Source organism: Streptococcaceae bacterium ESL0687, from assembly GCA_029392475.1.
Taxonomy (GTDB): Bacteria; Bacillota; Bacilli; order Lactobacillales; family Streptococcaceae; genus Floricoccus.
The window spans coordinates 57672-115342 of the sequence record CP113940.1 but is presented as its reverse complement, the minus strand read 5'-3'; the positions used below and the strand labels follow the sequence as shown (position 1 = coordinate 115342).

56 protein-coding genes, 1 tRNA gene and 3 rRNA genes (2 of these 60 cut by a window edge) are annotated in these 57671 nt (G+C 38.6%); 7 read left to right on the top strand and 53 right to left on the bottom strand.

Translation table 11 applies throughout. The features are described 5' to 3' along the window. The 24 genes from comGF to OZX60_00465 form a co-directional block, all read right to left on the bottom strand. Nucleotides 1–257 carry the 5' portion of a competence type IV pilus minor pilin ComGF gene (gene comGF, locus OZX60_00580; protein ID WEV45288.1) on the bottom strand. Its footprint begins 196 nt before the window's first position, so the window shows 257 of its 453 coding nt (coding positions 1–257); it begins with the start codon at nt 255–257; the stop codon falls past the left edge of the window. After that, nucleotides 241–537, bottom strand: a complete 297-nt coding sequence (gene comGE / locus OZX60_00575) for a competence type IV pilus minor pilin ComGE (protein ID WEV45287.1) — start codon at nt 535–537, stop codon at nt 241–243. The genes comGF and comGE overlap by 17 nt, the downstream gene beginning before the upstream one ends. Then, entirely contained in the window at nt 509–889 is a 381-nt protein-coding gene (gene comGD, locus OZX60_00570) for a competence type IV pilus minor pilin ComGD (protein WEV45286.1), read from the bottom strand. The genes comGE and comGD overlap by 29 nt, the downstream gene beginning before the upstream one ends. 13 nt (nt 890–902) lie before the next feature. After that, complete coding sequence (gene comGC / locus OZX60_00565; protein WEV45285.1) at nt 903–1217, bottom strand: competence type IV pilus major pilin ComGC; 315 nt, start codon at nt 1215–1217, stop codon at nt 903–905. Then, complete coding sequence (gene comGB / locus OZX60_00560) at nt 1214–2257, bottom strand: competence type IV pilus assembly protein ComGB (protein WEV45284.1); 1044 nt, start codon at nt 2255–2257, stop codon at nt 1214–1216. The genes comGC and comGB overlap by 4 nt, the downstream gene beginning before the upstream one ends. Further along, nucleotides 2181–3122: a competence type IV pilus ATPase ComGA gene (gene comGA, locus OZX60_00555; GenBank protein WEV45283.1), complete on the bottom strand. Its 942-nt coding sequence runs from the start codon at nt 3120–3122 to the stop codon at nt 2181–2183. The genes comGB and comGA overlap by 77 nt, the downstream gene beginning before the upstream one ends. 76 nt (nt 3123–3198) lie before the next feature. Continuing rightward, entirely contained in the window at nt 3199–3564 is a 366-nt protein-coding gene (locus tag OZX60_00550) for a DUF1033 family protein (protein WEV45282.1), read from the bottom strand. Nucleotides 3565–3659: 95 nt separating this feature from the next. Further along, entirely contained in the window at nt 3660–4109 is a 450-nt protein-coding gene (locus OZX60_00545; GenBank protein WEV45281.1) for a CoA-binding protein, read from the bottom strand. 114 nt (nt 4110–4223) lie between these two features. Then, nucleotides 4224–6860: a DNA polymerase I gene (gene polA, locus OZX60_00540; protein WEV45280.1), complete on the bottom strand. Its 2637-nt coding sequence runs from the start codon at nt 6858–6860 to the stop codon at nt 4224–4226. A 115-nt stretch (nt 6861–6975) separates the two neighbouring features. Next, nucleotides 6976–7091, bottom strand: a 5S ribosomal RNA gene (gene rrf, locus OZX60_00535). A gap of 85 nt (nt 7092–7176) precedes the next feature. Next, nucleotides 7177–10080: ribosomal RNA gene (locus OZX60_00530) — 23S ribosomal RNA — on the bottom strand. A 146-nt stretch (nt 10081–10226) separates the two neighbouring features. Next, nucleotides 10227–10299 (bottom strand) — tRNA-Ala (locus OZX60_00525). Nucleotides 10300–10398: 99 nt separating this feature from the next. Beyond that, nucleotides 10399–11946 (bottom strand): 16S ribosomal RNA (locus OZX60_00520). The 16S, 23S and 5S rRNA genes sit together here with 1 tRNA gene alongside, the layout of an rRNA operon. A 538-nt stretch (nt 11947–12484) precedes the next feature. Beyond that, nucleotides 12485–13477, bottom strand: coding sequence for a UDP-glucose 4-epimerase GalE (gene galE, locus OZX60_00515; GenBank protein ID WEV45279.1), 993 nt, complete (start codon nt 13475–13477; stop codon nt 12485–12487). A gap of 1 nt (nt 13478) precedes the next feature. Beyond that, nucleotides 13479–14609: a UDP-galactopyranose mutase gene (glf, locus tag OZX60_00510; GenBank protein WEV45278.1), complete on the bottom strand. Its 1131-nt coding sequence runs from the start codon at nt 14607–14609 to the stop codon at nt 13479–13481. A gap of 99 nt (nt 14610–14708) precedes the next feature. Beyond that, nucleotides 14709–15293 carry a VanZ family protein gene (locus OZX60_00505; GenBank protein ID WEV45277.1) on the bottom strand — a complete coding sequence of 195 codons (585 nt, stop codon included), beginning with the start codon at nt 15291–15293 and terminating at the stop codon, nt 14709–14711. A 135-nt stretch (nt 15294–15428) separates the two neighbouring features. Beyond that, nucleotides 15429–16847 carry a flippase gene (locus tag OZX60_00500; GenBank protein WEV45276.1) on the bottom strand — a complete coding sequence of 473 codons (1419 nt, stop codon included), beginning with the start codon at nt 16845–16847 and terminating at the stop codon, nt 15429–15431. Then, complete coding sequence (locus OZX60_00495) at nt 16819–18009, bottom strand: hypothetical protein (GenBank protein WEV45275.1); 1191 nt, start codon at nt 18007–18009, stop codon at nt 16819–16821. The genes OZX60_00500 and OZX60_00495 overlap by 29 nt, the downstream gene beginning before the upstream one ends. Before the next feature lie 73 nt (nt 18010–18082). After that, the gene (locus tag OZX60_00490) at nt 18083–19252 is read right to left on the bottom strand and encodes a glycosyltransferase family 1 protein (GenBank protein WEV45274.1); all 1170 of its coding nucleotides are present in this window, start codon (nt 19250–19252) and stop codon (nt 18083–18085) included. 20 nt (nt 19253–19272) lie between these two features. Next, nucleotides 19273–19974: a sugar transferase gene (locus OZX60_00485; protein ID WEV45847.1), complete on the bottom strand. Its 702-nt coding sequence runs from the start codon at nt 19972–19974 to the stop codon at nt 19273–19275. 17 nt (nt 19975–19991) lie between these two features. Next, a complete protein-coding gene (locus tag OZX60_00480) occupies nt 19992–20756 on the bottom strand; it encodes a tyrosine protein phosphatase (GenBank protein WEV45273.1) in 765 nt (254 codons plus the stop codon). Between the two features lie 20 nt (nt 20757–20776). Further along, nucleotides 20777–21475, bottom strand: coding sequence for a CpsD/CapB family tyrosine-protein kinase (locus tag OZX60_00475; protein WEV45272.1), 699 nt, complete (start codon nt 21473–21475; stop codon nt 20777–20779). Nucleotides 21476–21486: 11 nt separating this feature from the next. Continuing rightward, nucleotides 21487–22287 (bottom strand): Wzz/FepE/Etk N-terminal domain-containing protein, encoded by an 801-nt coding sequence (locus OZX60_00470; protein ID WEV45271.1) that lies wholly within the window; start codon nt 22285–22287, stop codon nt 21487–21489. A gap of 115 nt (nt 22288–22402) precedes the next feature. Then, nucleotides 22403–23494 carry a hypothetical protein gene (locus OZX60_00465; GenBank protein ID WEV45270.1) on the bottom strand — a complete coding sequence of 364 codons (1092 nt, stop codon included), beginning with the start codon at nt 23492–23494 and terminating at the stop codon, nt 22403–22405. Nucleotides 23495–23748: 254 nt separating this feature from the next. On the opposite strand from OZX60_00465, the gene mscL reads away from it, so the two are divergent. Next, nucleotides 23749–24177, top strand: a complete 429-nt coding sequence (mscL, locus tag OZX60_00460) for a large-conductance mechanosensitive channel protein MscL (GenBank protein WEV45269.1) — start codon at nt 23749–23751, stop codon at nt 24175–24177. Between the two features lie 44 nt (nt 24178–24221). Here mscL and OZX60_00455 read toward each other — a convergent pair whose 3' ends face one another. The 4 genes from OZX60_00455 to OZX60_00440 are packed head-to-tail and all read right to left on the bottom strand — an operon-like array spanning nt 24222 to nt 26806. Next, the gene (locus tag OZX60_00455) at nt 24222–24632 is read right to left on the bottom strand and encodes a hypothetical protein (GenBank protein WEV45268.1); all 411 of its coding nucleotides are present in this window, start codon (nt 24630–24632) and stop codon (nt 24222–24224) included. A gap of 49 nt (nt 24633–24681) precedes the next feature. Next, entirely contained in the window at nt 24682–25224 is a 543-nt protein-coding gene (locus OZX60_00450; protein WEV45267.1) for a class I SAM-dependent methyltransferase, read from the bottom strand. Then, nucleotides 25218–26153, bottom strand: coding sequence for a TIGR01212 family radical SAM protein (locus OZX60_00445; protein ID WEV45266.1), 936 nt, complete (start codon nt 26151–26153; stop codon nt 25218–25220). Before OZX60_00445 ends, OZX60_00450 begins: the two co-directional genes overlap by 7 nt. Then, nucleotides 26150–26806 (bottom strand): phosphatase PAP2 family protein, encoded by a 657-nt coding sequence (locus OZX60_00440; GenBank protein WEV45265.1) that lies wholly within the window; start codon nt 26804–26806, stop codon nt 26150–26152. The genes OZX60_00445 and OZX60_00440 overlap by 4 nt, the downstream gene beginning before the upstream one ends. Before the next feature lie 107 nt (nt 26807–26913). Between OZX60_00440 and OZX60_00435 the strand changes: the two genes are divergently transcribed. Further along, nucleotides 26914–27660 carry a glucosaminidase domain-containing protein gene (locus tag OZX60_00435; protein WEV45264.1) on the top strand — a complete coding sequence of 249 codons (747 nt, stop codon included), beginning with the start codon at nt 26914–26916 and terminating at the stop codon, nt 27658–27660. Nucleotides 27661–27683: 23 nt separating this feature from the next. Here OZX60_00435 and purR read toward each other — a convergent pair whose 3' ends face one another. From purR to OZX60_00410, 5 genes are all read right to left on the bottom strand, one after another. Then, complete coding sequence (gene purR / locus OZX60_00430; protein WEV45263.1) at nt 27684–28493, bottom strand: pur operon repressor; 810 nt, start codon at nt 28491–28493, stop codon at nt 27684–27686. 98 nt (nt 28494–28591) lie between these two features. Further along, a complete protein-coding gene (fusA, locus tag OZX60_00425; GenBank protein ID WEV45262.1) occupies nt 28592–30718 on the bottom strand; it encodes an elongation factor G in 2127 nt (708 codons plus the stop codon). Nucleotides 30719–30924: 206 nt separating this feature from the next. Further along, entirely contained in the window at nt 30925–31395 is a 471-nt protein-coding gene (rpsG, locus tag OZX60_00420) for a 30S ribosomal protein S7 (GenBank protein ID WEV45261.1), read from the bottom strand. 118 nt (nt 31396–31513) lie between these two features. Continuing rightward, entirely contained in the window at nt 31514–31927 is a 414-nt protein-coding gene (gene rpsL / locus OZX60_00415; protein WEV45260.1) for a 30S ribosomal protein S12, read from the bottom strand. 420 nt (nt 31928–32347) lie between these two features. Beyond that, complete coding sequence (locus OZX60_00410; GenBank protein ID WEV45259.1) at nt 32348–33277, bottom strand: AraC family transcriptional regulator; 930 nt, start codon at nt 33275–33277, stop codon at nt 32348–32350. A 122-nt stretch (nt 33278–33399) separates the two neighbouring features. Here OZX60_00410 and OZX60_00405 point away from each other — a divergent pair, with 122 nt between their 5' ends. Then, nucleotides 33400–35052, top strand: coding sequence for a family 43 glycosylhydrolase (locus tag OZX60_00405; protein WEV45258.1), 1653 nt, complete (start codon nt 33400–33402; stop codon nt 35050–35052). A gap of 9 nt (nt 35053–35061) precedes the next feature. After that, a complete protein-coding gene (locus OZX60_00400; GenBank protein WEV45257.1) occupies nt 35062–36333 on the top strand; it encodes an MFS transporter in 1272 nt (423 codons plus the stop codon). 57 nt (nt 36334–36390) lie between these two features. Here OZX60_00400 and OZX60_00395 read toward each other — a convergent pair whose 3' ends face one another. The 11 genes from OZX60_00395 to OZX60_00345 form a co-directional block, all read right to left on the bottom strand. Next, the gene (locus OZX60_00395; protein ID WEV45256.1) at nt 36391–37050 is read right to left on the bottom strand and encodes a CBS domain-containing protein; all 660 of its coding nucleotides are present in this window, start codon (nt 37048–37050) and stop codon (nt 36391–36393) included. Nucleotides 37051–37092: 42 nt separating this feature from the next. After that, nucleotides 37093–37797, bottom strand: a complete 705-nt coding sequence (locus OZX60_00390; protein WEV45255.1) for an ABC transporter ATP-binding protein — start codon at nt 37795–37797, stop codon at nt 37093–37095. Further along, nucleotides 37797–38561 carry an ABC transporter ATP-binding protein gene (locus OZX60_00385; GenBank protein ID WEV45254.1) on the bottom strand — a complete coding sequence of 255 codons (765 nt, stop codon included), beginning with the start codon at nt 38559–38561 and terminating at the stop codon, nt 37797–37799. The genes OZX60_00390 and OZX60_00385 overlap by 1 nt, the downstream gene beginning before the upstream one ends. After that, nucleotides 38561–39517, bottom strand: a complete 957-nt coding sequence (locus OZX60_00380) for a branched-chain amino acid ABC transporter permease (protein ID WEV45253.1) — start codon at nt 39515–39517, stop codon at nt 38561–38563. The genes OZX60_00385 and OZX60_00380 overlap by 1 nt, the downstream gene beginning before the upstream one ends. 1 nt (nt 39518) lies before the next feature. Then, nucleotides 39519–40400, bottom strand: coding sequence for a branched-chain amino acid ABC transporter permease (locus OZX60_00375; GenBank protein WEV45252.1), 882 nt, complete (start codon nt 40398–40400; stop codon nt 39519–39521). 22 nt (nt 40401–40422) lie between these two features. Further along, nucleotides 40423–41601, bottom strand: coding sequence for an ABC transporter substrate-binding protein (locus tag OZX60_00370; GenBank protein ID WEV45251.1), 1179 nt, complete (start codon nt 41599–41601; stop codon nt 40423–40425). Nucleotides 41602–41764: 163 nt separating this feature from the next. Then, nucleotides 41765–42217: a D-aminoacyl-tRNA deacylase gene (dtd, locus tag OZX60_00365; GenBank protein WEV45250.1), complete on the bottom strand. Its 453-nt coding sequence runs from the start codon at nt 42215–42217 to the stop codon at nt 41765–41767. Further along, nucleotides 42217–44430, bottom strand: coding sequence for a bifunctional (p)ppGpp synthetase/guanosine-3',5'-bis(diphosphate) 3'-pyrophosphohydrolase (locus tag OZX60_00360; protein WEV45249.1), 2214 nt, complete (start codon nt 44428–44430; stop codon nt 42217–42219). Before OZX60_00360 ends, dtd begins: the two co-directional genes overlap by 1 nt. Before the next feature lie 108 nt (nt 44431–44538). Next, on the bottom strand, nt 44539–45291 hold the full coding sequence (locus OZX60_00355; GenBank protein WEV45248.1) for a 16S rRNA (uracil(1498)-N(3))-methyltransferase: 753 nt from the start codon (nt 45289–45291) through the stop codon (nt 44539–44541). Between the two features lie 86 nt (nt 45292–45377). Beyond that, nucleotides 45378–46334, bottom strand: coding sequence for a 50S ribosomal protein L11 methyltransferase (gene prmA / locus OZX60_00350; protein WEV45247.1), 957 nt, complete (start codon nt 46332–46334; stop codon nt 45378–45380). Nucleotides 46335–46343: 9 nt separating this feature from the next. Then, complete coding sequence (locus OZX60_00345; GenBank protein ID WEV45246.1) at nt 46344–46811, bottom strand: DUF3013 family protein; 468 nt, start codon at nt 46809–46811, stop codon at nt 46344–46346. Between the two features lie 135 nt (nt 46812–46946). Between OZX60_00345 and OZX60_00340 the strand changes: the two genes are divergently transcribed. Further along, nucleotides 46947–48206 (top strand): replication-associated recombination protein A, encoded by a 1260-nt coding sequence (locus OZX60_00340; GenBank protein WEV45245.1) that lies wholly within the window; start codon nt 46947–46949, stop codon nt 48204–48206. Nucleotides 48207–48214: 8 nt separating this feature from the next. Here the strand turns inward: OZX60_00340 and celB (OZX60_00335) are convergent, their stop codons facing one another. The 8 genes from celB (OZX60_00335) to OZX60_00300 all read right to left on the bottom strand — a co-directional run bounded on the left by celB (OZX60_00335) (nt 48215) and on the right by OZX60_00300 (nt 56614). Next, nucleotides 48215–49570, bottom strand: a complete 1356-nt coding sequence (gene celB, locus OZX60_00335; GenBank protein ID WEV45846.1) for a PTS cellobiose transporter subunit IIC — start codon at nt 49568–49570, stop codon at nt 48215–48217. Nucleotides 49571–49642: 72 nt separating this feature from the next. Continuing rightward, nucleotides 49643–51070: a 6-phospho-beta-glucosidase gene (locus OZX60_00330; GenBank protein ID WEV45244.1), complete on the bottom strand. Its 1428-nt coding sequence runs from the start codon at nt 51068–51070 to the stop codon at nt 49643–49645. 191 nt (nt 51071–51261) lie between these two features. Next, nucleotides 51262–52593 carry a PTS cellobiose transporter subunit IIC gene (gene celB / locus OZX60_00325; GenBank protein ID WEV45243.1) on the bottom strand — a complete coding sequence of 444 codons (1332 nt, stop codon included), beginning with the start codon at nt 52591–52593 and terminating at the stop codon, nt 51262–51264. Further along, nucleotides 52593–53099, bottom strand: coding sequence for a hypothetical protein (locus OZX60_00320; GenBank protein WEV45242.1), 507 nt, complete (start codon nt 53097–53099; stop codon nt 52593–52595). Before OZX60_00320 ends, celB (OZX60_00325) begins: the two co-directional genes overlap by 1 nt. 26 nt (nt 53100–53125) lie before the next feature. After that, nucleotides 53126–53467 carry a PTS cellobiose transporter subunit IIA gene (locus tag OZX60_00315; GenBank protein ID WEV45845.1) on the bottom strand — a complete coding sequence of 114 codons (342 nt, stop codon included), beginning with the start codon at nt 53465–53467 and terminating at the stop codon, nt 53126–53128. Between the two features lie 51 nt (nt 53468–53518). Further along, nucleotides 53519–54955: a 6-phospho-beta-glucosidase gene (locus OZX60_00310; protein WEV45241.1), complete on the bottom strand. Its 1437-nt coding sequence runs from the start codon at nt 54953–54955 to the stop codon at nt 53519–53521. Nucleotides 54956–55086: 131 nt separating this feature from the next. Next, entirely contained in the window at nt 55087–55464 is a 378-nt protein-coding gene (locus tag OZX60_00305) for a DUF1622 domain-containing protein (protein WEV45240.1), read from the bottom strand. Between the two features lie 130 nt (nt 55465–55594). Beyond that, complete coding sequence (locus OZX60_00300) at nt 55595–56614, bottom strand: alpha/beta hydrolase (protein ID WEV45239.1); 1020 nt, start codon at nt 56612–56614, stop codon at nt 55595–55597. An 87-nt stretch (nt 56615–56701) separates the two neighbouring features. On the opposite strand from OZX60_00300, the gene OZX60_00295 reads away from it, so the two are divergent. Together OZX60_00295 and OZX60_00290 are read left to right on the top strand one after the other, a co-directional pair. Next, the gene (locus OZX60_00295; protein ID WEV45238.1) at nt 56702–57073 is read left to right on the top strand and encodes a hypothetical protein; all 372 of its coding nucleotides are present in this window, start codon (nt 56702–56704) and stop codon (nt 57071–57073) included. A gap of 92 nt (nt 57074–57165) precedes the next feature. Continuing rightward, complete coding sequence (locus tag OZX60_00290) at nt 57166–57513, top strand: helix-turn-helix transcriptional regulator (GenBank protein WEV45237.1); 348 nt, start codon at nt 57166–57168, stop codon at nt 57511–57513. A 39-nt stretch (nt 57514–57552) separates the two neighbouring features. On the opposite strand, the gene OZX60_00285 is transcribed toward OZX60_00290, so the two are convergent. Next, on the bottom strand, nt 57553–57671 hold the 3' end of the coding sequence (locus tag OZX60_00285; GenBank protein WEV45236.1) for a hypothetical protein. The gene runs 172 nt beyond the window's last position; 119 of the gene's 291 nt are visible here — the last part of the coding sequence; the start codon falls outside the window, past its right edge; its stop codon occupies nt 57553–57555.

Here is a 57671-nt window from a genome sequence, read left to right as displayed (position 1 = left end):
AAACGAAGATCATTACTTTTTTTAACATACAGGTAATTATGATCAACCTTTATTAATTTACTTCCCTCAAGCTCTTCTCTCAGTAGATTACAAAAGAGTTGCCACTCCAATTGTTCATCCTTCGCCACATAATTAAGCTCCCTACCGACTAAATTTGTAAGTCCACCAACTACTAAGAGGCTTCCCGAAAGGACAATGAGTGCCAGCAAGCATTCTACAAGGGTAAAAGCTTTGACGCTCCTAGTCTTTAACCTCAATCTTAATAGCCTCCCTTTCTCCATCGAAGATGCTAATCCCCTTAGCATCTTCTTTAATCTTCACAGAAATTCCATTTAAATCTAGCCTATCAACCTTTGAGTCATAGGCCATCTTGGCAAGATTTAAAACTTCAAGTTCTCTGATTGATGCCTGGCGCTCCCTCCTATTTTTTTCTAGCTCACATAAAATTAAGCTGGTAATAATTGATAGAACTACCGTAGCAATCAGGGCCTCCAAAAGAATATATCCCTTAACTAACTGTTTTTTTATATTTACCACTCCCCATATAAAGCTGATAGCTTATGTTCTTACTCTGTAAAAGCAGGGATAATTCAATCTTTTGTAGGCTTGAATTTCCTCCCCTTTCAGAAAAAGTTATCCGATATGCCTTTTTAAAGGAAACCATATCTGGCACTCTAATTTCTTTACCCAGATAATATATTTTATCTTCTCTTATTTCTAAGCTTTCATTTTTCCTTTTAACCATACTTTGAAACTGTGTATCATAATAAATTCTTTCAAATTTTAAAATAAATAACTCACCTTCAATTTTAGCCAAGGTTTGGGTAACAGAAGTAGATGAAAGCAGCAAAATTAAAGATACTGCAGACAAGGTTAAAATACTTTCCACTAAAGTAAAGGCCTTAGTCCGGAACCTTAATAGGTTTTTTAGGATTTTTTTCATAGTATTCCTTGTAATTTTTATATTGCTCCTCAGTGATATTATTAGCATCTAAAAGTTTACCCAGACTGGCTTTTTGCCCACTGTTAAGTTCAAATAAATCAGCCTGACTTTCAACTACCTTTACAATAGCTACCTGACCCGATTCATTAATCCGGTCCTTTTGCTTGGCAAGATTTGGAACAAAAAGTAAGATTAAAACACTAATGATTAATAGAACCATAAGCATTTCAATTAGGGTAAAGGCTGCAACTCGTTTTTTAAAAATCTTTTTCATATAAGTCCTTCCATATTTTGATAGATTGGTAGCAGCATGGCCGCATAAACGACAACAATCATAAGGGCTACCAAAAGAAAAATTAAGGGTTGAATCAGGTTAAGTCCCCTATCAATCTGATAGAAAAATTCCCTCCAAGATTCATGGGAGTAAAGCTCAAGCTCCTTGCCTAATTTATCCTTGATTTCCCCGTATTCAATTATTAAAGAGAGCTCCTTTTTAAAAAAAGGATAGGTAAAAATTTTTTCATGAAAGTCGGTTCCTTCTGCCAAAGCGACTTCTAAATCTAAACCAATTTCCCTAAAAAGTTTATTTTCCTGTTGTTGCATTATCCCTGCAATGGTTCGCATTTCAATACCCTGTCCAAAAAGATTGCCCCATTCCCTGGCATAATAAGCAGTTAAATATAAACTAATAATTTTTCCTACATAGGGAAAAGGCATAAGTAGGCTATAATTTGAAATAGCTGGTCGTCTTTTAAGGTAAATAAGTACTAGAAAAATAAGTAAACCTAAACCTCCTAGAAATGAAAGAAAAATTACTGGAAGTCTTCCAATAAATCCTGCAAGTACTGTTCCTTTTTCTAATTGTGGAAAAAGATAGGTGTTTAGCCCTAGCATGATAACTAGTAAAAAGAAAAGGAGAATCAGTGGATAGGTCGAAACCTGAATTAATTTCTTGCGAATATCACACATTCTTTTCAAATTTTTTTCAATTAAATCTAAGGCCAAAATTAAATTTCCATGGTGGTCTGCTAGAGCTACCTGGGTTACAACATTATTAGAAAAACCTAGATCCTCAAGAATAGCCGATAAATTCTTCCCCACAAGTAAGCCTTTATTCATAAGATTCGTAAATTCCTTAGATACTAGCCTACTGCGGGATAAAAAATCGATGACCTCAGACAAGGTAAAGGAACTTGCTAGAAGATTATTCATCAACTGGATAAGCCTAATCTGCTGTTTAAGGGCTAATTTCTTCTGCTTTTTTCTGAGTAAGGGAGATATGTCCACCTTCAAATAACTGAGTAAGTTGTTCATTCCACTTGCCTCCTCCGTGATTAAAAAAGTCTTCAGTCTCTAAATCAATCAACACTCGTCCTCCAATCAGCCTTTGGTAAGTAATTGCTGAAAGACAGTTATCAAGCTCGTCCCTTTTAATACCAAGCTCTAAGAGTCTATGATAAACACCCCTTATACTTCTGGCATGAATGGTTGAAAATACAGTATATCCTGTAAGACTTGCCCGAATGACAGCTCGCGCAGTTTTTGCATCACGAATTTCTCCTACAATTACTAAATCTGGCATATGCCTAAGAGACAGTTTAATCAAGTTATCATAGTCATTACCGATACTTTCATTTATTTGAAGTTGCAAAAAATCATCCTGAATTATCTCAACCGGATCTTCAATTGATATGACCTGTCTACCGTCAAACTTACTATGGGCAAGAAGGTACATTAAGGTGGTTTTACCACTACCAACAGGACCTGAGAAAAGATATAATCCCCGACGATTAATCATTTTTTCTGCCTGCTTTTTCCCCTCAAACCAAAATTGAGGTGTATCTTCCTCCTGATACAAGAGTCTAATTACTAAACTCTCAAAGCCAAAGGCATCTCCTGTAGTCGAAAGTCTAAGTCTACGGGATTTATTTTCAGTAAATTCATAGAGACAAGAGCCCAGCTGAGTGCGCCTTTTTTCACCGACGTTCATTCCCGAAAGGTATTTGAAATGAGATATTAAGGCAGTGGCTTCTTTTATATCCAAAAGCTCAGATAAAATATTTCCAGCAGATGATCTAAACCTTAAGTCATACTTATCTTTTTTGGGTAGGAAATAAATATCCTGAATACCTCCATTTACTGCCTCCTCTATAATCTTCTTAGCCCTCTTAAGAATCATAAATTGTCCTCCTATCATCTAATACGAAAAAATTATTTCTTATTAACAAAAAAAATACCCCTTGATGGGGTATTTTTTACTTATCTTTTCTTTTACAGGATTTAAAGGGAGTACAGCCTGTTTTCTTTGAATAGGCCCACCTTTTTTCATAACTTGTTACCGGCTGCCAATCTTCTAAAAGTGTCAAAGAATGGTACTGCTGTAAATCATCACCGCATTCCTCACACCAGACCTGCTCTCCCCGGTCCCAGAAGGTTGCTAAAAAATCAGACCTACTTAGAAACTGTTCATAACAACAAACAGCCTGGCCCAGATTTTCCTTGTAGAATTTTAAGGCTGAGTAAAAGTCCTTAAATTCCTTAAATTCGATTATGTCCTTTTTCCAGTCATCAAAGAACCACCAAGGTTCAGTATCACCAAATAATTTAACTACCTGATACATATCAATAGTAAAAGACCTCTCTGTCTTTCCCTCCTTTCCGTATATAAAACTACGTTCATTCTAACAACTTATAAAACATTTACCAAAGAATTTGCCTACATTTCAAGATTAGACTCTTCTTCCATTCTTGCTAGTTCAATCTTAGTACAACGGTTCATTACAATTTTTTCCCTTTTAGAAGACCTAAGAATTTGTTCTGCCTCCTCATTTTGAAGACCAAGTTGTGCCCAGAATACATCTGCATCTGTTTGCAGGAAATCATGTGCAACCTCAGAAAGAAGATCGCTTCTTCGAAAGACATCAACTATATCAACGTGGAAGGGAATATCTTTTAAGCTAGCATAAACCTTCTGGCCTAGGATTTCTTCACCTGCAAACCTTGGATTTACAGGCACAATTTTATAACCATGTTCTTGAAGAAACCTAGCAACCCGGTTACTTGCCTTCCCTTCGTCACTACTAAGCCCAACTACTGCAATAACCTTAGCATCTTTTAAGTATTGATCAATTACCTGATTTTCTGGATTTCTAAATTCAAAACTCATACTATTCCTCCTGATTAGATAAGTTAATTCTATCACATTTTCTTTATATAAAGGCATGCTCTTTCTAAAAAATATAAAAAATAACAGCCTGGATTAAAATCCAAGCTGTCATCATTATTTGGCATCATACCAAGTTATACCACTATCTTCATCAGCAATCAGTGGAACCTTTAATTTTATAGCATCTTCCATGGTTTCTTTGACAATCTTCTTAACTTCCTCTAGTTCCTCATTCGGAACTTCTAAAACAATTTCATCGTGAACCTGTAAAAGCATCCTTGATTTGAAATTACCCGAAGTTAATTTTAAGTCAAGATTTATCATGGCAACCTTTAAAATATCAGCAGCACTTCCTTGAATAGGCGAGTTGATGGCTGTCCTTTCAGCAAACTGACGGACATTGAAATTACGGGCATTAATGTCTGGTAATTTACGACGTCTATTATAAAGTGTCTCCACATAGCCCTTATCTTTGGCAAAGCGGACGATATCTTCCATGTATTTTTTAATACCAGGATAGCGGTCAAAATATGTATCAATGTATTTTTTGGCTTCAGCCCTTGAAATCCCTAAATTTTGAGAAAGTCCAAAATCAGATATCCCGTAGACTACACCAAAGTTTACAGCCTTGGCATTCCTTCGGTCATTTGCTGAAACGTCCTTTGGATCCTTAATATCAAATACCCTTTGGGCTGTTGAGGTATGAATATCATCCCCTCGTTCAAAGGCCGCAATCAGATGCTCATCACCAGAAATATGAGCTAAAACCCTAAGCTCAATTTGAGAGTAGTCGCTTGATAAAAGAACACTGTCAGACCATTCCGGAACAAAGGCCTTCCTAATTTTTCTTCCTTCTTCCAAACGAATTGGAATATTTTGAAGGTTGGGTTCAACACTACTTAAGCGACCAGTTTGGGTCAAATCTTGAAGGTATCTGGTATGAATTTTACCATCAGGAGAGATTTCATTACCCAGACCCTGTACGTAAGTTGACTGAATTTTTGCCAGCTGGCGGTACTGAAGAATATATTTTACAATTGGTGCCTGAGGGGCAAGGGTCTCCAGGACATCAACAGCAGTGGAATAACCGGTCTTAGTCTTCTTAATGACTGGAAGCCCCATTTTTTCAAAAAGAATTACCCCAAGCTGCTTGGAAGAATTAATATTGAATTCTTCTCCGGCTAATTGGTAAATAGTTGTTGTTAACTCATCAATGGTAGTTTGATTTTCCCTACCAATTTCATCCAATGTGGTCTGATTAACTTTAATTCCGCGGATCTCCATCTTTGCTAAAACATTAGAAAGAGGGAGTTCAATCTTGGATAAAAGCTGCTCCTGAGAGTTTTCAACTAAATCCTTTTGCATTAAATCCTTTGATTCAATCAAAACTTTTAACTTACGTGCCAGATGATCAAAGAGAACTGTATCCTCAGGTATGGCAAGTTTTGCACCTTTTCCGTAAACCTCATCATCACTGGCAAGAAAATCCAAGTCATAAAAATTTGCAATGGTTGAAATTTTATTGTCTTCAGTAGTACTAATCAAATATTTAGCAAGCATACTATCAAATGCAACTAAAGGATAATCAACATCTGCTCGGTACAATAAAACCTTATTTTTCTTAAAATCATAGGTATTTTGCGGAATTTTAAATTTATCAGATTCTAATAGAAGCGTATTCTTAGAAACATAAATTTTTTCCTTATCACCCCAAGCAAAACCAATAATATCAGACTTATGATAGGATTCTCCTAAGATTTCAAGATAAAGAAATTGATCCTTATTAAAATCAAGTTCTAAAAGTTCTTCTTCACTATCGATAACATGAAACTTAATTTCTTTTTTCTCTAGGTCTAAATCTAGACCAAGTTCTTGTCCTGAAGTCACATCATCTTTAAACTTTTTGAAGCCCATTCGGTCATAAAAAGCTATTAATTTTTCCAAATCTGGTCCATCATACTTGGTGTCTTTTAAAGAAATTTCGATTGGGGAATCAAGATCAATTGTTGCTAATTCCTTAGACATGAAAGCTTGATCACGATCATTAATCAAATTTTCCTTCATTTTAGACTGCTTCATTCCATCGATATTTTCATAAATACCCTCAAGACTGCCATATTCTAAAAGAAGTTTAATTCCTGTCTTCTCTCCGATTTTTGTTACACCAGGAATATTATCAGATTTATCACCCATAAGAGCTTTTAAATCGATAAACTGAGAAGTTGTAAGGCCTAATTTGTCCATAAGATAGGCAGGAGTATAGGTTTCAAGTTCACCAACTCCCTTAACGGTAATTTCAACTGTTGTTTTATCTGTTGTTAGCTGGGTTAAATCCCTATCACCACTCACAACTGTAATATGTTCAAAGCCTTCAATCTCAGCTCGGTGAGCAAGGGTTCCTATAATATCATCAGCCTCATAGTTATCAAGTTCATAGTGCTTAATCCCTAATGATTCAAGCATTTCCTTAATAAAAGGAAGCTGTTCTCTAAATTCTCCTGGTGTTTTAGCGCGACCGCCTTTATAGTCAGGATACATCTGAGTTCTAAAAGTTGTCTTACCAGCATCAAAGGCTACTAAAATATGATCTGGATTAACATTTGATATTACATTTGACAGCATGGTATGGAAACCATAGATTGCATTGGTATGAAGGCCATTAGGCGATTTAAACCTATCAATTTGATTGTAAAGTGCAAAAAAAGCTCGAAAAGCAATTGAGCTTCCATCTATTAATAATAATTCTTTCATATAATCCCCTGAATTTTAAGATACTCTAATGATAACATATTTAAAATAAAAAAACCTTTATGGTTTCTGGACTTTAACTAAAATAAAAAAAGAAGCCCTCAGGCTTCTTTAGTTCGCTTGGCGCCTACCTTATCTCACAGGGGGCAACCCCCAACTACTTCCGGCGTAACGAGACTTAACTTCTGTGTTCGACATGGGAACAGGTGTATCTCTCGTGCAATAAGCACCAAACTTGTTTGTAATCTTTCGATCACTCAAAATTGAATAATTTCTTCTATAACTCGAAACAACTTCAAATGTTGCTTGACTCTTATTTTAGGATAAGTCCTCGAGCGATTAGTACTAGTCCGCTACATGTGTCACCACACTTCCACTTCTAGCCTATCTACCTGATCATCTTTCAGGGCTCTTAACCAATAATTGGTGGGAAATCTCATCTTGAGGTGGGCTTCGCACTTAGATGCTTTCAGCGCTTATCCCTTCCCTACATAGCTACCCAGCGATGCTCTTGGCAGAACAACTGGTACACCAGCGGTAAGTCCATCCCGGTCCTCTCGTACTAAGGACAGATCCTCTCAAATTTCCTACGCCCGCGACGGATAGGGACCGAACTGTCTCACGACGTTCTGAACCCAGCTCGCGTGCCGCTTTAATGGGCGAACAGCCCAACCCTTGGGACCGACTACAGCCCCAGGATGCGACGAGCCGACATCGAGGTGCCAAACCTCCCCGTCGATGTGAACTCTTGGGGGAGATAAGCCTGTTATCCCCAGGGTAGCTTTTATCCGTTGAGCGATGGCCCTTCCATACGGAACCACCGGATCACTAAGCCCGACTTTCGTCCCTGCTCGATTTGTAGATCTCGCAGTCAAGCTCCCTTATACCTTTACACTCTATGAATGATTTCCAACCATTCTGAGGGAACCTTTGGGCGCCTCCGTTACCTTTTAGGAGGCGACCGCCCCAGTCAAACTGCCCGTCAGACACTGTCTCCCACCATGATTAATGGTGCGGGTTAGAGTAGCCATAACACAAGGGTAGTATCCCAACAACGCCTCATCATACACTGGCGTGCATGAATCATAGGCTCCTACCTATCCTGTACATGTGGTACAGATACTCAATATCAAACTGCAGTAAAGCTCCATGGGGTCTTTCCGTCCTGTCGCGGGTAACCTGCATCTTCACAGGTACTAAAATTTCACCGAGTCTCTCGTTGAGACAGTGCCCAAATCGTTACGCCTTTCGTGCGGGTCGGAACTTACCCGACAAGGAATTTCGCTACCTTAGGACCGTTATAGTTACGGCCGCCGTTTACTGGGGCTTCAATTCATACCTTCGCTTACGCTAAGCACTCCTCTTAACCTTCCAGCACCGGGCAGGCGTCACCCCCTATACATCATCTTACGATTTAGCAGAGAGCTGTGTTTTTGATAAACAGTCGCTTGGGCCTATTCACTGCGGCTGACTTAAAGTCAGCGCCCCTTCTCCCTAAGTTACGGGGCCATTTTGCCGAGTTCCTTAACGAGAGTTCTCTCGCTCACCTGAGGCTACTCGCCTCGACTACCTGTGTCGGTTTGCGGTACGGGTAGATATTATTTAAACGCTAGAAGCTTTTCTCGGCAGTGTGACATCACATACTTCGCGACCTTAGTCGCTTCCCCATCACAGCTCAATGTTAGAAGTACAAGCATTTGACTCATACTACACCTCACTGCTTAGACCAGAATCCATTAACTGGCACATGTTAGCCTACTGCGTCCCTCCATCACTATAATATCTAGTACAGGAATATCAACCTGTTGTCCATCGGATACGCCTTTCGGCCTCTCCTTAGGTCCCGACTAACCCAGGGCGGACGAGCCTTCCCCTGGAAACCTTAGTCTTACGGTGGACAGGATTCTCACCTGTCTTTCGCTACTCATACCGGCATTCTCACTTCTATACGCTCCAGCACTCCTCACGGTATACCTTCGGCGCTGTATAGAACGCTCTCCTACCAATTACTTAAAAAGTAATTCCACAGCTTCGGTAATATGTTTAGCCCCGGTACATTTTCGGCGCAGGGTCACTCGACTAGTGAGCTATTACGCACTCTTTGAATGATAGCTGCTTCTGAGCTAACATCCTAGTTGTCTGTGCAACCCCACATCCTTTTCCACTTAACATATATTTTGGGACCTTAGCTGGTGGTCTGGGCTGTTTCCCTTTCGACTACGGATCTTAGCACTCGCAGTCTGACTGCCGTACATATGTCATTGGCATTCGGAGTTTATCTGAGATTGGTAATCCGGGATGGACCCCTCACCCAAACAGTGCTCTACCTCCAAGACATTTAAATTACGACGCTAGCCCTAAAGCTATTTCGGAGAGAACCAGCTATCTCCAAGTTCGTTTGGAATTTCTCCGCTATCCACAAGTCATCCAAGCACTTTTCAACGTACTCTGGTTCGGTCCTCCAGTGAGTTTTACCTCACCTTCAACCTGCTCATGGATAGGTCACATGGTTTCGGGTCTACATCATGTTACTAAAGCGCCCTATTAAGACTCGCTTTCGCTACGGCTCCGACTCTTCATCTTAACCTCGCAACATAACGTAACTCGCCGGTTCATTCTACAAAAGGCACGCTCTCACCCATTAACGGGCTCGAACTTGTTGTAGGCACACGGTTTCAGGTGCTATTTCACTCCCCTTCCGGGGTTCTTTTCACCTTTCCCTCACGGTACTGGTTCACTATCGGTCACTAGGGAGTATTTAGACTTGGGAGATGGTCCTCCCGGATTCCGACAAGATTCCTCGTGTCTTGCCGTACTCAGGATACTGCTAGGTATACATTCTATTTCGATTACGAGGCTATTACTCTCTCTGGCTTACCTTTCCAGGTAATTCTTCTATAAAATGTAAGTCCACGTTGCAGTCCTACAACCCCAAGGGACAAGTCCCTTGGTTTGGTCTTCTTCCGTTTCGCTCGCCGCTACTCAGGAAATCGCATTTGCTTTCTCTTCCTGCAGCTACTTAGATGTTTCAGTTCACTGCGTCTTCCTTCTCATACACTATGTATTCATGTATGGATAACATCCATTAGATGTTGGGTTCCCCCATTCGGAAACTCACGGATCATCGCTTACTTACAGCTCCCCGTGAAATATCGTAGTTAGTCACGTCCTTCTTCGGCTCCTAGTGCCAAGGCATCCACCGTGCGCCCTTATTAACTTAACCTTTAATTTTGAATTATTAAATTCAGTTATAAGTTTTGATTTCTTCGTTTTTAAACTCTTTAAATCACAGCATTTTCGGTTTATTTCTTTGTTATATTAGAAATTATTCAATTTTCAATGATCGATTGGTAGTCATTCAACTACCTATGGAGCCTAGCGGGATCGAACCGCTGACCTCCTGCGTGCAAAGCAGGCGCTCTCCCAGCTGAGCTAAGGCCCCAATCTTCTTTGAGAAGATATATATCTTGTTTTAGGTATAAACCTCTCAAAACTAAACAATGCAAAACTAAATGTGCAGGTATCCTCGTATTTTCCTTAGAAAGGAGGTGATCCAGCCGCACCTTCCGATACGGCTACCTTGTTACGACTTCACCCCAATCATCTATCCCACCTTAGGCGGTTGGCTCCTTACGGTTACCTCACCGACTTCGGGTGTTACAAACTCTCGTGGTGTGACGGGCGGTGTGTACAAGGCCCGGGAACGTATTCACCGCGGCGTGCTGATCCGCGATTACTAGCGATTCCGACTTCATGTAGGCGAGTTGCAGCCTACAATCCGAACTGAGAGAAGCTTTAAGAGATTAGCTTGCCGTCACCGGCTTGCGACTCGTTGTACTTCCCATTGTAGCACGTGTGTAGCCCAGGTCATAAGGGGCATGCTGATTTGACGTCATCCCCACCTTCCTCCGGTTTATTACCGGCAGTCTCGCTAGAGTGCCCAACTTAATGATGGCAACTAACAATAGGGGTTGCGCTCGTTGCGGGACTTAACCCAACATCTCACGACACGAGCTGACGACAACCATGCACCACCTGTATCGAGTGTCCCGAAGGAACTCCCTATCTCTAGGGATAGCACTCGTATGTCAAGACCTGGTAAGGTTCTTCGCGTTGCTTCGAATTAAACCACATGCTCCACCGCTTGTGCGGGCCCCCGTCAATTCCTTTGAGTTTCAACCTTGCGGTCGTACTCCCCAGGCGGAGTGCTTAATGCGTTAGCTGCGACACTCAGGGGTGGATACCCCCGAACATCTAGCACTCATCGTTTACGGCGTGGACTACCAGGGTATCTAATCCTGTTTGCTCCCCACGCTTTCGAGCCTCAGCGTCAGTTACAGTCCAGAGAGCCGCTTTCGCCTCCGGTGTTCCTCCATATATCTACGCATTTCACCGCTACACATGGAATTCCACTCTCCTCTACTGCACTCAAGTTCACCAGTTTCCAATGCTTACAATGGTTGAGCCACTGCCTTTTACATCAGACTTAATGAACCGCCTGCGCTCGCTTTACGCCCAATAAATCCGGACAACGCTTGCCACCTACGTATTACCGCGGCTGCTGGCACGTAGTTAGCCGTGGCTTTCTGGTAAGATACCGTCAGCCAGTGATCTTTCCACTATCACTGGTGTTCTTCTCTTACAACAGAGTTTTACGATCCGAAAACCTTCTTCACTCACGCGGCGTTGCTCGGTCAGACTTTCGTCCATTGCCGAAGATTCCCTACTGCTGCCTCCCGTAGGAGTCTGGGCCGTGTCTCAGTCCCAGTGTGGCCGATCACCCTCTCAGGTCGGCTATGTATCATCGCCTTGGTGAGCCTTTACCTCACCAACTAGCTAATACAACGCGGGTCCATCTCATAGTGTACCAATTGGCACTTTCAACTCTGTATCATGTGATACTAAGTGTTATGCGGTATTAGCTACCGTTTCCAGTAGTTATCCCCCTCTATAAGGCAGGTTACCCACGCGTTACTCACCCGTTCGCTGCTCATCCATCTAGTACAAGTACCAGATTTCAGCGCTCAACTTGCATGTATTAGGCACGCCGCCAGCGTTCGTCCTGAGCCAGGATCAAACTCTCATATAAATTATGAGCAGACTCTTAAGAGTCACTAGCTCGCTTTTGTTGCTTTATTTATTGTCAAAATTGACAGTTGAATGTTTAAACATTCACCCTGCACATTTGGTTTGTTTTGCTTTGTTCAGTTTTCAAAGGTCTATCGTCATCTCTTGCGAGACAACTTCATTAGTTTATCAAAACTTGTTTTACTTGTCAACTACTTTTTTAAAGTTTTTTTGACTCAAGTTTTAAGCTGTTGCCCTCAGACAACTTTTATAGTTTACTATGACTAGAAGTCTTTGTCAACTACTTTTTTAACTTTTTTCTTAGTTATTTAACTGGATTAATTAACTAAGTGTTGCCCTCAAGCAACTTTGTTAGTTTACCATCTATAGGACACTCTGTCAACATGTTTTTTTAACTTTTTTCAAAGTCTTAAATCACAATAAGTTGACCTGCCCTTGACAGTGTTATTATTCTATCAAATACTGTAAAGGCTGTCAACTGGTTTTCTTGATTTTTTTTACCATTAATAAAAAATAGGTGATAAATTACCACCTATTTTTTAGTCCTCATATCCATTTGGATGTTTTTTATGCCAGGTCCAGGCTGTTTGAACGATATCATCAATCTTCTGATAAGATGGTGACCAACCTAAAATGTCTTTAGCTTTTTGGCTTGATGTATATAAGCTGTCTGGATCTCCTGGTCTGCGGTCAGCTAAAACTGCTGGAATTTCATGACCAGTAACCCTTCTAGCAGCTTCAAGAATCTCAAGATTAGAGAATCCTTTTTGGCTACCAAGATTGAATACCTGAGGTTTACCACCTGCTTTTAGATATTCCAGAGCCTTGATATGAGCATCAATTAAATCTTCAACTTGAACATAATCACGCACATTTGTTCCGTCTGGTGTATTGTAGTCATTACCATATATTTGGATATTTTCTCTTTTTCCTAGGGCTACTTGCATTAAAAGAGGAATTAGGTGAGTTTCACAGGTATGTGCTTCACCTATTGAGCCATCACTTTTAGCTCCAGCTACATTAAAGTATCGTAAAGCTACATAGGTCATGTCAGTAGCCTCACTTTGCCACTTCATGATTTGCTCCATCATGAGCTTACTTTGTCCGTAAGGATTGATTGGAAGAGTCATAGTTTCTTCAGATATAGGCATGGTCTCAACTTTTCCAAAGGTTGCAGCTGTACTTGAAAAGACGATATGCTTAATATCAAATTCCTGCATAACTTCAAGAAGAGCTATTGCCCCGTAAGTGTTGTTATCAAAGTATTTAAGGGGATTTTCCATAGACTCTCCCACAAGAGAAGAAGCACAAAAATGCATGATTCCTTCTATATTAGCAACCTCTTTAAATACCCCGCGCATGAAATCTTTATCCCTGATATCTCCTTTATAGAAGGGAACATCTTTTGGAAGGGATTTAAGGTGTCCTGTTGATAGGTTGTCAACAACAGCTACTTCATATCCTTTTGCTAATAATTGATCGACTGCGTGGCTTCCAATGTAGCCAGCTCCACCTAGAACTAAAACTGTCATGTTATTTACCAAATTCTCTTTCTACTTCTTTAAGAGCAGCATTGAATACTTGATCCATGTCATAGTATTGATAGTTACCTAAACGTCCACCCATGATTACATTATCAAGTTTATCGGCTTCTTTACGGTATTTTTTGAAGATTTCACTATTTTTTAGGTCATTTACTGGATAGTAGGCTTCCTTAGAACGGTCCCAATCTTGCGGATATTCTTTTGTAAGGATGGTTACATCATCATTACCCTTTTGGTCAAAATGACGCCATTCCATCACTCGAGTATAAGGAACCTCACGCTCTGTATAGTTGATTACGGCATTTCCTTGTTGATTATCAGTCGCAAATTTTTCAGATTCAAAACGGACTGATCTGTACTCTAATTCCCCATGTTTATAGTCAAAGAATTGATCAATCATTCCTGTATAAACAATGCGTGGGAATTCTTTTAAATATTCTTCTTTGTTTTCAAAGAAATCAGTGTCAGTTTGAACATCAATCAAATCTGACTCAAGCATCTTATCAAAAATTGCAGTATATCCGTCCACTGGTACCCCTTGGTAACGGTGGTTGAAATAGTTGTTGTCAAAGATGTAGCGTACTGGTAGTCTTCTAATGATAAAGCTTGGTAATTCAGTTGCTAGACGCCCCCATTGTTTTTCAGTGTAGCCTTTAATTAATTTTTCATAAATATCAGTACCAATTAAAGAGATAGCTTGTTCTTCAAGGTTTTTCGGTGTTCCTGTAATACCAGCTTCTTTTTTCTGCTCTTCAATCTTTGCCTTAGCCTCTGCTGGAGTTTTAACGCCCCACATTTGGTAGAAGGTGTTCATATTGAATGGGAGATTATAAAGTTTGTCCTTATAGTTAGCCACAACTTGGTTAATATAGCCATTAAATTCAGTAAATTTATTTACATAGTCCCAAACATCCTTGTTATCTGTATGGAAGATATGCGCTCCGTATTCATGAACATTTATTCCTTCGTCCTTGTAGGTATACATATTACCACCGATATGCGGACGACGTTCTATTATCAGACTGCGTTTCCCCCTTTGGGCTGCTTCATGGGCAAAAATTGATCCATAAGGTCCTGCACCAACGATTAAATAATCGTAATTCTTAGTATTGAACTCCATTAAAAACTCCTCAAAACAATCTATTCTTAATTAATTTCCTCCTCAATTTTACCATATATGTTAATGATAATACAATGTTTGTTAAATGATAATACATAACTAAACAATGGTAAATTTACCCTTGTTCTTAATAAATGAAAAATAACCAATTGAGCAACCAATAAAATTAAGCATAATATCACTAATACCAAAGGTCCCCAGATAAAAAAGATACTGGATGGTCTCTACTCCAAGAAGGGTCAAAAGGGAGATAAAGACAAATTCTTTTTTCCCGGCCTGAAAGCCGTAGATTACCCCCAGAGGAATAAAGTAAATCAGATTTAACAGGGCCTCTCTCAAGTCCTTAACTGACATGTCTCTAAGAAAATCAAAGGGATCAAGGGACAGGGCATGATAGTGTTCAGCCTTTGTAAAAAGGACGACAAAAAGGAGAAAAACGTAGATAGTAGCTGCCATATAGGTATAGATGACAAAGATTTTTTTAAGCTCCCACTGGATGTAAAGGAGCCAGACAAGCAGGGTGGTCATAAGAATCAAGACCTCCTTGGTATAGGTAAAACGGGCCATTATTCTTGCTAGGCGTGGATATTCAGCAAGGGTTGGGTAGGCCAGATGCTGAACTAAAAAATAAGATAGGCCAAAGGATAGGGCTAAAGCCAGGATATATTTCAGATAAACTTTCATAGTTTCCTTTCATTTCACAAAATAATTCATTAATTTTACTCGAGTTTACTTAAATTTTTCCAGTAAGTATAAACTTTTTATGAAAAATTTTCAAATATAAAAACCGTCTACACCTATGGTAAACGGTTTTTTGACTTAAATTTTCTTTATCATTTTTTTAGCTTGTCCGATAATCGGTGCTCTTAAAATTACAATAAGAAGGGCATAAATCACAATCCCTAGGAAAACTTGAATCATAAAGTAAAGGGCCTTACCTGGCATGATATCGTTCATAAAACGAACTACAAACATCATGGCAGTTGATGCCAGAACATATTTCCAAGTACCCTTGAATAGGTAGCCGATGTCAAGAGTATATCTGACATAGTAAAGTTGAACCAAGGTTACTATAATTTCAGATAGAACAGTTGCTATCACGGCTCCGTAAATTCCCCACAGAGTAATCATGATGAAATTTAGTAGTAAATTAACAAGAGCTCCTGAAACGACTGAGATTGTAAAATACTTGGTCTGATTGGTTGGTAACAGGTACTGGGTTCCCAAGACATTACTCCAACCAATGAAGATTACAATCAGGCTAAGAATCGGAAGTAGTTTCCCAACAATGGCAAAATCTTCCGTTAAAAACCAGGTTGAAAACTTGGGTGCAATGGCAGCAAGTCCTAAAGACATAGGGAAGCAGATGGCACTTACAAAGTCAAAGGAGGTGTATAAATATCTTTTGACCTCTTCTTTTTGTCCCTTGGCAAAGGTGTTTGCGACCCGCGGCAGCATAACTGTCCCCGTAGCAGTAACAACAGCTAGAACGATTTTTACAATCTTGTCTGTATTCTCATAGTAACCGGAACTTTCAACCCCTGTAACTAGACCCAGCATGGTTTTGTTTAACACCAAATAAACCTGAGTGGCAATTTGAGGGATAAAAAGACTTATTGAAGGACTTAAATGAACCCTTAAATTCATCTCCTTAAAATTCGGTGGATAAATCATCTTCTCCATATAAGGCCAAAGGGTCAAATTACCAAGAAGAGTAGATAGGCTGATGATTAAGATATAAATTCCTGTATCAGAGCTTGTTCTAACAAAGGCAAAGATAGCAATTAGCGATAAAAGTCTAACCAGGATATTCCTTAAAACGGTCTTTTTAAAATCTTCAATTCCCATAAAGAACCATGAGATGTCAAAGGCTGCGGCAATGATTAAAAGAGACTGGTAGAAATAGTAAATCTTAAAATTTGATACCAGACCTAAAAAGATCAGAAAGCAGACATAACTTACAAAGATACAAATAAAGCGTAGGAAGGTAATCTCCCAGAAACTTTGGCTTAGTTTTTCCTTGTTGTCCCTATTATAGGCAATGGTTCTATTTCCATAAAGATTGACCCCAATACTTCCAAATAAAATAAAGTACTGGATAATCGAGTTAGTAAAGGCATTTATCCCAACCCCTTCAGCTCCCAAAACACGCGCAATGTAGGGAACTGTGACTAGAGGAATTATGAGGATAAATATTTGATAACCTATATTATAAAGGTAGTTTTTTATTAATTTCATATTCCCCTTCTTCACATAAATCAAATAGCAAACTAAATGAGGTAACCATAAATGGATTTAAAGATAGTTTAACGGACTTGTTATCAGCTATATCATACAAAATAATGGCAAACATTATAACAAACAACTTAAAGTTATTTCCAAATAAGGTTTTTCTCACATTAGAAAAAATATATAAAATATAAAGGATATAGATTAATAGACCTTGTAGAAGTAAAAGACTAACTGGTAGTGAATCTAAATAAAAGTACTCAAATCCTACAGGAAGCTCCTGCCTTCCTCCAAATCCATATTGAAGGATGTTCTGTCCAAATAACTTAATTGGATAATCCTGTAGTCCCTTCCACGATAAATAAATCCTGTTAGTCAATAACTTATCTACCGATATATAAAGTTGTGATGACGATACATAGTGTTGACAGAAGTAAATAAAGTATATTGGAAGTCCTGTGCAAAATACTGTCAGAATTACCTTCATCCACGTCGAAGAAAAGAAGCCATCAATTTTAACAAACATTGTTAAAATCAAATATAATATATAAACAACAAGCAGATAGAAAACCAACCTGTTATCTGTTGTCTTATAAAGAAAGAAAGTAACTACTGAAATTCCTAAGATATCCCAAATTCTAATTTTTTCTCTTATGTAGCTATACTGTAAGATTAAAAGAAATACCATCGAACCTAAAATCGTAGGATAACTTGTTCCAAATGAATGTCTTATTACTAGGTCTCTCTCATAGGTTAAGTCAAGAATGATACCCATTCGACTTAAAAGCATCGTGAATAATAAAGATCCAAGTCCAAGAAAAAAAGTTAGTTTAATTATTTTATGTCTATTTATACCTCTTGCAGCAAGCATGGTCAAAAACAATTCCATAAACTCAAGATTTTGAGTTGCTAGAAAACTTCCAAGCAAAAGAAAAAAGATTATAAAGTAGATTATAAATTCATTAACTTTAAAACTGTCAAAAAATATTATTTTGACAGCAAAAATGAAGATAGCAAAATATCCTAGAAGGGTAAATACAATTTGTGGTAGTAGATTCCCCACTAAGGTCAAACTAAAGAAATTAGGAATGAATATGCTTATAAAACCTATTAAGAATAGCAGATATCCCTTTTCCATATTATTAGTTTTACCAGAATATTCTCTATTCATAATTCCTCCCATATCCGGCTTATAAAAATTATTGATTATAAAATCATAATGTTATTTAAATAAATTATTCCTATTAATTTTTTAAAAATAAATCTTCATACTTGCTAACAATTCCGTCCCAAGAGAATCTATCTGCGATTATCTTTTTAGAAATTGCTTCTAAGTCTGAATAGTCTTCTACATTTTTTTCAAGGTCATTAATCAGAAGATTAAGGTTGTCCTTGTCCCAATAAAGGGCTCCATCTTCTCCAACCTCTCTATTAAATCCAACATTTAATAAAAGGTTTAACTTGGTTGACGCAAGGGCCTCTAAAAGAGATGGGTTAGTTCCACCAACCTCATGTCCATGAATATAAGCAAAGGCATTTTCCCTAATATATTTTAGAAGCTCCTGATTATAAACAGTACCAACAAACTTAATTCTTAAATCCTTATCAAAGCCTGTATCCTGCTTTAATTTATCGAAAAACTTGTTCTCTTCAACATTTGTAATCAGTACAAAGTCCTTTTTACTGTCAGACTTCATAAACTCACGTATCATTGTTTCATAGTTGTTTTCTGGAACAAAACGACCAACTACTAAATAATAGTTATTAGGTGTAACTTCCTTTTGGCTAAACCAGTCAATAACATCTTTAGAATTTGAGCCAAACTTGCTCTTATCTACATCAGTCCCGTAAGCAATGTAAGTTGTTTTTGGGTGATAAGCTTTATAGTCTTCTAAAATATATTTTTCAATATTTTTACTGTCACAAATTAAAAGATCTGCATGCTTAACCATTAGTTTCTCAGAAATTTTCCAGTACTTTCTAACTGGATAGCTCCATTTGGCCCTCATCCACTCATGACCATCAGGATTAATAAATAACTTTCCACCTATCTTTTCAATCTTCTTCTTGAAGCTTCCAATGAAAGGCCCAATCCTACAAGCTAGAATATAGAAAATAGGATCCTTATCCTGATTTTTCTCAGCTAATTTAATGGCATGGTTTAGAGCAGCAACATCATAGTAGATGGCTTTAGCAGGTCCAATATTTGGAATGTCGATACTAAAACAATCTGCACCGTGATAGGTGAAGCTGTCTTCTTTTATATTAGACTTAAGACTATTTTCCCTAGTACAAGCTACGTGGTACTTAATTTGATTACTTTTTTGATTCTGTACAAGTTTGTCTACAAAGGTTTCAAACCCACCGTATTTGGCAGGTATCCCCTTTGATCCGATTATATAGATATTTTTCATTATACTTCCTAAATATTTTCTTACATTCCTTCGTTTGGTTTAAGAATAACCAAAAATGTTTTACCGATGATAAGCAGGTCAAAGCCTAGTGAGCGTCTTTGGATATATTCCAAGTCTCTATCCAGCATTCCCTCAAAACCTGTGCTGTTACGCTCGTTTACCTGCCACCAACCAGTACATCCCGGCTTAACTAGAAGCCTTTGTTTGTGATGGTCACTGTAAGTTGCTACTTCCCTTGGTAGGGGAGGTCTTGGCCCAACCAAAGACATATCTCCTTTGAGAACATTCCAAAGTTGTGGTAGCTCATCGATACTTGTTTTACGGATAAATTTCCCAATTTTAGTAATCCTTGGGTCATCTTTCATCTTAAACATGGCTCCATCAACCTCATTTTTATGAAGTAGATCATCCAGTTTTTTCTCAGCATCGACACACATTGACCTTATTTTAAACATTTTAAATTCTTCTTCATCTTTTCCCACCCTAATTTGAGAAAAGAAAATAGGACCCTTAGGATCTTCTATCTTCATTGATATAGCTACAATTAGAATAATAGGACTTGCTACAACTAAACCAACGGAACTTAAAATAATATCTAGCAGTCTTTTAAAAAATTCATAAGACTTTTTTGAATCCAATTGTTCAGGTTCAATCCACACTTCATTTTTTGAATAAACTGCCCTTATTTTATTATTACTGACCATCTGTTGCTCTTCACTCATAAAACTCACCCATCCTCCTAAAATAAACCAAATTTTTTCTTCCTGATTTCTGAGTACTCAGGTCTAATTACAGGGTCTCCGTTTAAAAGATCCCTTGCTACCTGCTCCATGTACTCAACCTTCTCCTTACCAAAATCTTTACCTATTGCCTTATAGGCTTCTTTCAAATAAAAATTTCGATGTTTTAAATTATGGGCATCTGAGGCTACCATTTGAACCATATTATGCTTAACCATAAGTTTTGCTGTTTTTTGGATTGACTTACCAAATACCCCAACATAGCTTGGCGCTGTAAGTTGAGCTAAAACTCCCATATCTAGAAAATCAATCAATTTATTAGGTTCCTCCCTGAAAACGGCATTTCTTTCAGGGTGTACAATCACGGGTGTATGACCTCTTGAGATCAATTCGACAAAAATTTGTTCAGAATAGCTTGGAACATCGATGGTTGGAAATTCAATAAGAATGTATTTATTGTCCAAATCAGTAAATAAAATTTCACCCCTGTCGATATCATCAATCAAACTACCTGTTATTCTAACCTCTTGACCTTCCAAGACGGTTAGTGGAATATCTCTTTTATCAAGTTCATCCTGGAGGGCTTCAACCCTAGGAATTACTTTTGATGCTGGATTATCATATTTGCCATTATTATGGTGGGGAGTACAGAGGATATGAGTAATTCCTTGGCTCACAGCCTTGTTAGCCATATCCATGCTGTCTTCAATCGTTTGTGCCCCATCATCTACTCCAGGTAAAATATGACAGTGTAAATCAATCATAATTTCTCCCCTTAGTTTAATTAAGCTCCGTAGTAGTAGTACCCTTGATCTGCAGTATTTTTGGCACCGTTATAAATTACTCCTAAAACATTGGCATTAACCATTTGAAGTAAGTTTTTGGCCTTAAATAAGGTATCTTTTCTTGAAATACCTTCTCTGACAACCATAAGAGTTCCATCAACTTTTGATGACATAATTTGAGCATCCGTAACTGCTACTACTGGCGGCATATCAAAGATAACAAAATCAAAGTTTTCCCTTACCTCTTGAAGGATTTCATTCATTCTTACTGATCCTAAAAGTTCAGATGGGTTGGGTGGTTTTGGTCCACTTGTCATAATAGATAGGTTAGGAATCCCACTATCTTGAACAACATCCATGGCTCCTTGAGAGGTAGTAAGGGTTGTGCTTAACCCTCCTACATTTGGAAGCATGAAAGTTTTAGCAACTGTTGGTTTACGCATATCAGCATCGATTAAAAGTACCTTTTGACCAGAGTTTGCAAAAACAACTGCTAGGTTGGCTGATGAAGTTGATTTTCCTTCACTAGGTCCTGATGAGGTCATAACGATTGTTTTTATTTCATTGTTAACAGTTGATGCAAATTGAATGTTGGTGCGGATGGTACGATACTGCTCTGAAATCGGTGACGATTTGTCCATTAGAGTTATTAAACTAACCCCTTGTGTTTTTTGTTTTTTTCTATCTTTTTTAGCCATTTCAAACTCCCTTATACTCTTGAACGACGACGTCTCGTACTCTGATCATCAGTAGATTCAGAATCATTTGTAGCTCTTTCAAAACGTTCTTCTCTTGATGATTTTTTGCCCTTGTAAGTGGCACTTAATTCCTTGGCCGTCATTTGTGGTACAGTACCTAATATTGTAAGTCCTAAACTATCAGTGATAAATTTAGAATCTTTAACAGTCCTGTCAAGCTGTTCCATAATGAAAGATAAACCTACACCCACAAATAAACCAACAAGAACTCCAACTGCAAGATTCTTTTTAGGACTTGGTGAAACTGGATTTAGATTTGCTTCAGCCTTTGAGATAATTGAGATTTTATCAACATTCATTACGTCTTTAACATTTTCCTTAAAGACTTGAGCTGTTGTATTAGCAATGTGCTCTGAATTAATTGGATTATCAGTTTTTGCACTTATTGAGAACATAAGTGAATTCTGCGTTTGAGTAACAGAAATACTCTTTCTAAGTTCTTCTGAAGTCATAGAAAGCCCGTAATCTGATGATAATTTTTCTTTAACTTGATTAATTACTAAATCCCCTGTTACTAGAGTCTTATAGGTATTAATCATCTGTAAATTCCCATTCACATCATTAGCATTTGTTGTTTTATCAGCTTGCGGTAGAGTTACAATCAGCTGAGACTGTGAACTATACTTAGGAGTCACCACAAAAAATGTTACAAAGGCTGCCAGACCTAACCCCATTAATCCTGTAATAATAATTAATGACAAATGCTTCTTCAATATCTCAAAGATATCATGCACGTTTACTTTTTCCTCCAAAACACCACGTTCCTTTTCTTACTTATAATTTTTTTAATTTACGAGTTTAAAACTCAAATTACTAACATTTAGAATTTATTCAAACTGAAATTTTGAAATCTCAGCCGGCTTAAAATTACTGAGCCGTTTGGCTAGTTATTTCTGAATTTGCAGCTGGGTCAGTCGCTCCTGCTCCCTCATTTCCAGTTGCTGGGGTTGAGGTTTCATTACCAGTTGATGGACTAGTAGGAGTTGGATCAACTACTACTGCACCTGATGACTCACCTGTACCCGAACTAGCAGGTGGGGTCACAACAGATGTTCCATTTGACGGGGTCACTGGGATCTGATTGCCCGTACTTGGAACATATCCTGAACTAGTACCTCCTAAAGAATTGTTAGGTACAACAGCTACCACATCATCTTCTTCAGAACTACTTGAAGTGCTACTTTCAACCTGCCTATTTTTCACATTTAGCTGGTTTAAAATTTCTTGAGCTTTTTCTGAATACTTATCTTGCAGCTCTGTATTTTTCACTTCCTTAATTTTATCCACTAAAAGATTATAAGTTGCTAGTGTAGCATAAGAGGTTATTTCTCCTTCACTAAGTGATTTATCAATAATACCTTCAATGGTATCAGATAGGTTTATCTGATCTTCTATCTTAGCTAAATAGCCTGTAGCTACTTCTTTCCACTTACCACTATTTTCAACAATTTTTGTTTTTAAATCATTTAATTTAGCCTCATCTGTATCAGATTTAATGATTATGTCATCACTTGCTTCCTGCCAGTTTGTTATAGGGGCGGTTAATAAATTATTTATTGAATTTTGATTGTCAACTTTTTGCTGAATATCCTTTAAGATACTAGATGCCTTATCCTTTTTGTCAGTAAGATTTTTGGCTTCTGCCGGAAGATCTGATGCCTTAACTTTAAAGTCATTAACTGAAACTTTAATTGAGCCTAAGCGGTCTGCAATTTCTTTCAATTTATCAGCATTCACATCACTAACTAAGGTGTCATGTGATACATCGGAATAGAATTTGTTAAGATCATTTGTTATATCGTCGATAGCTTTAACATCTTTTTCCACAACTAATTGAGCGTATTTAACCCTTTGATCTTCCATCTTTTTAGCCTTTGATTTAAGACCAAAAAAACATATAACCACTGTTATTACAGCGATAGTTACCATTAGTAAAATTTTTCCAAAAGTACTCCTCATCCCTCATTTCCTTTATCTTTATTATATAATAACTCATCCTATAGTATAACCTAATCCTAGGCAATATTAAAGAGTTTTTATTTTTAAAAGTAAAAAAATGCACAAATTATGATATTTTTTTCACTACTTTTATGTATTATTTGTTCGTATTAAAACAAGTATATCTATAGGTTAGACGCTTACTCATGTTTTATTTGAATTAATATGTTATTATGATTGTATACCTTATTTTGAAAGACGACGGAGGGAATTATATGTTTAAATCTTTTGCAAAAGAGTTTAAAGATTTTATTATGAAGGGTAACGTCCTAGACTTAGCCGTTGGTGTAATTATCGGAGGAGCCTTTACGGCTATCGTAAGCTCACTTACAACCAATCTGATTACACCACTTCTAGGTATTTTTCTACCTAGTAAGGATGCTTTTGATAGCTTGACCTTTAAAGTAGGCGGAGCAACCTTTGGTATCGGGGCCTTTATCAATAGTGTAATAACATTTTTAATAACAGCGCTTGTTGTTTTTGTTTTAGTTAAAATAGTCAATACTGCCTTGTCTGCTGGGAAAAAAGAAGAAGATACAGAAGCTCCTAAGGTTGATCCTCAAATCGAGCTACTTACTGAAATTAGAGATCTCTTGAAAAAGGAAGAAGAAAAGAACATCCATAAGACAGCTAGAAGAAAATAATTTTTTGCATATAAAAAAACATCCAAGAATTTGGATGTTTTAATTTAAGCTAAGTCATTTGCTACTTGGACCCCGCGCTCTGGTAAAAATTCTGCCAGAAAGGGAGCTACATTTGCATCTTTACATGCAAGTAAGTAGGTGACACCATTTTTAAACAAGACTTTAAGGCCTAAGTCCTCTGAAAGTTCAGGGGTTTTCTTTTTCTCCTCAAAATCTTCTACCATATTGAAAAATTTTATCCTTTCAATGTCAGAATAGGTCCAGATAAATACTTCCTGTCTAGTAGACTGATCCTTGTCAGCAAATAAAGTAATTTCAATTGTTTCTTCCTCAAAGGAAAGTTCAGCAAGAGCTTCATTATCGCTGTCACCACTAGGATATTTTTTTCCTTTAAAGGCGATAATAACTGGTAAAGCCACGCGCGTGCTATCCTTCAAAAATGTTTCTCTGTTCATAAAGAACCTCCCTTGGTTTCAAAAAACTACAATGATTACAACAAATTAATTATATCAATTTTTCTATCATAATCAAAAACGGAGGTGTATTTTTTTGATTGAGGGGACCATAATTCATAACCTGGTAATCAGTTTGAGGTAAAGCAGATACAAAATCTAAGACTAAATCCTTTTCCTCTGCTCCGCCTGCATGACCGTAGTAAACCATCATGGCTAAACGTCCACCCTTGACCATTTTATCAAGAATTTTACTTGTAGCCTCAATGGTTGTTGGAGCTAGTGTTATAACAGATTTATCGCTCTTTGGTAGATAGCCAAGGTTGAAGATGGCAGCTTTGATGGGCTCGTCCACATACTCATCCACATTCTGGTGGCCTGATAAAATGAGCTCAGCGGTCAATCCTTCGGCAACGAGTTTTACTCTAGTAGACTCCACTGCCTGCTTTTGGACGTCAAAAGCAAAAACCTTGTCGGTAAGGCCTGCAAGAAAGGCTGTATCATGTCCATTACCCATGGTAGCATCAATGGCCACATCTCCTGGATTAATGACTTCTTTTAACCAGGCATGAGCCAGATGAAGAGGTCTTAACATCCTTGTCCTCCTTCTAGCTTACAACCCTGGGTGCTACCACGACGAGCCATTTCAGCGTCGATGGAATTTAGAACCTCCCATTTTTTGAGACTCCACATGGGACCAATCAGAGAATCGCGCGGAGCATCCCCAGTTAATCTATGGATAACAATTTCTTTGGGGATTATTTCTAGCTGATTACAGATGATATTTACATATTCCTCCTGAGAAAGAAGCTGCAAGCGGCCCTCATGAAAGTCACGCTGCATGCGAGTATTTTTCATCAAATGCAGTAAATGAAGTTTGATTCCTTGAATATCACTGTCTTGGACAGTTCTTCTGACATTTTCAAGCATCATCTCAGGTGTTTCACCAGGAAGACCGTTAATCAAGTGAGTACAGACTAAGATACCTTTGGCCCTGAGGGCTTCAACAGCATCCAAGTAAGTCTGATAGTCATGGGCCCGGTTAATCAAATCAGATGTTTCCTGGTAGGTGGTCTGAAGACCCAGTTCCACCCAAACAGTCATCCGCTCATTAAGTTCACCTAGATACTCAATGGTTTCTGGTGGCAGACAGTCGGGACGTGTTCCAATATTAATTCCAACCACATTTGGCATGTTTACTGCCTGCTCAAAGCGTTCTCTTAAGACTTCAACAGGAGCATGCGTATTGGTAAAATTTTGGAAGTAGACGATGTATTTTTCAACACCACTCCATTTTTTATGGAGAAAATCAATCTCCTTTTCAAACTGAACAGGGATTGGTTCATCTGGTGCTACAATCATATCTCCAGAACCTGAAACGGTACAGAAGGTACATCCACCAACGGCTACTGTTCCATCCCTATTTGGGCAGTCAAAGCCCGCATCAATTGGAACCTTGAAAATCTTTTCCCCAAAATTACTTCTCAGGTATTCATTCCAGGTCGTATAAGATTTTTGATTCATTTTTGAATTCCTTTAAAACGTAATTTAAACCTTATCTTATCATAGTAAGGATAAGAATACATAACTGCCGCTGATGCTAGGGTAAATCCACCAATTACATCACTTGGATAATGAACTCCTAGATAAATTCTTGAAAAACCGATTGTTACGATTAGAAGACTTAGGACAGTTACCAGTAAAATTTTAAGCCATGTTTTTTCAATTCTTGGAAGGAAAATAAGAATTAAAGTTAGAAAAACAAGCATTGATACAGTTGAATGTCCACTTGGGAAAGAATATCCACTTTCAGTGATTAAGCGGTCCTCAAAAGGAGGTCTTGGTCTTTGGTACAAGTACTTAGCAAGGGGTGCAATAATTCCAGAAACCACTACAAGAAGACCGCCTAGATAAACAGCTTCCGCATACCATTTCTTAAAGTAGAAAAAGATTACAAATAAGGCAACTAAAATGATTATTCTTGAAGAGTTACCAAATTTGGTAATAGTTTCAAAAAAGGTCGTTAAGGAATCACTTCTATGTGAAAAAACAAAATTTTGAATTGGTTGATCGAAGTTAGCTATCATTTTTGGGAAAAACTTAATTATATAACCCAAACCAATAAAAATAAGGATTAAAGTGCTTCCTGCAAATTGATAATATAGTTTATTTTTCATAAAATTCATTATAGCATTTTATGATCTAGGCGCAAGCCTTGATAATGGACAAATATTTATTGTATTGATACCATGTAATAGAGAGTCCATACTCGAAAGGAAACAATATGAATATACCAATATATACAAACCGTGTACTCCAACTAGCAACTGCTGGAAGTATCGGATTATCAATTTTAGGCCTATCTTCCCCTAAAGAAGCAAGTGCTGCTTCTATTCAGGAAATGGCTGCCGTTGCTCAACAAATCGCCCCTCAGTATGGTCTTTACCCGTCAGTTATGGCTGCCCAAGCTATCTTAGAATCTGGTTACGGTAAAAGTAGCCTTGCTACTAACTACAATAACTACTTCGGTATCAAAGGAGCTGGTGTCAGCTTAAAAACCGTTGAATACCTTAATGGAGCTTGGGTTGATATGATTCAATCATTCAAGATTTACAACTCTATTTATGATAGTTTTTCTTCAAATGGAGCCCTTCTTTACTACAATTCAATTTACTACGGTACTCATGTGGCGAATACAAATAGCTACAAAGATGCAACTGCTGCCCTCCAGGGAGTCTATGCTACTGACCCTGGATACTCTGCCAAATTAAATAAAATCATTGAAGAATATGGACTCTCTGCGTATGATTACAACTATGGATATAGTTATGGCAGTCAGACAACAGAAACATCTTATGCCACTTCTACTAGCTACCAAACTAGTGAAAGTAATGGAGGTAATTATACCGTTAAATCAGGTGACAGCCTTTGGGCAATTTCACAAAAATACGGAACCTCTGTTGACCAGCTGATGGCTAATAACAATCTTTCAACAGATACTCTTATGATCGGCCAAACCCTATATGTATAAAAAAATCTCGTTAGAGATTTTTTTTATTTGTAAATATTTCCCAAGCTAACATCAATTTTTCCAGATTGAATGTCTAATTTATCAACCTTTAAAATTGATCTGTACTCATCAATTTGGCGTTCACCGTTGAAAACTCCCTCTGCAAGGACTGCAACACCAGCTAGTTTACAGTCAAATTCAGAAACCAAGCTCTTCATTCCATCAAAGGTTCCTCCACCCTTCATGAAATCATCAACTAAAAGAACATTACTTCCTGACTTAAGGCTACGTTTTGACAGGGTCATCTTTTCAACACGGGCACTTGATCCTGACATATAGTTGACAGACACGGTAGCTCCTTCAGTAATTTTGGGATCTCGTCTAGCAATAACAAAAGGAATTCCCAAAATTTCTGCCACAGATTGAGCGATAGGAACACCCTTTGTCGCAATGGTCATAATAGCATCAATCTTTTCATCACGAAATTCATGAGCAATGATTTTTCCGATATTTTTAAGAACTTTTGGATCTCCTAACACATCAGAAAGATAGATATAACCACCTGGAAGAATCCTGTTGTCTTTTACAATATCATCAAGTAAATCATTAGCAAGGGTTAAACTATAATCATCAGAAATTCCTGGAGTAAATGTAACACCACCACTTACACCTGCATAGGTTGTAATTTTTCCTACTTCACTTTCCTCAAAAATTTTCTTAATAATTAGTAAATCTTCTGAAATAGAAGATTTTGCTGCATCATACCTCTTACTGAAAAATGTTAGTGAGGTTAGCTGGTTTGGATTATTTAGTAGAAAATTTGTAAAATCTACTAATCGTTCGCTTCTTTTCATCTTTTTTTCCCTTCGTTCTATCTTTTATCCTCATTTTACACAAAAAAACACGAATATTCAATCGAATATTCGTGCTTTACTTAATTTTTTAAGAACAATTAAGCTTGTCCACCATTTTTCTTGATGATTTCTTCTTGAACAGATTTTGGAACATCTTCATAGTGGTCAAATACCATCATGAATGTACCACGTCCTTGAGTTGAAGAACGTAGAGTTGTTGCGTATCCGAACATTTCAGCAAGCGGTACGAAAGCATTAACGATTTGGCTGTTACCGTGAGCTTCCATTCCATCAACACGTCCACGACGAGCTGTTACGTGTCCCATGATATCCCCAAGATTTTCTTCAGGAACAGTGATTGTAACTTTCATCATTGGCTCAAGGATAACTGGGTTAGCTTTTTTAGCTGCCGCTTTAAGGGCCATAGATGCTGCTACACGGAAGGCAGTTTCATTTGAATCGACATCGTGGTATGAACCATCGTAAAGTTTAGCTTTGATGTCAACCATTGGGTATCCAGCAAGAACCCCGTTAGCCATAGACTCTTCAAGTCCTTTTTCAACTGCTGGGATGTATTCACGTGGTACAACCCCACCGACGATTGCGTTTTCGAATTCGAATCCAGCACCTTCTTCGTTAGGAGTGAATTCAACCCAAACGTGTCCGTATTGTCCTTTACCACCTGATTGACGTACGAATTTACCTTCGGCTTCAGTAGCTGAACGGAATGTTTCACGGTAAGATACCTGTGGAGCACCAACGTTAGCTTCAACCTTGAATTCACGTTTCATACGGTCTACAAGGACGTCAAGGTGAAGTTCACCCATACCAGAGATTACAGTTTCACCAGTTTCAACGTTTGTTTCAACGCGGAATGTTGGATCTTCTTCTGCAAGTTTTTGAAGGGCAACACCCATCTTATCTTGGTCAGCTTTAGATTTAGGTTCAACAGAAAGTTGGATAACTGGTTCTGGAATTTCGATTGACTCAAGGATAACCTTGTGTTTTTCGTCTGCAAGAGTGTCACCAGTTGTAGTATCTTTAAGACCAACAGCTGCTGCGATATCTCCAGCGTAAACTTCGCTGATTTCTTTACGAGTGTTCGCGTGCATTTGTAGAATACGTCCGATACGTTCACGTTTACCTTTAGAAGTGTTTAGTGTGTATGATCCTGATTGAAGGATACCAGAGTAAACACGGAAGAAAGTAAGACGTCCAACGAATGGGTCAGTCATGATCTTGAAGGCAAGTGCTGCAAATGGCTCTTCGTCAGATGCTGGACGAGTTTCTTCTTCGTCTGTATCTGGGTTGATACCTTTGATTGCAGGGATGTCAAGTGGTGAAGGTAGGTAGTCGATAACCGCATCAAGCATCATTTGAACACCTTTGTTCTTGAAGGCAGAACCAGCAAGCATTGGGTAGAATTCAACGTTGATTGTTGCTTTACGGATAGCAGCTTTAAGCTCTTCTTGTGAAATTTCTTCACCTTCAAGGTAAGCCATCATTAGGTCTTCATCAGTTTCAGCTACAGCTTCAACTAATTTACCATGCCATTCTTCAGCAAGTGCTTCGTATTCATCAGCATCGAAGTTAAGAGCAGCAAGTTCAGCTTTGAACTCATCAGATCCAACAACAAGTTCTTTAATGTCAGTTCCAAGATCGTTAGTGTAGATCTCAGCTGTCATGTTTACAAGGTTGATGATACCTACGAAATCTTCTTCAGCTCCAATTGGAATTTGAATTGGGTGAGCGTTTGCGTTTAAACGGTCATGTAGAGTTGAAAGTGAGTAGTAGAAATCAGCTCCGATTTTGTCCATTTTGTTAGCGAAAACGATACGTGGAACCTTGTAGTCTGTAGCCTGACGCCAAACTGTTTCTGTTTGAGGCTCAACACCTGATTGAGCATCAAGTACTGTAACAGCTCCATCAAGTACGCGAAGTGAACGTTGTACCTCAATTGTGAAGTCCACGTGTCCTGGTGTGTCGATGATGTTTACACGGTTACCTTTCCACTGTGCAGTTGTAGCCGCAGAAGTGATTGTGATACCACGTTCTTGTTCTTGCTCCATCCAGTCCATTTGTGATGCACCTTCGTGAGTTTCACCGATTTTGTGGATTTTACCAGTATAGTAAAGTACACGTTCAGTAGTTGTTGTTTTACCAGCATCGACGTGAGCCATGATACCGATATTACGAGTGTTTTCTAATGAAAATTCGCGTGCCATTAGGTTGTTTCTCCTTAATATTTTTCTATAGAAATATTCTATCACATTTAGTTCAAAAACAAAACTGGAAGGGCAGTAGCCCACCCAGTTATGTCTTTGTATGTTTACCTATTTAATTTTGCCTGACTAGTCAAGCTTGCCTGTAGTTTGGCTACAGGACTTCTGCTACTTAAGCAAGTAGTTTCTTCGGGCGAACCCAGAAGATCTTACCAGCGGAAGTGAGCGAATGCACGGTTAGCTTCTGCCATTTTGTGAGTATCTTCACGTTTCTTAACAGATGCACCAGTGTTGTTAGCTGCGTCCATGATTTCTTTAGCAAGACGGTCTTGCATAGTGTGTTCACCACGTTGACGTGAGATTGTTACTAACCAACGAAGTCCAAGAGTTGTACGACGTTCTGGACGTACTTCAACTGGTACTTGGTAGTTTGATCCACCAACACGACGAGCGCGTACTTCAAGGATAGGCATGATGTTTTCCATTGCAGTTTCAAAAACTTCAAGTGGTTCATTTCCTGTAGTTTCCTTGATTTGATCAAATGCACCATAAACGATGCTAGCAGCTGTTCCACGTTTACCGTCTAGCATAAGGCGGTTGATAAGACGTGTAACGATTTTTGAATTATATAACGGATCTGGCAAAACTTCACGTTTTGGAGCTTGTCCTTTACGACTCATTTCGAGTTATCTCCTTCTCAATTTTTTATTAATTTTTTATAACTTATTCTTAAGACTAATGACTATTTGTTCTTTCTACGCAGCAAGTGGGTAGGCTGAACTCCTAATGATTTTTGAATTAAGCTTTAGGTCTTTTAGTTCCGTATTTAGAACGGCTTTGTTTACGGTCAGCAACACCTGCAGTATCAAGTGCTCCACGAACGATGTGGTAACGTACCCCTGGAAGGTCTTTTACACGTCCACCACGGATAAGTACAACACTGTGTTCTTGTAGGTTGTGTCCGATACCTGGGATGTAAGCAGTAACTTCGATAAGGTTAGAAAGACGTACACGGGCATACTTACGTAAAGCCGAGTTAGGTTTCTTAGGTGTCATAGTACCAACACGAGTTGCTACTCCACGTTTTTGTGGTGATGAAAGTTTAGTTTGAACTTTTTTACGGCTGTTGTATCCGATGTTCAATGCTGGTGAGTTTGATTTTTCTACTTTTGATTTACGCGGTTTGCGAACCAATTGGTTAATAGTAGGCATTTTATTAACTTACTCCTTATTTTTTTAATGTGTGTTTTGTTAGTTTCGGGCAAGAAAAGGTGACTTCCTTGCCCACGCCACCGGAGTAGCGCTTGCGTGTACCTTGCAACTTGTCAGCACGTCTCTGTACACTTTCGAGAGACCAAATGTAAAAAGTACCGTTAGTAATATTAACATTTTAACGATTTGCTGTCAAGCTTATTTCCCTTGAAAATCACTACTTTTATCTAAGTTTTCAATCATAAATTTAAAAATAAAATCCAGTAAATAAATTTTGCAAAATAAAGATGATGGCAAGATTGTCTGTTAAATTAGGCAAAATTGTACATGAAAGTTAAAGCTATTTCGGATATTCTGGAAACAAGTTAAGGAAAGCGTTTTCTTTAACTTGTAACTTCAAGCTTGAAGGCCTTGTTAAACCTACTCATAATTACTTAATTCCCTTATAGATTGCTCTTGGGAGTAAATAACCTGCTCATCTCGAATACTTGCAGCTGAAACCAACTCTTGAATTTCTTCCTGCCAGCGATTTTCCTTTCGAAAATCACGGGGAGATTTTCCGTACAAGGTTTTAAAAGCCTTATTTAAATAGCGGATATCTGAAAATCCTGATAATTCACAGATGGTTAGAAGATTATTTTCTGTATTAGCCAGTAAATAACGTGCCCGTTCACACCTTAAAATATTTAGGTATTCCTGAAAACTAATTCCAAAATTTTCCCTAAAAAACCTTGATAAGTAGGTAGTTGAAAGGGAAAGATGACTGGAAATATCAGAAAGAAGTAGTTTTTCCTGATAGTGGGCATTTATATAGTTGCTTATCTGATTAATCCGGTCATGCTTATAAAGAGATTTATTTTGTTCCCGTTCAGATTTATGGTCGTAAGGAACTACTGCCAATAAATCATGAATGATTAGGGAGGTGTAGCCGTGGCAAACTAAGAGTGAATAGTCACTGGCTTCAAAATGAGCACGACTGGCAAGAAACAAGTGTTTTCTTAGCCTAGTAGCTGCTTGGCTTCCATCAAGGATTACTGGTTTTGAGTCAAAAAAGAGTTCATTGATTTGCGGAAAAAATCCTTCAAAATTTTGTGGGGAAATCTGAAATATTAATAAAAGAGCTCCTTCTTGGGAAGAAAATTCATGTAATTGACATGAGTTTAGGGCAACAAATTCGCCGGCGCAAACCTCAAAACTTTCACCATTGGTTGTAAGATTCATTTTACCACGCAGGAGATAAATGATTTCAATATCGCTATGTAGATGGGGACTACGATACTTCATCTCAACCAGGAATATGTAAATATCCTGAATCTCACTATGTTCCACACATTCAAATTTAGTTGACATTTGCTACCTCCTTAACAAACTTTATTATAAGTAAAGTCAGGACCACTAGCAATAGAAGAAATATTAATCATATTTAGAGTTTTATTGGTTGATTTAACGAAAAAGAAAAGAGGAAAGACACTATGACTACTATCCAAAATCCAATCATGGCTGGAATGGTTCCAGACCCATCAGCTATCCGCGTAGGAGAAGATTACTATGTAGCAACTTCTACCTTCCACTGGACACCTGGTGTGCCCATCTTTCATTCAAAAGATTTAGCCAACTGGGAACTTGTGACAAACGTTCTTACAGGAGGAGAAATTGATTTACGGGGAACTGATACCCCTGCTGGGATTTGGGCGCCAAACCTATCTTATGATGAGGTGACTAAAAAATTCTGGATGACCTACTGCCAGATGGTTAATATGAGCGGACGGGAATTTAATGCCAACACCTACACCATGTGGGCTGATGAAATTACGGGGCCTTGGTCTGAACCTCAATATGTAACTTCAATTGGAATTGATCCTTCTCTCTTTCATGATGAAGACGGGAAAAAATACCTAGCAGTCCTTGAATGGGAATCGCGCGTCGGTTATCCGTCTCCTGGTCGAGTTGTCATTGCAGAATACGATGCAGAAAATGGTCAAATCATAGGTGACTGGAAACGGGTAAGTTCCGGTTTCACTACAAGAGGTTGCGTAGAAGCTCCTTATATCTGGAAACGTAATGGCTACTACTATCTAATCCTTGCCTCAGGTGGAACAGGTTATGGTCACGGAGTTGAAATCGGACGCTCAAAAGATATCTTCGGTCCTTACGAGGCCCACCCTTCAATGGAGCCAATTCTTACCTCATCTCCTGCCCACCTCTTCTCACTGGGAGATCCTGATGCTGGTCACTTCGAGATGTACAATCCCCACTCAAGATTACAAAAATCTGGCCATGGTTCCCTTGTCCAAACACCAACTGGTGAATGGTATATGTTCCATCTAATGAGTCGTCCGCTTGAAGGAAAACTCCTAAATCCCCTGGGACGTGAAACCTCAATTCAAGAGATGACCTGGACAGATGAAGGATGGCTTGAAATGAAGGATGGTTCAAATCTGGCAAAGGAATTTGTCCAAATCCCTTATGAGGTAACTCTTCCATCTACTCAAAAAGATGATATTAATGAAAACTTTGGAGGAGCTGAAATCAGCGGACGCTTTATGACCCCTTACCATTTTAAAAATAATGACTGGGTTAAGCAGGTCAATAATAAACTTGAGATTTACGGGCGTGATTCTCTCTTTTCTAAGGTCACTCCATCAATTATGGGAACTAGAGCAAGTTCATTTGACTATGAAGTTGAAACAAGGTTGACCTTTAAGCCAGACCACTACTCACAAAAATCAGGGCTTGGTCTCTACTATGATGCCAATGATTGGCTCTTTGCCCACCTGACCTATTCCGAGCAATATGACATGATTATGCTCTCCCTATCTCAGGCAAGACTAGGTGAACGAATTGAATACATCCATGACAATGTGGCTGTTCCAGAGGGCGAAGTTAGCCTGAAAATTGCTTATAAAAATGCTATAGCAACAGTCTTCTATCGCATCAAGGAAGAAGACGAATGGGTTGTCCTTATGGCTGACCTTGATGTTGACTATCTATCAGACGAAGGTGTTAACGGAACTCCAGGAGAAATCGGAGGCTTTACAGGCCTTGTCAACTTCATGGGAAGCGTTGATTCTTACCAGCACAAGTCTTGTGGTCAATTTGATTACTACCGTGTATCAAACTTATAGGAGATAGTTATGAAAAATGCAGTTACCCTAACCAAAGATTTAGATAGTAAAACAGTTCCTCTGAAAAGACTAGTACCTGGACTAGTTGTTGGTCCCGCATCCTGGCTTGGTCCCTATGCTGTCTGCTCAAGCCTCTACCTACCAGCACTCATTCAGGAACTCGATTCAGCTCATAAGGTAAGTCTTGTAGCCCTCTTTTCAACTACCTCTATGATTGCAGCCTCTATTTCAAACATGGTTGCAGGTTCCCTTTCAGACAGAACTGTCTCCCGTTTCGGTAAAAGAACTCCTTGGATTTTTGGAGGCGCCTTAAGCTTTATGATTCTTATGATTATTGCTGGGATGTCAACAAGTATACCCCTTCTTTTAACAACCTGGATCCTTGGACAGGTTGCCTTAAACTTTGTTGTAGCTCCCATGGTGGCCTGGCTTGATCTGGCTCCAGAAGGTGGAGGCGGTACAGCATCCTCTGCTTACGGAGGTCTTGGTATGGCCCTTGGAAATAATGGATTCACGGTTCTAGGAGTCTATTTTCTCCATAGGCTGCAACTTGGTTTTACTGTTTTTGGAATTATCACCTTTATCGGTTGCTTACTTGCCCTTCTTATCGTTCGGGAGCCATCTAATCTAGACGATTTTCCAGACCACAAACAGGAAATTGAAAAAGAATCATTTGGAGAAGTAGTCAAATCAGTTTGTCCTAAATGGTCAATTGGAAGGGACTACTATCTGGCCCTAGCCGGAAAAATGTTCCAGAGTGCATCAAATTACATGATTGCAAGCTATATCCTCTATATTCTGACAGACTTTATGAATCAAAGTGATACTGTTGTTAAATCAACGGTCCAGCAATTAAATATTATTATGCTTATCTTTGGTATCTTATGTGGCTTCTTTGTAGGACCCCTTTGCGACAAAACTAAATTTTTAAAAATTCCTCTTGCCCTAGCTACCATTTTCATGGGACTTGGAGCCCTAGCCATTTACTTCTTTCAAGATGCAACAGGAATCCTTGTTTATGCTTTTCTAGCTGGTTTGGGACTTGGGGTGTGGAACTCTCTTAATAATCTTTTAAATCTTAAAATTATTCCCGATAAAGAAAAGGTCGCCTTCTTCCTAGGTGTTTATAACCTTGGATCAACTGTGACCCAAGCCTTGGCCCCAATTCTTGCAGCCATAGCCATCAATACCTTTGGTTTTCAAGCAATCTTCCTAATGTCAGCTATCTTTGCTCTCCTATCTGGAATTTCTATTATTTCAATTAGAGGAATCAAATATTAATCATCTGCTTAGAAAGCAACAAAAAAAGAAGCCTAAGGCTTCTTTTTTTACTAAAATTTAGTTGGCTTTAGCTTCGGTTTTTTCAACACTCTCTACCTTAAAGCCGGCTGCTTCAAATTTACTTTGAACTTCATCTTCTTTAAGGCTTCCCTCAAGAAGGATTTCTAAAATTGTAGTTCCCTCTTCTTTGTTGTTTAGTTGAAGAATACTCATTACGTTATACTCGTTTTCAGCTACTAAATCAGTGATCTTTTCAAGGGCTCCGATTTCATTTTTTATGGCTAAACGAATTCTTACACCAGCTTCTCCGTAACCTGCTACCTGTAAAAAGGCATCAAAAACATCTTTGTCAGTAATAATACCTTCAATTTTACCGCCATCAACTACTGGGAGAACACCAATATTGTTCTCGCGCATTAGGTAAACAGCATCTTCCAGGGAAGCAAATTGGGAAACCGTAACAACATTTTTAATCATGATTGATTTGACTGTTGTCTTATTAAGAAGGTAATTCATCTCATAAACTGAAAGGCTTGTAGCCTTACTTGGAGTTGCCTCAGCAATTGTTCCCTCTGTTACAAGACCAACTAACTTACCATTATCAAGTACTGGTAAGCGGTGAATATTTTTCTCACGCATTAAATCAGCAACTTTTGCAACCTTAGTATCAGGGCTTACGCTGATAACCTCTTTTGTCATAAAATCCTTAACTGCCATCTTTTCCTACTCCTTTAATTTTTTAATAAGTCCTTTGAAGGATTAACCTCCAAGATAAGCCTTACGTACTTCATCACTTTCTAAAAGTTCTTTACCAGTACCTGCTAAAACAACTTTTCCTGTTTCTAAAACATAACCTCGGTCTGAGATGGCCAAGGCCTTATTGGCATTTTGCTCAATTAAAAGAACAGTTGTTCCTTGCTTCTGGATATCTTGAATTATATCAAAAATCTCTTGGATGAAGATAGGTGCAAGCCCCATTGATGGTTCATCTAGCAGTAAAAGTTTTGGTGTTCCCATAAGCGCACGACCCATGGCAAGCATCTGCTGCTCCCCACCCGAAAGGGTCGAAGCATCTTGATTTTTACGTTCTTCTAAACGCGGGAAACGTGAAAATACTTTTTTAAGGTTGCGGGAATTTTCCTCCCGGTCTTTTTTAAGGTAAGCTCCCATCTCAAGATTCTCAAGAACGGTAAGTCCTGGAAAAACATGACGCCCTTCTGGTACTTGGCAAAGACCAGAAGATACGATTTTTTGCGGGGCAACCTTTTGAATTTCTTGTCCTTCAAAGGTTATGATTCCATTTTTAGGACGGACAAGACCAGAAATTGTATGAAGGATGGTTGTTTTTCCTGCCCCGTTAGCTCCGATTAAGGAAACAATTTCTCCTTCATTAACCTTAAAGTTTACATCACTTACAGCCTGGATTACGCCATAATAGACAGATAAGTCTTTAACTTCTAACATTAGGCTTCACCTCCTAGATAAGCTTCAATAACCTTTTTATTATTCTTAATTTCTTCTGGATTACCTTCTGCAATCATCCGTCCATATTCTAAAACGTAGATTCTTTGGCAAACATCCATTACAAGCCCCATATCATGCTCAATCAGAACAATAGTAATTCCAAATTTTTCCTGAATTTCTTTAATCAGTCCAGTTAATTCAGCCGTTTCCTGAGGATTCATCCCAGCTGCCGGTTCATCTAAAAATAAAATTTTAGGATCAGTAGCAAGGGCACGAACAATCTCAAGTTTACGTTGTTCCCCGTAGGGTAATTTATTGGCTGGAATATCCTGTTTGTCTTGAAGATTGAAGATTTTTAAAAGTTCTTGAGCCTTAGCAATGAGCTCTTCATCAATCTTGTAATAAATAGGAAGGCGCAAAAGACTGGCAAAAAAGTGTTTCTTCTTCTTAGCTCCAAGGGCAATCAAAACATTGTCCAGAACTGAAAGGTCCTTAAACAAACGAATATTTTGGAAGGTTCTACCCAAACCTGCCTGGGCAAACTTGTAAGAAGGTAGGCCATTTAAGACCTCCCCGTCAAGTTCCACTGTTCCTTCACTAGGTTCATAAACACCAGTTAAAAGGTTAAAAAGGGTCGTTTTCCCGGCTCCATTTGGTCCAATCAGACCAACTAATTCAGAGCTTTCAAGGCTGATACAAACGTCACTTACGGCAGTTAGACCACCGAAGTTTTTTGTTAAATTTTTTACTTCAAGAAGTGCCATTATTTGACCCCCTTAGTTTCTTTGTGATTGAAAAATGATGATAGCTTAAATTCCTTGGTTCCAAGAAGTCCACCTGGTCTAAAGATCATTACAAGAATTAGAGCAAGTGAGTAGATAACCATTCTTAGGCTTCCAAAGTCTTGCAAGAAGATATTTAGGAAACCAAGGGCAATAGCTGCAATTATTGTACCTGTGATACTTCCAAGTCCACCAAAAACGACAATAATAATGATATTTACTGACTGTAACCAAGTAAAGTCTTTAGGAGTTACAGTTCCAATTAGACCTGCATAAAGAGATCCTGCAATACTAGAAAGGATGGCTCCATAAACAAAGGCTAAGACCTTAACTTTCGTAGTATTAACCCCCATAGATTCAGCTGCAATCTCATCTTCTCTAATTGAAAGAGTCTCACGACCACTTGCTGAATTAACAAAATTCGTTGTTAAAATAATTGAAAGGGCTACAAAAATATAAACTGTCTGCCAGTTGGTAAAAAGAGGAATCCCTGAAAGTCCAGCTGCTCCGTTAGTCAACTCATCACCATTCATAATAAGAATTCTTATGATCTCAGAAACACCAAGGGTTGCAATGGCTAGATAGTCCCCCTTAAGTCTAAGAGTTGGAATCCCAACAATTAGGGCTACAAGTCCAGCAAGGACTGCCCCAACAAACATAGCTATATAAAAGGCATAGTAGTAGGTTGAATACATACCAACAATGGCTGCGGCATAGGCACCAATGGCCATGAAACCTGCTGTACCAAATGAAAATTGGCCAGAAAATCCAATGACAAAGTTAAGTCCAACAGCTAGGATAATTTGAATCCCAATATAGCTAATTGATTGAACACCAAAGGTATTTATCACACCACCAGAAATCATGAATTGTAGCAGAACAAATCCTGCCACCAAAAGCACTGACCAGATCAGGCTTGTTTTTGCTCTATTTTTCATATTAAACCTTCTCCTTCACGCTTTTTCCTAAGATACCTGCTGGTCTGATTAGGAGGATAACGATTAGAATGGCGTAAACAACGGCATCCTTGTAACCTGCAATCCAAGAGAATTTCCCTGGAATTGACTGGGTAAATGTTTCTAGTAGACCAATTACAAGACCACCAAGAGCTGCTCCAGGAATAATTCCAATTCCTCCAAGAACCGCTGCTACAAAGGCTTTAAGACCTGGTGTCATACCCATCAATGGATCGATTGATCCGTAGTAAAGACCAATCATAACACCAGCTGCACCGGCAAAGGCACTACCAAGGGCGAAGGTAAAACTGATTGTATGGTCAACATTAATCCCCATAAGTTGGGCTGCTTCCTTATCAACTGATACGGCACGCATGGCCTTACCCATCTTAGTTTTTTGAACAATCAACTGAAGGGCTGCCATCAGAATAATTGATGTAACAAGAATCATCAGCTGAATATTTGTAATTGTGATCGATCCAAAGCTATATTTATGAACTTCAATAGCTTGTGGAAACTGTCTAGCTGAACTACCAAAGAAGTAGATCATTGTATTTTCTAAAAGGAAGGATACCCCAATCGCTGTAATTAGGGCTGAAATCCTTGTTGAATTCCTTAGGGGCCTGTAGGCTAAAAACTCAATCACAACTCCTAAGATTGCAGTTCCAACCATTGATATAAGGAGGGCCAGGAAGAAATTCATATGTAGGTTATTTATTAAAAAGTAACCCATGAAGGCACCCATCATGTAGACATCACCGTGGGCGAAATTTATTAACTTAATAATCCCGTATACCATGGTATACCCTAGGGCTATTAGGGCATACACACTTCCGAGAATCAAACCATTTACTATTATTTGCATTGATTCACCTTTTTCATTTTATTTACTTCGGATTAACAACTTCCGCTTTGCTCTCTACTCCATTATCCAAGGTTATTACTACAGCTGATTTAATCGGATTGTGATTTTCATCAATTGTAATCATCCCAGTAACACCTTTAAAGTCCTTAATTTTTGCAAGGTATTCAGCTAGTTCAGCTGAATCAGTAACTTTTCCTTCTTCGGCAGCTACCTTAACCATGTAAACAGCATCATAGGCAAGGGCAGAAAATCCTGATGGTTCTTGATTGTATGCTTTCCTATATTCTTCGATAAAAGGTTCGGTTTTATCAGTTGCTGGGGCTTTTGGTGAAAAGGCTCCAACAAAGTGAATATTAGTTGCTGCAGCATTACCTGCAAGCTTAACATAGGTATCAGATGAGAATCCGTCTCCTCCAATGATTGGAGCGTCAATTCCTAGTTCACGCGCCTGCTTGGTAATAAGACCTGTTTCATTATAGTAACCAGGCATTACAATGGCATCAAAGTTAAGATTTTTAATCTTAGATAGGGTAGCCTGGAAGTCTTTATCTCCTGATTGGAAGGTTACAGTATCAACGATATCTCCTGTAAATGACTTCTTAAATGAGTTGTAGATTCCCTTGGCATAGTCACTTGAATTATCATAATAAACAAGAACATTTTTAGCCTTTAAGCTATCTTCTACATACTCTGCAATGATCTTACCTTGGTCACTATCCTGGAAGATTGTCCTAAAGGCAAATTCATTTAGTCTTCCATTTTTCATAACAGTCAGACTATCATCAGATCCTGATGGTGTAATAAATGGAACTCCTGCGCGTGTTGTATTAGGAATGATGGCTTTAGCAGCTCCTGAAGTCGCAGGTCCGATAACAGCTACTACCTTATCATTTGAAACAAGGCTACTTGCGATATTGGCTGCTTCGGCATTATCAGATTTGTTATCCTTAGCCACAACTTCAATCTGCTTACCATTAATTCCACCGCTAGCGTTAATTTCTTTAACCGCTAAATCAGCTCCCATTTTTTCCTGTTCTCCGTAGGCTGCAACGGGTCCCGTCATCTCCAAATCGTACCCAATTTTAAATGTATCTCCAACCTTATTAGCCGCGCCATCAGGTGCTCCGGTAGGAGCTTGCCCACAGGCAGCTAGACTTAAGGTAGTTATTACAGCCAAGGCAGATAAAACTACTTTCTTCATATTTAGACCTCTCATAATTTACTCACTTATTTCCTTAAAATTAATCTAGTTTAATTAATCTAGTCTATAGTATATTGAATTATCAGAAAATTGTCAATACTTAACTATCTTAGCTAACTTAAAAAAATAAAAGGCTAAACCCTATTTGGTTTAGCCTTTTTGTTTATCTTGCTTCTTTGGTATCTAATATTATAGTTACCGGTCCATCATTAACTAAGGAAACTTTCATGTCTGCTCCAAAAATTCCTCTTTGGATTTCCTTACCAATACTTTGACTTAGAGCCTGATTAAATGAATCATAAAACTCCTTGGCATAGTCAGGTTTACCGGCTCCTGTAAAGGAAGGGCGGTTTCCCTTTTTGGTATTGGCATATAAAGTAAACTGGGAAATTGAAAGAATATCTCCGTCTATGTCTTTAATAGAAAGATTCATTTTACCTGAAGGATCTGAAAAAATCCGCATATTGGATATCTTTCTGACAGCATAGTCAAGATCCAACTGACTATCTGAATCTTCAACACCTACTAAAAGAAGAAAACCTTGTTTAATCTGACCGATTATCTCTTCTTCCACGGCCACATTAGCTTCTTCAACCCTTTGAATTACTATCTTCATTAGCCATTTGTCCTCTTAACTGAATAAACATCAGGTATCATCTTGATTTTATCAACGACAAGGGTCAACTCACTCAGATTTTTGATACCAATTGAAATATGGATGTTTGCAATCTTCTTATCCTTGGTTGGATGCGCTGATACGGAAATCAGGTTCTTGGTTGTGTTACTTAAAAGTTGCAGAATATCATTTAAAAGGCCTGGTCTGTTAAAACCGTAAACATCAATATCTGCGACATATTCCTTAGATCCTGTAGTTTCTTCCCACTCTACATCAATCAATCTGTTTTCAAAGTCCTCTTGGGCCTTCACATTTTGACAGTCACTTCTATGGATAGAAACACCACGACCCTTAGTAATGTAGCCAATTATTTCGTCACCTGGGACCGGGTTACAACATTTACTCATCCGTACCAGAAGACTATCAATATTAGCAACATTAACTCCACCATCATGGCGGATCTTCATAACATCAGTCTTGGTTTTCTTGACCTCACCCTGCATGAGTTCTTCAGCTTCCTGACGTTGTTTTTCCCGCTCAATCTCACGACGTTCCTTCTCGGTCAGCTTGTTGAAGACACTGATAACACCTGTCTCACCAAAACCAATTGAGGCAAAAAGAGCATCTGAATCTCTGAAATTAAGCTTGTTACATACATCGTCCAAGTGTCTTTTATCAAGATACTGGTTGGGAACAAAATCATTTTCCTGCAAGTAATCTTGAAGCATCTCACGACCCTTGTTAATCGATAGTTCCTTGTCCTGACTCTTGAAGAAGTTTTTAATCTTATTCTTAGCCTTATTGGTTTTTACAATATTTAGCCAGTCACGACTTGGTCCAAATGATGACTTGCTGGTGATGATCTCAACAACATCCCCTGTTTTTAAGGTTTGTGTCAGAGGAGACATCCTTCCATTTATCTTGGCACCCGTTGCCTTGTCACCTACTTGGGTGTGGATGGCATAGGCAAAGTCAATGGGTCCAGACCCTGCTGGTAACTCCTGGACGGCACCTGTTGGGGTAAAGACATAGATTTTTTCAGCCAAGATATCCTCTTGAACCTGTTTAACAAAGTCCTGGGCATTATGACTTTGGCTTTGAAGTTCAACCAGCTCTTGTAGCCAGTTCAGATTCTGTGTAAGTTCATCGTTACTTACTTTGGCCTTGTGACCCTCTTTATAGGCCCAGTGAGCTGCAACCCCGTACTCAGCAATTTCATGTTGCTTTTTAGTCCTGATTTGGAATTCAACTGGACCTTTAGGTCCGTAAACTGTAGTATGAACAGACTGATAGCCGTTTTCCTTAGGATTAGCTATATAGTCTTTGAAACGACCTGGCATTGGTTTCCACAGGTCATGAATATAACCTAAAGTCGTATAAACATCAGATGTTGTATCCATAACGCAACGAATGGCGATTAAATCATAGATTTCATCAAAACGTTTTTTCTTGTCATGCATCTTCCTATAAATAGAATAGATGTGTTTAGGACGACCGTAAACCTCACCTTCAACACCAACTTCTTCCAGGTGCTTATTAAGTCTTGCAACAACATCAGTCACAAGATTCTCCCGGTCAGTCCTCTTTTCATTCATCAGGCTGCGAATCCTGTAAAATTCAAGCTCATTTAAGTATCTAAAAGATAAATCTTCAAGCTCCCACTTGATTCTACTGATACCAAGTCTATGAGCCAGCGGAGCATAAATATCCATGGTTTCACGAGAGATTCTTTTTTGCTTTTCAGGACGCAAATGTTTTAGGGTTCTCATATTATGCAGGCGGTCAGCAAGTTTTACAAGAATTACCCGCATGTCCTTGCTCATAGCCATTAACATCTTACGGTGATTTTCAGCCAACTGCTCTTCGTGAGACTTATACTCAACCTTACCAAGTTTGGTAACGCCGTCAACAATGTTTCTTACATCTTCCCCAAACTCTTCCTCTAGGTCATCTAGGGTAACCTCAGTATCTTCAACAACGTCATGCAAAAAACCACAAGCTACTGTTACAGCATCAAGCTTTAAGTCAGCCAAAATCCCTGCTACCTGGATGGGGTGAACAATATAAGGTTCTCCTGATTGTCTATATTGCAAGGCATGGGCCTTTGTCGCATAAACCAAGGCCTTTTGGACCATGATTAAATCCTTCTCATTCATGTAAGAAGAAGCAAGTTTCACAACCTGATCTCCCGTCAAATTCGGTTCTGTAGCCATCTTTTCTCCTAGTGTCTCAAATTATTAGTCTAATTTTAGCACCAATTGTTCAAAAAAAAAAGCACTATGCGTGCTTTCTACTGAGATTAAGATAATTTATAAACTTTATCAGTTATTATTTAATAATTCTAAATATAAACTAATGGAACTTAGGGCATAAAGGGGTGCTGTCTCAGCTCTCATAATTCTTGGACCAAGACCCACTATTTTTGCACCAGCTTCTAGAAAACGGTCGATTTCCTTGGGAGAAATGCCCCCTTCAGGACCAAAGATGATTAACACCTTCTGTCCTGGAGTTAGACTTTCCAGGGCCTTAACAAATCCTGCCTTTTCACCCTCCTTGGCTGATTCCTCATAGGCCACCAAAATCAGGTCAAAGTCAGCTAGTTTATTTAGGAAGTCCCCCTTGCTTTCAAAGAGCCGGATTTCAGGAACAAGCAGGCGTTTGCTTTGCTCGCTGGCCCCCTGGGCAATCTTTTCCAGACGCATGGCCCTCTTGCCAATCTTCTTGCCGTCTAGTTTGGCCACCGACCAGTCAGCCGGAAAGGCCCAGAGGCCGTGCATGCCAAGTTCAGTTCCCTTTTGGGCTAGAAAATCAAGCTTGTCTCCTTTTGGATAGCCCATGGCAACTGTCACATCAACTGGCAGTTCAACTGATTTTTCCAGGAATTCGGTAATCTCAAATTTTTGGTCTTCGACAACCTTGGCTAAAGCTAACTTGCGACCCTCAAAGACTAGCTGAATTTGGTCTCCTTCAACCAGACGCATGACCCTAAACATGTGGCCCAGAGTATCTGCATCCTCAATTTCAAAAACTTCGCCAAGAGCCGGTGCCTGGCTTTTTATATGATACTGCTGCATGAGCTTTCTCCTTTTGCTTGTTTTCTTCTATTATATCACAAGCCTTTTTTACAAAAAAACCAGCCGGAGCTGGTTTGATTTATGAATTATCCGCCGACTACTGACATGATGTCATCAGTCTTTCTGAAGATGCAGGCATTCCACTCACCCTGTTGCATGCGGGTTTCTAGGAAGAAGCCAGCTTTTTCAGCTGCGGCGCGCACCATCTCCCACTTGCTTTCGATGATTCCGCTCATGATCAGATAACCATTGTCTTTAACCAGACGGTAGGCATCTTCAGTCATGAAGACCAGGATGTCAGCCAGAATGTTTGCAACGATTACGTCAGCCTCTTGGTCAACACCTTTTAGTAGATCATTTGCTGAAACATGGATGTTTGTCATGTTTTCATTTAGGTCGATATTTTCCTGGGCCACATTTACTGCCACCTGATCAAGATCATAGGCATAGATCTCACCTGCCCCAAGAAGAGATGATGCAATAGAAAGGACACCAGAACCAGTACCAACGTCAAGGACAGTTTCCCCACCGCGCAGGATTTGCTCCAGGGCAAAGAGTGACATTTTAGTGGTTGGGTGAGTCCCTGTACCAAAGGCCATACCAGGGTCTAAGCGGATGATTTTTTCACCCGGGTTCGAAGGATTGTAGTCAGTCCAACTTGGAACGATTGTTAAATCATGTGATATTCTTGTTGGCTCATAGTATTTCTTCCATGAGTCAGCCCAATCTTCTTCTGAAAGTTGTTCGGCTGAGACCTTAACCTCACCTACTTCAATCCCAAATTCTGAGAGCCCCTTGATTTTTTCTTCAACCTCAAGAAGAACCTCAGGAACATTTGTTGTTTCTGGGTAGTAACCGGCAATTGTTACCACATCAGTTTGTTCAACCTCAGGCATGATTTCCCCAAAGTTATCCTCGTGGTCCAGGTAGTCTGCGCTGTCTTCAATCGCAAGACCTTGGGCCCCTGAGTTGATCATAATTTCGCTTGCTGCTTCTACAGCTTCACGGCCAAGTTCAACCTTGACCTCCTGCCATTTATCCATGTTTACCTCCTAGTAGCGTGGGTACTTGTAGAATTCAGTTTCCACAAGTTCAGTAGATTGTTTGTTGAAGTCTTCTGTGTCAAATTTTAGGAAGAATTCTTCAGCTTCAGGGTCTGCCAAAAAGTCCATCAAATCGTCAAGACCGGTATGGGCTACCTCAGTTAAAAAACCTACAAGCATATCAATAAATTCAAGTGATAAACCCTTATCGCCATAAGGGATTACAGCCAGATAATCCTCAGGATCAACCTTTGATTTTGTGGGATTTACAAGAACTATTGCATCCTCATAAATAATGTTGTCAGATGATTCAACATCATCACTATCTACAATGGTAATTCCATCCTTATTTTCAGCATCTAGTAAAAAGGCTACTTCTACTGCGTGATTTTTTTTGTCCCAGTTGATTTGGTAATCATAAGGGAAATTTTTATCAAGTTTAGAGTCAAGGACATCTAAAAAATCTAATTTTGCCATTTTTTCTCCAATCGTATTATTATCTCCCCTAATTTTAACATATTGAAGGTTACAATGCTGAAAAATCGAAACTTGGAAATTATTGACCCAAAGTGATACTATTACTATTAGGATAGAAGACAGGAGGAGGTACCCATGCAAAATTTAGCAAGAAGGATGCGACCTAGAAATATTGATGAAATTGTTGGTCAAACACACCTGGTCGGTGAGGGGAAAATCATTAGAAGAATGGTTGAGACTGGCCTACTTTCTTCAATGATTCTCTACGGACCTCCCGGCATCGGAAAAACTAGCATCGCAAGTGCTATTGCTGGAACTACGAATATGGCCTTTAGAACCTTTAATGCCACTACTGATAGTAAAAAGAAGCTACAAGAAATTGCTGAGGAAGCAAAGTTTTCGGGGGGACTGGTTCTTCTTTTAGATGAAATTCACAGACTTGATAAACCCAAACAAGACTTCCTCCTACCTCTCCTCGAAAATGGAGAAATTACTCTAATCGGTGCAACAACGGAAAATCCCTATTTTTCAGTCCTTCCAGCCATTAGAAGTAGGGTTCAAATTTTTGAACTTCATCCCCTAAGTCCTGAGGACATTAAAAAGGCCATAGGTGAAGCAACTAGCGATAAAGAAAGAGGCTTTGACTTTAATGTAGAAATAGACGATGACGCCCTAGATTTTTTAGTCCATTCAACTGGCGGTGATATGAGGAGTGCCTACAATTCTTTAGAACTTGCAGTCCTTTCAAGCAAGGACCACCATGTAACCTTAAATGATATGGAAAACAGCCTCCAGAAAAAGGCTTTCTCCTTTGATAAGGACGGAGACGCCCACTATAATCTTCTAAGTGCCCTCCAAAAATCAATTAGAGGATCGGATGTTGACGCTGCCCTTCACTATACGGCAAGACTTATTGAAGGTGGGGATTTAATAAGTCTTATTAGAAGGCTTACTGTTATAGCCTATGAAGATATAAGTCTAGCAAACCCTGAGGCCTGTAGCCGTACTGTGACCGCTCTTGGTGCTGTTGAAAGGATTGGCCTTCCAGAAGCGCGAATTATCCTGGCTAATATAGTAATTGATTTGGCCCTCTCACCTAAATCAAATGCTGCCTACAAGGCCATTGATGCAGCCCTCAAAGATCTTCACAAACACGGAGCCTTAGAAATCCCAAATCACCTGCAAGATGGACATTACGAGGGAGCCAAAAAGCTTGGTAAGGCAATTGGTTATAAGTATCCCCACGACTATCCAAATCACTGGGTGGACCAACAGTACCTTCCAGATAAAATCAAGAAAGCCCACTACTATCAACCAGGAGATCAAGGCCGATATGAACGGGCTCTTGATCAAAGAAGATTAGAAATCAAAGAAAATAAAAAATACAGAAAATAAAAAGAAGCCTAGGCTTCTTTTTCTATATACATGGACTGCTCAGTCATAGATCCAGACTCTTCAATTGCAAGTTTTTTATCGTATATTTTAATAAAGGGGTACCAAATCAAAGAGGAAACAACCGTACAGATTAATGATAAAATCACAGCCTTCCAATCTGCGGTTGCTAGGAAGGCACCAATCCCTAAGGGAAGAGGCCAGGGAGTTAATGCAATAACGGGTCTAACTAACTGAAGATTAATTGCCAGATAACCAAGGGTCGCAGATGCCATAGGAGCTAAAAACCAAGGAAGGGCCAAATAAGGATTATAAACAACAGGTATTCCAAAAATTATTGGCTCATTGATGTTGAAAATTGCTGGGACAAGAGCTGTTCTCCCAAGTATTTTTAATTGCTTGGATTTAGCAAAAATTGAAATAAAAATTGTTAACCCTAAAGTGCTTCCGCATCCTCCCATATAGACAAAGACTGATTGAAATTCCCCAGCAAAGGGAATATGAGCTCCGTCCACATTAGCTGCCATATTTGCCAAAAAGATGGGAGTAATAAAGGGTCCGATAATTCCAGTTCCGTTGATTCCCACTATCCAAAGGGCATGAACTAGAAAATTGACCAGCATAAGTCCCCAAAAGCCATTTGTTGTATGTACAATGAAACTAAAGGGAATCGAGATCATCTTAAAGATATCAGTACCCAAAGCCACCAAAATTCCATTAATAATAAGTACGGAAAAAGCTACAAGAAAGGCTGGAATCATGGCAGAAAATGATCTAGATACACCCAGGGGAACAGATTCTGGCATCTTAATAATCCATTTTCTTCTCACACAAAGGAAGTAAAGCTGAGTCGAAATAACGGCCATAATAATTGCTGTAAAGATACCAACCGTCCCAAGCCTTTGAACAGTTGACCCCATTCTAAAGCCATTGACAATAGTTTCATTATCACTGATTACATTAACAAGCTTCATCTTCCCGTCCGTAAGAACTAACTCAGGTAAACACATAAAGAAGGCAAGCATTGAGAGCAGGGCACCATTCATGGGACTAACATCGAGCTTTTCTTCTTGAGCTTCAATCTTTGTCAATTCATACCCCATAATTAATGAAAAATACAGGGAAAGAATTCCCATGGTACAGGTATTTGCTGTCATATAAAGATCACTGGCTTTAAAGATTGTCGCCTCGTAGAATACATTAAGGGAAGGGAAAACTTGAGGTAAAACATTCAATACTAAAATCATCGACCCTAAGATTGTAAAGGGTAGAACCGTATATCCTGTAACCATAATGGCACGAACAAATTTCGTCCTTGATAGACGCGCCAAAGGCATCATAAAATTATTTTCAAGAAAATCAATTATCCTACTATTTTTATCCACTTTATTTCCTTTTCATTTATTTAATTAAGTTAGTTAAAAACTCCCAATTGTAAACTAATTTAAATCTTGCCCATTAGTGGCAATAACTTTTTGGTACCAGTAAAAAGATTTCTTCTTAATCCTTTTCAAAGTTCCTTGGCCTTTATTATCACGGTCAACATAGATGAAACCACAGCGCTTATCCATCTCGCCAGTACCCGCAGAAATCAAATCGATTGGCCCCCAACTGGTATAACCGATTAAATCAACCTTATCCTCTTCAACAGCCAGCCTCATTTGCCTGATATGCTCCCTTAAGTAAGATATCCGGTAGTCATCATTTATTGACCCATCTGCTTCCAAATAATCAAGTGCTCCAAGTCCATTTTCAACAATAAACAATGGTTTTTGATACATGTCCCTTAGCCAATTTAAGGCATAACGAAGACCTTCAGGATCAATCTGCCAACCCCAAGCATTGGTTTTTAGATGGCTATTCTTAACCAAATCTTGGGCTTCATCATAATCATATAAATCACCCGTATCTCGTCCTCTGATGGTAAAAGATTTATAATAACTAAAACCAATAAAATCAACTACCCCATCTGCTAGAGCTGATAAATCCTCTGAAGTCATCTCAATCCTTAAACCCTTTTTAGCCCAGCTTTTAAGGATATACTCCGGATAATAACCTCTGGCATGGACATGGGTGAAATAGGTCCTAAGCTGCATGGCCTTTTGAGAGGCTAAGAGGTCCCTTGGCTTAGAACTTTCAGGATAAATCGGACACATAGAAACCATACAACCGATTTGAAAGTCTGGATTGATTTTTTTACCAATTTTTACCGCACGAGCACTGGCAACAAGCTGATAATGGGCTGCCTGGTACATGATTTCTTCCCTATTTTCACCAGTTGAAAAAATAATTCCAGCATTTGTAAACATGGTAAAATCTTGATTAAAATTTATTTGATTACTTATCTCATTGAAGGTCATCCAATAGGTTACAAGATCCTTGTAACGTTTAAAGCAGGTTTCAGCAAAATTTAAATAAAAATCAATTAATTTTTTGTTCCTAAAACCACCATATTCAGTAACCAGGTGGTAGGGAAATTCAAAGTGAGACAGGGTTACTACAGGTTCAATTCCATATTTTTTGCACTCTTTAAATAAATTTTCATAAAATTTAAGACCAGCTTCATTTGGAAGTTCCTCATCTCCCTTTGGGAAAATTCTAGTCCAGGCAATGGAAGTTCTTAAACACTTAAAGCCCATTTGAGCAAAAAGTGCTATGTCCTCCTTATAACGATGGTAAAAATCAATTCCCTCGTGATTGGGATAATAATATCCTTCTTTTATGCCATCTGTGATTTTCCTTAGTTCCTTAGGGGAACCTACTGTCATCACATCGGCCACACTGACTCCCTTGCCATCAATATTCCAAGCGCCTTCAAGTTGATGGGCAGCAACTGCCCCGCCCCATAAAAATTTATCTCCAAGCACCTTCTAGTACCCTGCCTTTTCTTCCCTAAAGATTGTTAATTTTTTTACATAACAGGAAAAATTATACTACACTGTAAATTAATTCACAATATATATTGTGATGTTTTTATCATATAACACCTTGAGCTGTAGCTGATTAGCTAGAAATTAAGTGATTAGGCAATTAAAAAAAGAAGCCCTAGGGCTTCTTTTTATGCATTTCCTTTTTCTTCTTGTACGAGTTTTTTATCATAAATTTTAATAAACGGTAACCAAATCAGAAAGGCTACAAATGTTGTTACAAGGGCTAGAATAACTGCTTTCCAGTCAGCTGTCGAAAGGAAGCCACCAATCCCAACAGGAGTTGGCCACGGCGTTTGAGCGATAATAGGATGAACTAGACCAAATTTAATTGAGAAGTAGGCAATGGTTGCTGACGCCATTGGTGCTAGGAAGAAAGGTACAGCAAGGTAGGGGTTATAAACTACTGGCATCCCGAAGATAATTGGTTCATTAATATTAAAGAAACCTGGGACAACAGAAGCCCGACCTAAAACTTTAAGCTGCTCTGATTTGGCAAAGAAGGCAATAAAGATTACCATACCTAGGGTAGCACCTGATCCTCCAAGGACAACAAATGAGTTTTGGAATTCTCCAGCAAACGGAAGGTTAGCACCATTAACATTTGCTGCCATATTAGTAAGTAGGAAAGGCATTACAAATGGGTTAATAATGTTTGCTCCGTGGATACCTAGAATCCATAGTGCATGAATTAGGAAGTAGATAATCATAAGCCCCCACCAGCTGTTGGTAATGTGAGCTACAAAACCAAATGGAATGGCGATTACTTTAAAGATATCTGTTCCTGCTAGGACTAATAGTCCATTGATGATTAAAACTGCAAAGGCTACCGCAAAAGCTGGGATAAGGGCTGTAAATGATCTTGACACACCAGTTGGAACTGTATCAGGCATTTTAATAATCCAATTTTTTCTTATACATAGGAAGTAGATTTGTGTTGCCACAACTGCCATAATAATAGCTGTAAAAATTCCTGTTGTCCCAAGTCTTTCAATGGTACCTGCCATCCTAACACCCTGGATAACTTTTTCATCTTCAGTAACAACCTCAATCAAGGTAAGCTTTCCATCTGAAAAAATTAATTCTGGAAGACACATGAAGAAAGCAAACATTGAAAGTAGGGCTCCGTTGATTGGACTCACATCTAACTTAGCCTCTTGAGCTTCAATTTTAGTAAGCTCATAACCCATAACAAGGGCAAAGTAGAGGGATAAAATTCCCATGGTACTTGTATTTGCAATCATGTAAAGATCGCTAAACCTGAAGAAGGTATTCTCAAAGAATCCTTCAAGGGCCGGAAAGGCTGTTGGTAGAATATTTAATACCAGGAACATGGAACCAACAATTGTAAATGGTATCGTGGCAAGCCCTGCAGCCATTATCGCTCGGACAAACTTATACTGGGCAACCTTACCCATTGGTTTCATGAAATGATTTTCTAAGAAACTCATAAATTTATTCATTACATAACTCCTCTCGTAGTCATAATTTCCTCGTATCTCTTAATTCTTACAAATTGACGATCTTCATTAAGCCTAATTTTTTTAAGCCTTAAGAGGATTAAAGCGCCAATCAAAATCCCTAATATAAGGACTGAACTAGAAAATATTCTTGCCTCCCTGGTATCTTTCATAAAGCCAAATAGTTGACTAAAGATGGGAGTTGGAACTAAAAGTAGGGAAATTACATTCATCATAACTTGCAATAGATAGTATCTTTTTGTTGCAGGTAAAATGTTAGCATGGCTTCCGTAGAGGTTTACATGTTCAAAAAGAACAGGGATACTTAAAACAAGTAAAAATACTGGTATAACAGCAAGAATACTCCTTGTTCCTAGTGCAAAAATTGCCCAATATAAATTTGAGAAAAAGAATAATGCCGTCACATACCTGATTAACATAAACCGATTAAAGTACATGTTTTTCATTGCAAATTCCTGCTTTTTCTTCTGCCGTTCACTTCTTTCCATACTAACTTTCTCCTACTAACCTACTTTTAACCTACTTTAACCTTAGCCATAATTTCTTGATTTTGCTTGTAAAGGTACTCAAGTTCCCTAGCAACCTCTTGTAAGGTAATTGTTGTCATCAAATGGTCTTGAGCGTGGACCATGATAATTTCAATTTCAATTTTTTGACCGCTTGCAAAGTCTTGTAATAACTTTGTCTGCGAGTGGTGAGCTTCAACTAGGGCTTTATTTGCTTCATCCATCTTCTCGTGGGCTAAATCAAAATCCCCTTCTCTCATGGCTCTTAGGCTTTCGTTAATTAGACTTCTTGCATTACCACTGTGTAAAATGATGTTAAAGGCAACCATCTGTAAGTCTTCTCTTGTCATTTTCTCTTCCATCTTATCTCCTTTATGTAAAGCTTGTAAACTTGATGTAAATTAAGCTAGATCTTCTCCATTTGATTTAATAACCTTTTGATACCAGTCAAATGAGTCCTTCTTGCTACGTTCAAGACTTCCATTACCCTTATTATCTTTGTCAACGTAGATGAAACCATATCTTTTTTCCATCTCCCCTGTTCCCGCAGATACAAGGTCAATACAGCCCCAAGGTGTGTAACCCATAAGGTCAACTCCGTCTTCTACAACGGCTAAACGCATTTGTTCGATGTGGGCTCTTAGGTAGTCAATCCTGTATTCATCATGTATTGAACCATCACTTTCAACCTTATCGTAAGCCCCGAATCCATTCTCAACGATAAATAATGGCTTCTTGTACATGTCTGTAAACCAATTTAGCGAATAGCGTAAACCTTCTGGGTCAATCTGCCAACCCCAGTCTGAAGCCTCTACATAGTTATTTCTAACTAAATCATTTTCTTCATCGTAGTCGTAGTAAGATTTACCGCCCTTGTGTTCAATGGCAAATGACATGTAGTAGCTAAATCCGATATAGTCAACAGTTCCTTCGAGAAGATCACGTTTGTCTTCCTCAGAGATTTCAATGTCAATTCCCTTGCGTTCCCAATTTTTAAGAATGTAGGCAGGATATTCACCGCGGCAGTGAACATCTGCAAAATAATAGCGAAGTTCCATAGCTTTTTGGGCAGCAAGGATATCAGATGGTTTACATGTTGCTGGATAGATTGGACACATGGCAATCATACAACCAATTTCAAACTCTGGATTTATTTTTTTACCAATTTTTACAGCACGGGCACTAGCCACAAGTTCATTATGTGCTGCCTGGTACATGATTGCCTCACGGTCATCACCTTCCTTGTAAACAATACCTGAGTTAGTAAATGGTGCAAAATCAAGATTGTAGTTGGCTTGGTTGTTGATTTCGTTAAAGGTCATCCAGTATTTAACCTTGTTTTTATATCTTTCGAAACAAACAGTTGCGAAGTTTACAAAGAAGTCAATTGCTTTACGGTTGGTAAAACCACCATATTCGGTAACAAGATTGTATGGAAGTTCAAAATGAGACAGAGTTACAATTGGTTCAATTCCATGTTTTAAACATTCGTCAAAAAGATCATCGTAGAATTTAAGACCTTCTTCATTTGGCTGACTTTCATCTCCATTTGGAAAAATTCTTGTCCAAGCAATGGAAGTTCTAAAAGATGTAAAGCCCATTTCAGCAAAAAGTGCTACATCTTCCTTGTATCTGTGGTAAAAATCAATTCCCTCATGATTTGGGTAATACTCACCTTCAAGGATACCCTCAGTAATTTCGCGGTATTTTGTAGGTGTTCCGACTGTCATAACGTCAGCTACACTAACACCCTTGCCACCTTCTTGCCAGCCCCCTTCAAGCTGGTGAGCAGCAACTGCTCCGCCCCACAAAAAGTTTTCCTTAAACGAATTAGACATAATAATAAATCCTACCTTTCAATTTCATAAAGCCATCCTACCATCAAATGTAATCGTTTACAAATATTAGCTATATCTTTCACAAAAAAAGGCACAAAAAAACAATTCCCTTAGGAATTGCCTTTAAAATTCTATTTGGCCTTCTTATCAATCTTTCCTTCGTCCTCAATCTCCCTGTTAAGAAAGAATGAAATGACCGTTCTGATCACAACTAGAAAGGCCAGTTTTGATAAATCCTGCATGGTCGGGTGAACAATTGATTCAATGATATCAGATGCAATCAGAACTTCCAAACTAAGTAGGATATAGCTAGCCAGATGATTTTTTATATGCTGGTTGGATTCAATAGCTTCCGTCGTTGAAATCTTACTCCGATGAGATTTAATAAATTCCATAATCCCCAAGACAGAACCATAGATTAAAATGGCTACGGCAATGACATTTAATAGGACTACAAACAATTTAAAAAACGGATAAATCAAATTGGTTAAACTTTCATAAAGATCCATTTAATAAAACCTCCCTAAATCTTTGTTCCATCCTATCATAAAAGAAGATAAAAACCTAAAGTTAAGCAAAATTTAGCACCCCTTTACAAGTTGATTTACAAATATGTAAAGTAATCTGTAAAGTTTTTAATTATTTGTACTTGTTTAAAAAGGCTTCTGTCTCCTTAAAACATTTGGCAGCCTGGCTTGTTGAATAATCAAATTGATATTCGTGTCCAACGGAACCTTCAACATCCGTAAAGAAGAGGGACTGATTGGCCACACCCAGCTGGTCTAACCTTTCTTTAAGAGACTCTCCTTGGTCTTCAAAGGAATAATAGTTGCCATCTGTTATGTAAGTTGGAACAAAATTAGAATCCACATGTTGGGCAATACTCGCCTGCTGAATTTGAGGGCTTGTCTGCCATTCCCTACTTCCAATAATTGACCATGACACACTGGCTATTGTAAAGCTTATTACTTGATTATTTCCATACCTGTCAATTAAGTTTACAAGATTGACAGGACCGCAGTAGGAAATTGCCCCTTTAAGTTTATCCCTACTTATCCTCTGGGGTAGAGACATCTCTTGAGCATAAGTCTCATTTGTTTGAGTAAGAAGGTATTGAAGGGCTATTTGAGCACCTGCACTGTCTCCTCCGTAAAAAATACTTTCAAAACTGATTAAGGGGAAAACTTCCTTATTTTCCAGTAAATACTTTGTCAACTCGTCAACCTGATTTAGTTGATTAGGATATTGAGATTCTGGTGCTAATTCATAGTTCATTGAAAGGATGGCTAGTTGATTATCCGCTGCAAGTTTGGCCGCAAATTCCTTAACAATTTCCTTGTCACCTCCTAGATATCCTCCTCCGTGAACCCAGATTAAAAGGGGAAGAGGGCCCTCAACTGAGGCCGGATAATAAAGGTCAAAGGTATTGTTCTTATGAGCTGACGGATAGACCAAATCCTCTTGAGTTGTAATATTAGTCTTATTCTTCTGGTTGTTTTCCTCATCCGTTATAGCCGTTTCTGCTTTAAAGACCGCCTTATTGAGAACAAAGGCTGTTGACCTTGGGTAAACCCACATGGCCAAAACAGCAAGGGTTAGAAGGAGGATAAAAAGGGAGGTGAATGATAGGGAGACCCACATAATTATTTTTTTATTCACAAGAACCTCCTTTTAAATATATAGTGTATAATAAAGTAAAACAAAATGTTTCACGTCAAACATCAGCAAACATTTAAAGGAGCTCCCATGACTAAAAATTATAATGCTACCCAAAAGGTTTCCCTCTGGATTACCTGGATTTCCTTCATCCTCATTCTACTATTTTGTATCCTGACTGTCTTTTTTAAAGATCCAAAAACATTAAAGATTCTAGTCCTTTCGATGCTTTTTACCTGCCTTCCTCTGATTGGAGCAGATTACTTTGCCTGCAGGTCCTTTTATCAAAAACCGGAACATAAAAGCCAAAAACTTTTTGTTCCAAAAGTCTTTGGCTGGGGACTTACCTTCAATCCAACTACAAAATTAGGGAAGTTTTTCTGGCTACTAGCCTTTCTCTTAATTTTATTTTTTGCAATCTTTATCCTTGTAAATCCAAATTTTATAAGTCAGAAGAATTGAATCTACTATTATTTATATTTACAAATTAATGATATCTTCTTTCAACCAAGCGGGACATAATGGATTCCCGCTCTTTTTTATTGGCAAGATCAATGATATTTGCCTCTAAGTTATTAAAATCCTCAATCAGAAGAAAACCCTCTAGATACAACCTAAGTTGTCTTTCAAGAGGCTACCTTTATTCCATCTTTAAAAAAGAATACGGCATGTCGCCTCAAGCCTATCTTATGAGCCTGCGGATGAATCAGGCCATCTCCCTTCTTTTGAACTCTGACTACTCCATTCAAATGATTGCAAGTGCTGTAGGTTTCCCCGACTCCTACTCCTTTAGCAATGCCTTTAAAAAACGCTATTCGACAAGTCCTACAAATTTTCGTAAGCAAAATAAAAAAGATTTAATCATTGCCACCAAATCTTCCATAAACCGAATTAAAAAATAAAAAAACTACTAGATTTTTCTAGTAGTTTTTAAAAGGTCTTTAAAAAGTCATAGGACCCTGGTAGAAAAAAATCAAATAGACTCCTCCAACCAATATTACAAGAGCAATAAAGAGGAGGAAGACGGCTGAAAAACGCCGCCAACTGGGACCAAAATCAA

What these genes read in the sequence shown, in the direction of transcription:
- comGC (WEV45285.1), bottom strand. Translation starts at nt 1,217, where the DNA reads ATGAAAAAGATTTTTAAAAAACGAGTTGCAGCCTTTACCCTAATTGAA.
- comGB (WEV45284.1), bottom strand. Translation starts at nt 2,257, where the DNA reads ATGAACAACTTACTCAGTTATTTGAAGGTGGACATATCTCCCTTACTC.
- comGA (WEV45283.1), bottom strand. Translation starts at nt 3,122, where the DNA reads ATGATTCTTAAGAGGGCTAAGAAGATTATAGAGGAGGCAGTAAATGGA.
- OZX60_00550 (WEV45282.1), bottom strand. Translation starts at nt 3,564, where the DNA reads ATGTATCAGGTAGTTAAATTATTTGGTGATACTGAACCTTGGTGGTTC.
- OZX60_00545 (WEV45281.1), bottom strand. Translation starts at nt 4,109, where the DNA reads ATGAGTTTTGAATTTAGAAATCCAGAAAATCAGGTAATTGATCAATAC.
- polA (WEV45280.1), bottom strand. Translation starts at nt 6,860, where the DNA reads ATGAAAGAATTATTATTAATAGATGGAAGCTCAATTGCTTTTCGAGCT.
- galE (WEV45279.1), bottom strand. Translation starts at nt 13,477, where the DNA reads ATGACAGTTTTAGTTCTAGGTGGAGCTGGCTACATTGGAAGCCACGCA.
- glf (WEV45278.1), bottom strand. Translation starts at nt 14,609, where the DNA reads ATGGAGTTCAATACTAAGAATTACGATTATTTAATCGTTGGTGCAGGA.
- OZX60_00505 (WEV45277.1), bottom strand. Translation starts at nt 15,293, where the DNA reads ATGAAAGTTTATCTGAAATATATCCTGGCTTTAGCCCTATCCTTTGGC.
- OZX60_00500 (WEV45276.1), bottom strand. Translation starts at nt 16,847, where the DNA reads ATGAAATTAATAAAAAACTACCTTTATAATATAGGTTATCAAATATTT.
- OZX60_00495 (WEV45275.1), bottom strand. Translation starts at nt 18,009, where the DNA reads ATGAATAGAGAATATTCTGGTAAAACTAATAATATGGAAAAGGGATAT.
- OZX60_00490 (WEV45274.1), bottom strand. Translation starts at nt 19,252, where the DNA reads ATGAAAAATATCTATATAATCGGATCAAAGGGGATACCTGCCAAATAC.
- OZX60_00485 (WEV45847.1), bottom strand. Translation starts at nt 19,974, where the DNA reads ATGAGTGAAGAGCAACAGATGGTCAGTAATAATAAAATAAGGGCAGTT.
- OZX60_00480 (WEV45273.1), bottom strand. Translation starts at nt 20,756, where the DNA reads ATGATTGATTTACACTGTCATATTTTACCTGGAGTAGATGATGGGGCA.
- OZX60_00475 (WEV45272.1), bottom strand. Translation starts at nt 21,475, where the DNA reads ATGGCTAAAAAAGATAGAAAAAAACAAAAAACACAAGGGGTTAGTTTA.
- OZX60_00465 (WEV45270.1), bottom strand. Translation starts at nt 23,494, where the DNA reads ATGAGGAGTACTTTTGGAAAAATTTTACTAATGGTAACTATCGCTGTA.
- mscL (WEV45269.1), top strand. Translation starts at nt 23,749, where the DNA reads ATGTTTAAATCTTTTGCAAAAGAGTTTAAAGATTTTATTATGAAGGGT.
- OZX60_00455 (WEV45268.1), bottom strand. Translation starts at nt 24,632, where the DNA reads ATGAACAGAGAAACATTTTTGAAGGATAGCACGCGCGTGGCTTTACCA.
- OZX60_00450 (WEV45267.1), bottom strand. Translation starts at nt 25,224, where the DNA reads ATGTTAAGACCTCTTCATCTGGCTCATGCCTGGTTAAAAGAAGTCATT.
- OZX60_00445 (WEV45266.1), bottom strand. Translation starts at nt 26,153, where the DNA reads ATGAATCAAAAATCTTATACGACCTGGAATGAATACCTGAGAAGTAAT.
- OZX60_00440 (WEV45265.1), bottom strand. Translation starts at nt 26,806, where the DNA reads ATGAAAAATAAACTATATTATCAATTTGCAGGAAGCACTTTAATCCTT.
- OZX60_00435 (WEV45264.1), top strand. Translation starts at nt 26,914, where the DNA reads ATGAATATACCAATATATACAAACCGTGTACTCCAACTAGCAACTGCT.
- purR (WEV45263.1), bottom strand. Translation starts at nt 28,493, where the DNA reads ATGAAAAGAAGCGAACGATTAGTAGATTTTACAAATTTTCTACTAAAT.
- fusA (WEV45262.1), bottom strand. Translation starts at nt 30,718, where the DNA reads ATGGCACGCGAATTTTCATTAGAAAACACTCGTAATATCGGTATCATG.
- rpsG (WEV45261.1), bottom strand. Translation starts at nt 31,395, where the DNA reads ATGAGTCGTAAAGGACAAGCTCCAAAACGTGAAGTTTTGCCAGATCCG.
- rpsL (WEV45260.1), bottom strand. Translation starts at nt 31,927, where the DNA reads ATGCCTACTATTAACCAATTGGTTCGCAAACCGCGTAAATCAAAAGTA.
- OZX60_00410 (WEV45259.1), bottom strand. Translation starts at nt 33,277, where the DNA reads ATGTCAACTAAATTTGAATGTGTGGAACATAGTGAGATTCAGGATATT.
- OZX60_00405 (WEV45258.1), top strand. Translation starts at nt 33,400, where the DNA reads ATGACTACTATCCAAAATCCAATCATGGCTGGAATGGTTCCAGACCCA.
- OZX60_00400 (WEV45257.1), top strand. Translation starts at nt 35,062, where the DNA reads ATGAAAAATGCAGTTACCCTAACCAAAGATTTAGATAGTAAAACAGTT.
- OZX60_00395 (WEV45256.1), bottom strand. Translation starts at nt 37,050, where the DNA reads ATGGCAGTTAAGGATTTTATGACAAAAGAGGTTATCAGCGTAAGCCCT.
- OZX60_00390 (WEV45255.1), bottom strand. Translation starts at nt 37,797, where the DNA reads ATGTTAGAAGTTAAAGACTTATCTGTCTATTATGGCGTAATCCAGGCT.
- OZX60_00385 (WEV45254.1), bottom strand. Translation starts at nt 38,561, where the DNA reads ATGGCACTTCTTGAAGTAAAAAATTTAACAAAAAACTTCGGTGGTCTA.
- OZX60_00380 (WEV45253.1), bottom strand. Translation starts at nt 39,517, where the DNA reads ATGAAAAATAGAGCAAAAACAAGCCTGATCTGGTCAGTGCTTTTGGTG.
- OZX60_00375 (WEV45252.1), bottom strand. Translation starts at nt 40,400, where the DNA reads ATGCAAATAATAGTAAATGGTTTGATTCTCGGAAGTGTGTATGCCCTA.
- OZX60_00370 (WEV45251.1), bottom strand. Translation starts at nt 41,601, where the DNA reads ATGAAGAAAGTAGTTTTATCTGCCTTGGCTGTAATAACTACCTTAAGT.
- dtd (WEV45250.1), bottom strand. Translation starts at nt 42,217, where the DNA reads ATGAAGATAGTAATTCAAAGGGTTGAAGAAGCTAATGTGGCCGTGGAA.
- OZX60_00360 (WEV45249.1), bottom strand. Translation starts at nt 44,430, where the DNA reads ATGGCTACAGAACCGAATTTGACGGGAGATCAGGTTGTGAAACTTGCT.
- OZX60_00355 (WEV45248.1), bottom strand. Translation starts at nt 45,291, where the DNA reads ATGCAGCAGTATCATATAAAAAGCCAGGCACCGGCTCTTGGCGAAGTT.
- prmA (WEV45247.1), bottom strand. Translation starts at nt 46,334, where the DNA reads ATGGATAAATGGCAGGAGGTCAAGGTTGAACTTGGCCGTGAAGCTGTA.
- OZX60_00345 (WEV45246.1), bottom strand. Translation starts at nt 46,811, where the DNA reads ATGGCAAAATTAGATTTTTTAGATGTCCTTGACTCTAAACTTGATAAA.
- OZX60_00340 (WEV45245.1), top strand. Translation starts at nt 46,947, where the DNA reads ATGCAAAATTTAGCAAGAAGGATGCGACCTAGAAATATTGATGAAATT.
- celB (WEV45243.1), bottom strand. Translation starts at nt 52,593, where the DNA reads ATGAATAAATTTATGAGTTTCTTAGAAAATCATTTCATGAAACCAATG.
- OZX60_00320 (WEV45242.1), bottom strand. Translation starts at nt 53,099, where the DNA reads ATGGAAAGAAGTGAACGGCAGAAGAAAAAGCAGGAATTTGCAATGAAA.
- OZX60_00315 (WEV45845.1), bottom strand. Translation starts at nt 53,467, where the DNA reads ATGACAAGAGAAGACTTACAGATGGTTGCCTTTAACATCATTTTACAC.
- OZX60_00310 (WEV45241.1), bottom strand. Translation starts at nt 54,955, where the DNA reads ATGTCTAATTCGTTTAAGGAAAACTTTTTGTGGGGCGGAGCAGTTGCT.
- OZX60_00305 (WEV45240.1), bottom strand. Translation starts at nt 55,464, where the DNA reads ATGGATCTTTATGAAAGTTTAACCAATTTGATTTATCCGTTTTTTAAA.
- OZX60_00295 (WEV45238.1), top strand. Translation starts at nt 56,702, where the DNA reads ATGACTAAAAATTATAATGCTACCCAAAAGGTTTCCCTCTGGATTACC.
- OZX60_00290 (WEV45237.1), top strand. Translation starts at nt 57,166, where the DNA reads ATGATATTTGCCTCTAAGTTATTAAAATCCTCAATCAGAAGAAAACCC.